At 42.6% G+C, this 44823-nt stretch carries 30 protein-coding genes, 4 tRNA genes and 1 pseudogene; 20 read left to right on the top strand and 15 right to left on the bottom strand.

All coding sequences use genetic code 11. From position 1 onward, the window contains the following. The 7 genes and pseudogenes from AB4140_RS07760 to AB4140_RS07730 form a co-directional block, all read left to right on the top strand. Nucleotides 1-442: pseudogene (locus AB4140_RS07760) on the top strand (hypothetical protein); the annotation flags it as partial. Between the two features lie 225 nt (nt 443-667). Next, nucleotides 668-1009 carry a hypothetical protein gene (locus AB4140_RS07755; RefSeq protein WP_102475785.1) on the top strand — a complete coding sequence of 114 codons (342 nt, stop codon included), beginning with the start codon at nt 668-670 and terminating at the stop codon, nt 1007-1009. Between the two features lie 66 nt (nt 1010-1075). Next, nucleotides 1076-2587: a YdiU family protein gene (locus AB4140_RS07750; RefSeq protein WP_102440082.1), complete on the top strand. Its 1512-nt coding sequence runs from the start codon at nt 1076-1078 to the stop codon at nt 2585-2587. A 47-nt stretch (nt 2588-2634) separates the two neighbouring features. Then, on the top strand, nt 2635-2958 hold the full coding sequence (locus AB4140_RS07745; protein ID WP_102440081.1) for a DUF3630 family protein: 324 nt from the start codon (nt 2635-2637) through the stop codon (nt 2956-2958). After that, complete coding sequence (locus tag AB4140_RS07740; protein WP_102440080.1) at nt 2951-4063, top strand: serine/threonine protein kinase; 1113 nt, start codon at nt 2951-2953, stop codon at nt 4061-4063. Before AB4140_RS07745 ends, AB4140_RS07740 begins: the two co-directional genes overlap by 8 nt. 150 nt (nt 4064-4213) lie before the next feature. Next, nucleotides 4214-4828 (top strand): thiol:disulfide interchange protein DsbA/DsbL, encoded by a 615-nt coding sequence (locus AB4140_RS07735; RefSeq protein WP_372000446.1) that lies wholly within the window; start codon nt 4214-4216, stop codon nt 4826-4828. Nucleotides 4829-5170: 342 nt separating this feature from the next. Beyond that, nucleotides 5171-5383 (top strand): DUF1107 domain-containing protein, encoded by a 213-nt coding sequence (locus AB4140_RS07730; protein ID WP_102440077.1) that lies wholly within the window; start codon nt 5171-5173, stop codon nt 5381-5383. On the opposite strand, the gene zapB is transcribed toward AB4140_RS07730, so the two are convergent. Further along, nucleotides 5380-5580 carry a cell division protein ZapB gene (gene zapB, locus AB4140_RS07725; protein ID WP_055026159.1) on the bottom strand — a complete coding sequence of 67 codons (201 nt, stop codon included), beginning with the start codon at nt 5578-5580 and terminating at the stop codon, nt 5380-5382. The two genes, AB4140_RS07730 and zapB, sit on opposite strands and share 4 nt — an antisense overlap. Nucleotides 5581-5939: 359 nt before the next feature. Here zapB and AB4140_RS07720 point away from each other — a divergent pair, with 359 nt between their 5' ends. Next, entirely contained in the window at nt 5940-7031 is a 1092-nt protein-coding gene (locus tag AB4140_RS07720) for a branched-chain amino acid aminotransferase (RefSeq protein ID WP_102440076.1), read from the top strand. Between the two features lie 104 nt (nt 7032-7135). On the opposite strand, the gene AB4140_RS07715 is transcribed toward AB4140_RS07720, so the two are convergent. The 5 genes from AB4140_RS07715 to ilvY all read right to left on the bottom strand — a co-directional run bounded on the left by AB4140_RS07715 (nt 7136) and on the right by ilvY (nt 16445). After that, nucleotides 7136-11593 (bottom strand): EAL domain-containing protein, encoded by a 4458-nt coding sequence (locus tag AB4140_RS07715; protein ID WP_372000444.1) that lies wholly within the window; start codon nt 11591-11593, stop codon nt 7136-7138. Between the two features lie 380 nt (nt 11594-11973). After that, on the bottom strand, nt 11974-12900 hold the full coding sequence (locus AB4140_RS07710; RefSeq protein ID WP_102440074.1) for an acyltransferase: 927 nt from the start codon (nt 12898-12900) through the stop codon (nt 11974-11976). A gap of 15 nt (nt 12901-12915) precedes the next feature. Next, nucleotides 12916-13803 carry an acyltransferase gene (locus AB4140_RS07705; protein ID WP_372000442.1) on the bottom strand — a complete coding sequence of 296 codons (888 nt, stop codon included), beginning with the start codon at nt 13801-13803 and terminating at the stop codon, nt 12916-12918. Between the two features lie 127 nt (nt 13804-13930). Next, complete coding sequence (locus AB4140_RS07700) at nt 13931-15451, bottom strand: YifB family Mg chelatase-like AAA ATPase (protein ID WP_102440072.1); 1521 nt, start codon at nt 15449-15451, stop codon at nt 13931-13933. A gap of 121 nt (nt 15452-15572) precedes the next feature. Continuing rightward, the gene (gene ilvY, locus AB4140_RS07695) at nt 15573-16445 is read right to left on the bottom strand and encodes an HTH-type transcriptional activator IlvY (RefSeq protein ID WP_102440071.1); all 873 of its coding nucleotides are present in this window, start codon (nt 16443-16445) and stop codon (nt 15573-15575) included. A gap of 213 nt (nt 16446-16658) precedes the next feature. Between ilvY and ilvC the strand changes: the two genes are divergently transcribed. The 7 genes from ilvC (at nt 16659) to AB4140_RS07660 (ending at nt 26616) form a co-directional block, all read left to right on the top strand. Further along, nucleotides 16659-18140, top strand: a complete 1482-nt coding sequence (gene ilvC / locus AB4140_RS07690; RefSeq protein ID WP_102475781.1) for a ketol-acid reductoisomerase — start codon at nt 16659-16661, stop codon at nt 18138-18140. Nucleotides 18141-18683: 543 nt separating this feature from the next. Then, nucleotides 18684-20357, top strand: coding sequence for an acetolactate synthase 2 catalytic subunit (ilvG, locus tag AB4140_RS07685; RefSeq protein ID WP_102475780.1), 1674 nt, complete (start codon nt 18684-18686; stop codon nt 20355-20357). After that, nucleotides 20354-20650: an acetolactate synthase 2 small subunit gene (gene ilvM / locus AB4140_RS07680; protein WP_372000439.1), complete on the top strand. Its 297-nt coding sequence runs from the start codon at nt 20354-20356 to the stop codon at nt 20648-20650. The genes ilvG and ilvM overlap by 4 nt, the downstream gene beginning before the upstream one ends. 33 nt (nt 20651-20683) lie before the next feature. Continuing rightward, nucleotides 20684-21613 (top strand): branched-chain amino acid transaminase, encoded by a 930-nt coding sequence (locus AB4140_RS07675; protein ID WP_372000437.1) that lies wholly within the window; start codon nt 20684-20686, stop codon nt 21611-21613. Between the two features lie 191 nt (nt 21614-21804). Beyond that, nucleotides 21805-23664: a dihydroxy-acid dehydratase gene (gene ilvD / locus AB4140_RS07670; protein ID WP_372000435.1), complete on the top strand. Its 1860-nt coding sequence runs from the start codon at nt 21805-21807 to the stop codon at nt 23662-23664. 3 nt (nt 23665-23667) lie between these two features. Next, the gene (gene ilvA / locus AB4140_RS07665) at nt 23668-25245 is read left to right on the top strand and encodes a threonine ammonia-lyase, biosynthetic (protein WP_372000433.1); all 1578 of its coding nucleotides are present in this window, start codon (nt 23668-23670) and stop codon (nt 25243-25245) included. Between the two features lie 216 nt (nt 25246-25461). Then, nucleotides 25462-26616: an alanine--glyoxylate aminotransferase family protein gene (locus AB4140_RS07660; protein WP_102475776.1), complete on the top strand. Its 1155-nt coding sequence runs from the start codon at nt 25462-25464 to the stop codon at nt 26614-26616. Between the two features lie 97 nt (nt 26617-26713). Here AB4140_RS07660 and ubiK read toward each other — a convergent pair whose 3' ends face one another. Then, nucleotides 26714-26965 (bottom strand): ubiquinone biosynthesis accessory factor UbiK, encoded by a 252-nt coding sequence (gene ubiK, locus AB4140_RS07655; RefSeq protein ID WP_076541888.1) that lies wholly within the window; start codon nt 26963-26965, stop codon nt 26714-26716. A 212-nt stretch (nt 26966-27177) separates the two neighbouring features. On the opposite strand from ubiK, the gene rep reads away from it, so the two are divergent. Then, the gene (rep, locus tag AB4140_RS07650; protein WP_102439733.1) at nt 27178-29190 is read left to right on the top strand and encodes a DNA helicase Rep; all 2013 of its coding nucleotides are present in this window, start codon (nt 27178-27180) and stop codon (nt 29188-29190) included. Here the strand turns inward: rep and AB4140_RS07645 are convergent. Next, the gene (locus AB4140_RS07645) at nt 29180-31852 is read right to left on the bottom strand and encodes a diguanylate cyclase domain-containing protein (protein ID WP_102439732.1); all 2673 of its coding nucleotides are present in this window, start codon (nt 31850-31852) and stop codon (nt 29180-29182) included. The two genes, rep and AB4140_RS07645, sit on opposite strands and share 11 nt — an antisense overlap. A 207-nt stretch (nt 31853-32059) precedes the next feature. Between AB4140_RS07645 and AB4140_RS07640 the strand changes: the two genes are divergently transcribed. The 4 genes from AB4140_RS07640 to AB4140_RS07625 all read left to right on the top strand — a co-directional run bounded on the left by AB4140_RS07640 (nt 32060) and on the right by AB4140_RS07625 (nt 32611). Beyond that, nucleotides 32060-32136, top strand: a tRNA-Arg gene (locus tag AB4140_RS07640). Between the two features lie 40 nt (nt 32137-32176). Beyond that, a tRNA-His gene (locus tag AB4140_RS07635) sits at nt 32177-32252 on the top strand. Nucleotides 32253-32295: 43 nt separating this feature from the next. Next, a tRNA-Pro gene (locus tag AB4140_RS07630) sits at nt 32296-32372 on the top strand. Nucleotides 32373-32534: 162 nt separating this feature from the next. Further along, nucleotides 32535-32611 (top strand) — tRNA-Pro (locus AB4140_RS07625). A gap of 218 nt (nt 32612-32829) precedes the next feature. Here the strand turns inward: AB4140_RS07625 and AB4140_RS07620 are convergent. The 7 genes from AB4140_RS07620 to AB4140_RS07590 form a co-directional block, all read right to left on the bottom strand. After that, nucleotides 32830-34752, bottom strand: coding sequence for an EAL domain-containing protein (locus tag AB4140_RS07620; RefSeq protein WP_102439731.1), 1923 nt, complete (start codon nt 34750-34752; stop codon nt 32830-32832). A gap of 5 nt (nt 34753-34757) precedes the next feature. Then, entirely contained in the window at nt 34758-35396 is a 639-nt protein-coding gene (locus AB4140_RS07615) for a transglutaminase-like cysteine peptidase (protein ID WP_102475774.1), read from the bottom strand. 99 nt (nt 35397-35495) lie between these two features. Then, on the bottom strand, nt 35496-36092 hold the full coding sequence (locus AB4140_RS07610; RefSeq protein ID WP_102439735.1) for an OmpA family protein: 597 nt from the start codon (nt 36090-36092) through the stop codon (nt 35496-35498). Beyond that, nucleotides 36092-37513, bottom strand: coding sequence for a TolC family outer membrane protein (locus AB4140_RS07605; protein WP_372000430.1), 1422 nt, complete (start codon nt 37511-37513; stop codon nt 36092-36094). Before AB4140_RS07605 ends, AB4140_RS07610 begins: the two co-directional genes overlap by 1 nt. A 25-nt stretch (nt 37514-37538) precedes the next feature. Further along, on the bottom strand, nt 37539-38921 hold the full coding sequence (locus tag AB4140_RS07600; protein ID WP_102439728.1) for an HlyD family type I secretion periplasmic adaptor subunit: 1383 nt from the start codon (nt 38919-38921) through the stop codon (nt 37539-37541). Continuing rightward, a complete protein-coding gene (locus tag AB4140_RS07595; RefSeq protein WP_102519698.1) occupies nt 38921-41095 on the bottom strand; it encodes a type I secretion system permease/ATPase in 2175 nt (724 codons plus the stop codon). Before AB4140_RS07595 ends, AB4140_RS07600 begins: the two co-directional genes overlap by 1 nt. Nucleotides 41096-41184: 89 nt before the next feature. Continuing rightward, the coding region (locus AB4140_RS07590) for a choice-of-anchor K domain-containing protein (protein ID WP_372000428.1) at nt 41185-44823 on the bottom strand (3639 nt) is incomplete at its 5' end.

Below are 44823 nucleotides of genomic sequence, written 5' to 3'. Positions count from 1 at the left end.
GCCAGAGCCAGAGCCAGAGCATAAACCTATTACAGCGGCTTTACCTGCAACAGGTGCATGGGCAAGTGATGCATTTACGGCTTTAGTTTGCCAATATGATGCAAGTGCTGAACTACAGGCCCTGCATCTGAGTTTACTCAGTATTATTAGTCACAGTTACAAGTTACGTAAACAAGCTGATTACTGCCAATACGGCGCAGGTTTGACCCAGCGTTATCAGTTAGCTTATCAACAGTATCGCCAGCAAAACGCCACTGCTGCAGATGATAAAGGCATAGGCTTTATGCAATTATCAACCATGCTCAATGATACTAAGCAATTTGATAAAGCCATTGAAGTCTGTCAGCAGGCCATTGATTATCAATTAACAGATGGAACTGTTACCGGTTTTGAAGGTCGAATTAAGCGTATCGAGAAAGCAAAATCTAAAGCGAGTAATTAAGTGAATTGAATAAGACTAGGTAATTGGCTTTAACCATGATTTAGGTTATTAGGTTTTACCATGATCTAGTACAATGGCACTATCGTATGGAAAAGCGGACTTAGGTTCGCTTTTTTATTGCCCTAAAAGTGTTGGAACTGAATGTAGCTACTGGAATCCTGTAGCTAAATATTGAGATTAAAAGTGCAACTTAGGGTGAAAATAAGCATGCTTAAAGAGGTTTAAATGATGAATCGTAAAATGCGTAATACGCTGTTTTTATTCATGGCTATCATGGGGCTAACCGGCTGTATTCGTACCCCAGAATGGACACTGTTTTATTATGCGGATGAAGCCAAAGCGCCGCAGCAACCCATCAACGCCAAATTTATAGCAGGTTATTACGATACGCTTGAACAATGCCAAGCTAAAGCCAAGGGCATGCTGAGATTAAGCGGCAAAAACAGCCATCCACTGGATGCTAACCAGCTAGAAAATGCCACCGCAATACCGGTTGCCATTGATAAAGGCTATCAATGCAAACAGTTATGCCAAGTCAATGATGACAATGTCATTATCTGTCAATAAAACCTTGCCAGTAGTGAGTTATTAGCCTTCGCCATCAGGCTATTGTAGACCCAAGGAACAGGTTAAATGCAGTTTAAACAGGATTATTTTGAACAACTGGAAGGCTTTTATTCGCAGGTCTATCCATTGCCTATCAGTCAACCCCATTGGCTGGCTTGGAGTGATGACGCCGCCAAATTAATTGGCGCGCAAAGAGGCCAACTTAACGCCCAAGGTGATGATGAATTACTGCTGCAACTGTCAGGTAATCACGCTATGCCTGGGGCAAGTTACTATGCGCAAGTTTACAGTGGCCATCAATTTGGTGGTTATAGCCCACGATTAGGGGACGGGCGCTCAATTATTCTCGGCGAAGCGCAGGCAAACCCTAATGCTACAAGTAAAACAGCTAATAACGCGTCAGCTTGGGATGTGGCCTTAAAAGGGGCTGGGCCAACACCTTATTCTCGCAGTGGTGATGGTCGGGCGGTTATGCGTTCCGCGGTAAGGGAGTTTTTAGCATCCGAGGCCTTGGCGGCATTATCGATTCCGACCACCCGAGCATTAGCGGTGATTGGCTCTGACTTACCGGTATGGCGTGAATCACAAGAAACTGCGGCGATTACAGTGCGTTTAGCCAAAAGCCATATTCGTTTTGGTCACTTTGAGTATTTTTGCCATAGCGACCAAGGTGGTAAAGATAAACTAATTCAGTTACTAAACTTCACCATTAAGCAGCATTACCCGCATTTAACTCAAGATTATCAAGGCTATAAAGCCTGGTTTACCCAAGTAGTAAAAGATACTGCTATTTTAATCGGCCACTGGCAAGCGGTAGGCTTTGCTCATGGGGTACTTAATACTGATAACATGTCGATTCTTGGTGACAGCTTTGATTTTGGCCCATTTGCCTTTTTAGATACTTTTAAAGAAGACTTTATTTGTAATCACTCCGATCCCCAGGGCCGTTATGCCTTTGGTCAGCAACCTGGCATTGGCCTGTGGAACCTGCAACGTTTAGCCCAAGCATTAACGCCCGTCATTGAGTCAGATGATTTAGTGGCTGTGCTGAATACTTATCAAGCTGAGTTAGTGCAGCAATATTTACTGCTCATGCGCGCTAAAATGGGCTTGAGTGTCAGTGAGCAAACCACGGCGCAAGCCCAAGAGCAAGATAAAACCGACTTAGATCTCATTGGCCGATTTTGCCATGTGTTACAGCATAATTTATTGGACTATACCAATACTTTCAGGGCGTTTGGTCAGTTAGACATAACCAGTGTCCACGCCAATATTAGTGATGAGATAATCGATAGACCCAAATTTGACGACTGGTATAAAAGTTATCAGCAGCGGGTTGGAAAGGTTGATGATATTGACCAATGGCAAGCACAGCGTAATAGTGTGAATCCCAAGTATATTTTACGCAACTACTTAGCCCAAGAAGCCATAGTGGCGGTGGAAGAAGGCGACAATAGTAAATTGTTAGAGCTGCATACTCTGTTAACTCAGCCCTATGCTGAGCAACCAGAATTAGACCATTATGCCAATAGACCACCCCAATGGGGACAAGGCTTAATCATGTCTTGTAGTAGCTAGTCAGTCATAGTAACAAGGTATTTAAGCAACTTATTTAAAGGAACATCATGTTATTGCGTTCGGTGCAATTAGATAAAGCCTCGCTGAGCATTTTAATTTCAGCAGAAATAGATTTTGAGCAGTTTGAAGCGTTTGCTGAGCCCTTAGCCTTGGCAATGGATTGTGATATTCGCGATCGCTTATGGGGCGCAGATAGGCACCAATGGCAGCTTAATTTTGAAGGCAGTCAGCTGTGGCTTAACTATGAGTTTTACGGCGATATTTGTTGGATATCAACGGAAGTAGAAGCCGATCTTGAAGTGCTAGAATATTTAATCACCTTGCTACAACCGCTGATCACTGCCAATGCGGTAAAGGATACACATGAATAATGACAATGCTGACAACGACTATCTAGATAATGACGAAGATATCGATAGTCAGGAAAAGTCGGGTAATGTAATAGAACCGGAATCACATCTTAACGATATCGCGCCAAAGGCTAGTGCTGACGAGGCTTGCTTTCATTATCAAGCCTTAACGCCTGATTTAATTCTCGATGCCATTGAGAGTGTTAACATCTATCCTGAAACGGGGTTGCTGGCGTTAAATAGTTACGAAAATCGGGTGTATCAATTTCGCTGCGATCGCGGTAATCGTTATGTGGTGAAGTTTTATCGCCCCCATCGCTGGAGTGATAATCAAATTCAAGAGGAGCATGATTACGCACTCGCGTTAGCTGCTGAAGATATCCCCATTGCAGTACCTGTGATTGTTGAGGGTAAAACCCTGCATGAATTTAAAGGTTATCGTTTTACTTTATTTCCCTCTATTGGTGGCCGCGCATTTGAGGTGGATAACCTTGATCAACTTGAAGCCGTTGGTCGCTTTATTGGCCGGATACATCAATATGCTAGTAAAGAGAGCTTTCAATATCGTGAGCCCTTAAGCTGCCAAATTTTAGGGGATGATGCGCTGCAATATTTACAGCAGTCAGGGCAAGTGCCTGAGGCCATTAGTCAGCAGTTTTTCACTGTCACGCAGCAAGTGTTGGCCAAGGCCAAGTCTGTATTGGCGCAGCATCAATTTCCGACATTACGGCTTCATGGTGATTTGCATCCAGGCAATATTTTATGGACCCCAGATGGCCCAGGTTTTGTTGACTTAGATGATGCTCGCCAAGGACCTGCGGTGCAAGATATTTGGATGATGCTCACTGGTGATAGAGCCCAACGGTTATTACAGCTAGATGTATTACTTGAAGGCTATGAGGAGTTTTGTGATTTTGACCACAAGCAACTTAAGCTGATTGAGCCGCTGCGGGCATTGAGAATGATCCATTACAATGCCTGGCTAACAAAACGCTGGCAAGATCCTGCTTTTCCAAGGAACTTTCCATGGTTTGGTGATATCAAATACTGGGAACAGCAAACATTAGCGTTTAAAGAGCAACTTTCAGCGCTGGATGAAGAGCCATTAAGCTTGATGAGTTTTTAATTGAGTAATTGGCAAACCATAACGTAGATTGTTACAAATGATCCTGATAAGGTCTTGAGCATAAGAGATAATCTACATTATTATAGATTTAGATAAATTAGCGTTAACTATGCTACGGCATAATTGAGATTGCATACTAAAGGAAACAAGATGAAAAAAGCATTATTAATGGCTGCAGCGTTACTATTAGCCCCAATGGCGGCAACCGCAGCAGACTATAAAGAAGGTGTGCACTACACTGTGATTAACGAAGGCCCAGCCACATCAAAGCCTGAAATTACTGAGTTTTTCTCATTCTTTTGCGGGCATTGTTACAGCTTCTCAAAAACTGTAGTACCAAAAATTGAAGCGACCCTTCCAGAAGGTGTGGCTTTTAATCAGGCACACGTTGAGTTTATTGGCGCAGATATGGGCGTAGAAATGTCACGTGCTTTCGCTATTGCTCATCAGCTCAATGTTGAAAAGAAAGTTGAACCAGCTATTTTTGCTGCAATCCATGACAAAAAGCAACGCTTCACCAACTTAAATGATATCCGTATGGTGTTTATTGCTAACGGTGTTGACGGTAAAGATTTTGATGCAGCAGCTAAGTCTTTCATGGTGAATGCGCAAATGTCTAAAATGAAGCGTGATACTCAGAATGCAAAAATTTCTGGTGTGCCTTCGTTAGTGGTTAACGGTAAATACCGTGTTGAGGCAGGTGCGATTAAGTCTTACGATGAGCTATTAGACATCGCTTATTACTTAGCGACAGCTGACAAGTAACATGAGGGTTTAACCTCCCACGTGACAAAAGGAGCCAATGGCTCCTTTTTTTGTATCTTTAATTTATTAGTGGCTGAAAAAGAGCAAAAAAAAACCGCATGTTTTAAAATTTGCATTTTAAAACAGTGCGGTGTTGAGCCAATTGGCTCATTATTTACCCTGAGTAACGAAGTCACTTTACCAAGGTGTCAAAAAAATGGCAAGCGTCATTTTACTGGCTTGTTACGTTTTGTTTACATTGAGTTATTTTGAAGCGGAAAAAGATCGATTTTAATGAAACTCTTTTGCGGTTTTTTTGTCCAAATTTGAGTTGTAAAATGAAATATAGCCAAAGGAGTCTCCATGAGAAGGTTTCCGGTATATGCACCTAAACTCATCGTTAAACATGCGCGAATTTTTTTAACTGGGGTGATTTGGGTAAAAGACTTAGGGTGTTTAGAGTTTAGAAAGGGGCGTTTTTTAATGCCGAAAAAAAGCCTGCCAAAAGTAAAGCAGGCTGTTTCTGAGCTTAACCAAATGCTAGTAGCTCAGCATGTTGAAACTAACACAGTTTAGCTTTCGCTATTGAGTAAGCCGACAAGGCCATTCACTTTATCGTTCCAAGAGTTTAGGTCTTGTTGCAATTGCTGATTAGTCTCAGTCAATTGAGCATTCTTTTGCTTCTCTTCTTCAAGCTCCATTTTTAGTAGCTCTGCATTTTCAAGAGTTGCCTGGATTTTGGCTTCCAGTTGGGACAGTAATTCAAGGCTCATATCGGGAGTCCTAATAGTTTCTGGATGGAATGCTGATTCTAGCAGTGACTGGGGTTTAAGGAATAGCCAAATTCGTTAAGTGGTTAAAAAAAGAACGACTTTGGCTACTATTTTGTAAGCTTTATCCATCTGTCAGTGTGAGTGGCTTGTTTTAAGCTAAAAACCGCCACATCCTGTGCTTTTTCAGTGAAATGATAAAACTTTATTTGTTGCGGTTTACCATGCTTTAACGGCTAATTTTATGGTTTTAATTATTGTGAACTTCGATTGACGCTTAATTGTGCTCCACTTTATCCATTTGCTTGACATTACATCTGATGATTCATAGTCTGCTAGCATTGTTTTTAAGGTGGTAGCAAATGGACATCAAATATAATTTAAAAGCGGCATCGTCGCGTCGTACTGAGCAGTTTAAACCAGAAGGCAATGTAGGCTTTGGTAATCTCAGAACCGATCATATGTTTTTAATGGATTATCGAGATGGCCAGTGGTGTGACCCTCGCATTGAGCCTTATGCGCCGTTTGAAATGGCCCCGGGCGCCATTGCGCTTCATTATGGTCAGTCCATCTTTGAAGGTGCTAAAGCGTTTAAGCATGACGATGGTGAAATCTACACCTTTAGACTGGATAAGAATGCCCAACGTTTAAATACCTCTGCAGATATCTTATGTATTCCTAACCTTGCTGAAGACATTCAACTGCAAGCCATTAATGCGCTTATTGATGTCGATAGGCTGTGGTTTCCAATGCAAGATGGCGCATGTTTATATATTCGGCCTTTTATTTTTGCTACCGAAGATCGTTTATCAGTGAGCCCAAGCTTGAACTTTACTTTCTGCGTGATCTTAAGCCCAAGTGGTGCTTATTACGCTGATGGGGTGAATAAAGCGATTCGATTACTGATCAGTAAAAAATTCCACCGCGCGGTATCAGGCGGCACGGGGGCATCAAAAGCGGCCGGTAATTACGCAGCATCGTTAAGAGCGGGGCAAGCCGCTGCTGAATATGGCGCTGCCCAAGTGTTATATCTTGATGCGAACAACAAGCAGATTGAGGAAGTGGGCGCAATGAACCACTTCCATATCCTCAAAGATGGCACTGTAATTATCCCGACGTTTACTGACACTATCTTAAAGTCCATTACCTCGCAATCTATGCTAGAAATTGGCCATTTATTGGGATGTGAAGTGCGCCAAGAAACCATTATGCTGGACAAATTTATCGCAGATATCGAAGCCGGTGAAATTGTTGAAGCGGGCGGATTTGGTACTGCAGCCGTGGTATCGCCAGTGGGCTCGTACATCTTTGAAGATGGCCGTATTGTTACAGTTGGTGATGGTGAAGTTGGCCCTTGCATCAAGCGTATTTATCAAATATTTACCCAACTGCAAAAAGGTGAGCTTGAAGGACCTGAAGGCTGGGTTAAGCGTGTTGAGCGTGTCGCGCCATAGCTAAACTGAATAAATTCAGACAATAAAAAAGGCTCATTTGAGCCTTTTTTATTGCTTGGAGTATAGGGTTTAGCTGTGTCGATTTTTATTGAATCGCTTTAATGCTATGCTAGTTTTTCCTGCTGGTTATCTAATCTTAGCCTTGCTAAACAGTCCTCAGCAGTCAGTGGTTTACTGAGTAAAAAGCCCTGCACTTGATCGCAGCCTTCATGCTTTAAGAAGTCAAATTGCGCCTCAGTTTCAACGCCTTCTGCCACGACATTGAGTTCAAGGCTGTGGGCCAGAGTAATAATGGCGCTGGTAATAGCGGCATCATCAGGATCATCAATAATATCGCGGACAAATTCTCTATCAACTTTCAAGGTATCGATAGGGAAGCGCTTTAAGTAACTTAAACTTGAGTAACCAGTACCAAAGTCATCAATGGCAATGGTAAGGCCTAGGGCTTTTAGCTGGGCTAATACTGTGACTGAGTCTTGCGGGTTACCCATGATCATCGACTCTGTCAGCTCTAACTCCAGAGCGCTGGCGGGTAACCCTGATACCGCAAGGGCCACTTCAATAGTGGAAATAATATCGGCTTTAAGTTGTCTTGCTGATAAGTTAACAGCCACAGAAATATGCTCAAAGCCTTGTTGATGCCATTCAGCTAATTGATTGCAGGCCTGATCAATGGCCCAATGGCCAATGCCGTTAATCATCCCGGTTTCTTCCGCTAACGGAATAAATTCCACTGGTGAGATAAATCCAAGGGTTTTACTTTCCCAGCGCAGTAGGGCTTCAACGCCAATAATCCGCTTGGTTTTAATGTCAAACTTGGGCTGATATACCAGATACATTTCATTATTTTGAATCGCCTGTTTAAGGCCTGCCTCAAGCTCTACATGACGGGTGGCATATTGGTTTAAATCTTCAGTGTAAAACTGGAAGTTATTACGCCCTAAAGATTTAGCATGGTACATGGCAGTATCTGCATATTTAATTAATGAGGTACTGTCGCTGGCATCATTAGGGTACAAACTAATGCCGATAGAAGGTGATACGGTAATATTTTTATCATCCAATAAGAACGGACTCTTAAAGGCGTTTAATACTTTTTCTGCCACAACAGCAGCAGATTTTATTTTGCTGAGCCCTTCAAGAATAATGGTAAATTCATCGCCACCGAGACGAGCAACAGTATCGCCATCGCGCACCGAGTTTTGCAATCGAATCGCCACCGCTTTTAATAATAAATCCCCCACATGATGACCCATGGAGTCATTAATGTGCTTAAAGCGGTCTAAATCCAAAAAGAATAACGCCACAATATCTTTAGAGCGATGGGCTTTGGTGATCGCCTGATTAAGCCTGTCTTGAAATAGGGTGCGGTTTGGCAAGCTGGTGAGCGGATCGAAATTGGCTAATATGCGTAAGTCTTCTTCGGCTTTTTTACGGGAGGTAATATCAGTAAATACCGCAACAAAGTGGCTCGTTTCACCTTTAGTATCGATGACCTGATTGATCTCCAGCCACGCCAAAATGCTTTTTTTATTTTTAGTGCGGATATTAATCTCACCCGCCCAATGTTTTTTTCGTAACAGCTGTAATTCAACGTTATGATAAAAGGATCGAGACTGTTTACCATAAGCTAAATACAGGAAGTGTTTACCTACAATGGCTTTATGGTCAAAGCCGGTAATACGGCTAAACGCGGGGTTGACCGTGCGAATACGGTAATCCAGTTCGCCAACCACTACGGCTTCATTCATGCTGTGTAACACTTGGCTAGAAAGTTTTAACTCATTTTCAGTTTCTTTTCTGACGGTGATATCTTTATGAGTTCCCGCCATGCGAACCGGTTTATCTTGTTGATCCCACTCAACGACCTTACCGCGATCAATTAACCATATCCATTTACCTGGCTGCTTCTCTACTCGGTATTCTGCCTCAAAAAATTCTGCTTTCCCGGCTAAATGGTCATTTAGCTGTTGAGTCACGCGGGCTTTATCTTCTGGGTGGATATGAGTGATCAGTGCTTGATCGTCATCTGCTACTACCCGTTGTGAGGGCACGGTATTGGTGCGGTAAACTTTATTGTCGCGGATATTCCAGTCCCACATACCGTCGCCAGAAGCCCATAATGCTAGCTTTAAACGTTCTTCTGAAGCGCGGATACTGATTTCAAACTCACGTTGTTTTTCACGCTTTAATTGCTTTAGGTATATGAAAAACGTCATTAGCAACATCATCGCAATGCCATAAACTACGTAAGCGCCTTTACTTAGGTAAAAGGGCGGCACCACAGTAAATTTGATGCTAAAAGGCGGCTCTGTATAGGGATTATCCTCGAGGGTAAAACGCACTAATAGTTCAAATTCTTTGGGGGGTAAGTTGCTAAAGCTGATCTCATTTAATTGATTTAACTCAACCCAATCATCATTGTGACCGACTAATTTGTAACTCAGTTGCTGTAACCCAGGGTAATTAAAATTCAGTGTACTGACAGTAAAACCAATGGTTTTATCAGAGTAGGGCATTTGTAATGCTGGTGGCTGTTGCAAATTTAATAATGGAAAATGCTGCTCACCCAAATGATAACTGGTTAGGGCTATTCTAGTGTTAGGTCTTTTAGCTGGAACCAATAGTGGATTAAATTGATTTATGCCATTAACGCCGCCAAACCACAGCTGGCCATCAGTATCGTTAAATTTAACCCCGCCGTTAAACTCCGCAGCTTGCACTCCATCAAATGGGTTGAAGAACATATACTCTAAACTAGTCGATACTCTGGCGATACCAGAATTGGTACTAAGCCACAGGTTTTGAGCATCGTCTTCTAACATGGCATAAACCGTGTGCTGCTTTAACGGTTCACTTAAGGGCTCAAATTGCAGTTGGTTATTAGTGGTTTCGATAACTTTATCGACGCCGCTATGGGTTGCCATTAATAAGTCACCAGCGGCAGTGACAATAAAATCTCGAATACGATTATCACTGAGTGTGCTAGTGTCGGCTGCTTGGCGACTTTTGAGAATGAGTTCTTGAGTGTCAGGTTTTAGTCTGACTAAGCCTGCCATTGTGCCGAGCCACAGGCTGTTGTTATGGTAAGTAAGGGACAATATTGGGCGCTTACTGGGGACAAATTCAGTCTGAAAATCAAAATTGTATTGATGAATAACCTCTTCACCTGGCAATACAAAATATAAGCCGTAGTTACTAGCAATCCAAAGTCGGCCGCTATCATCTTGAGCAAATTTACGGATCAGCAGCGAGTCTGAAGCGCTATTATCAGCTAAAGGCACAAATGACAGCTGCTGATCTGGCGTTAATTGTGCCAGCCCGTGATTAGTACCAAACCACAGATTACCGTCTTGGGTTTGGGTGATGGCATGTACAGTTAACGGGTACTCTGCTTCATGTACATTAAGGGCCTGAGCAAATAGGTCGTTGTAGTAATAAAAACTACCTTGCTGCTCATCAAATAGTTTTAAGCCTGCGCTTTCAGTGCCAATCCATAAACGCTGCTGATCATCACGAAAAATCGCCCGGATCATATTGGCCATTTTAGGCTTGCTAGGATGGAGTTCGTAAATATGGTTAAAATACACTTGATTGAGGTTAAGCTTATTAATTCCTGAGTAGCGAGTGCCTAACCATAGGTTACCGTCTTCTGCGAGCATGATGCTTTGTAGATTGTCTTCGCTAATAGATTGGCGACTATTGGGATCGTATTTATGGATGCGGCTGCGCCATGTATCACCAATTAAATCCAATTGAATTAACCCAGCGTTTGCGCCAATGGCCCATATTTGTTTATCACCATTGATGACAAAGTCTTTTATTTGATTGTATTTTTTAGTTTGGTTATTGATCCAAATTGTGGTTTGTTCGCCGCTAATCAGATCGTAGCTGATCAGTCGATTGCTAATCGCTAACCACACTGCACTTTTATCATGACTGGTTTTTATACTATTGACCCGCAGGTTGGGTGGGATATCTAAGCGGATAATGTTTTTGCTATCAATGGCGTAAGTGCCACTGGCTTGGGTGCCAACAAAAATATATTTGTCATCGATATTGGCGATACTGGTGATATGAGGATCGATAGCATTATTTAAGCTTATTTTTGCTATTTTATTGGTATGCAGTGATAGGGTGAATAAACCTGATTGAGTCCCTATCCACAAACTATTATCAATTAACGTGAGTTTAGTTAGCTTTAAGTCTGTTAACCCTTGGGCACTCCCAAAATGAGTAAACTCACCATTACTGAGGTTTAAACGGCTGAGTCCTTGGGAAAAGGTTGCCACCCATAAGTCACTATCAGATGATTGCAATATATCGGTAATGTAATTGCCGGCAATACTGGTGGGATTATTACTGTCGTTAACAAACACATCAAATTGAATGCCGTTATAACTGTGTAAGCCATCTTGAGTGCCAACCCATAACATGCCTGAGCTATCTTTGAACAGTTTAGTGACAGAGTTTTGATTTAAGTCGTTAGAGGCTTCAAATTGTTCAAACGCTAACAGGTGATTGTCATTAAGTGGGCTAATTGCATAGACGGAAGCTGACATTGAGGTGAAGAGCACCAAAATGCATAAGCATGTTTTCAAGGCTAAGGAAAAACGTAAATTCAATCTGCACCTGTAATAATTATAATGGGTAAAGAATGATGCCAAATTGCACATTGTTAATTAATATCTAATTTATAAACATGCTTACAACAGGGCGTACCGCTAGTTTATTTGTATATGTTGCCAGCGATTTAAAGTTTTTATTGTTGAATTATAACCATATTACGCGAGTAATATAGTTTTTTTCAAATTACATTTAAGTTTGCTGATTTTATGCTTGTTGAGAAACTGTTGTTGGCTTAACTGTTTTGATGAAGCTTGTTGGTTTAAAAACAAAAAACACGCAATTAAGCGTGTTTTTAGGCTGATTTTAAACAGTACTATTTGGGCGTAGATGTGTCATTAAGGTATTTTTTATAAATACCATCTAACTGCTGATCCTTCTCGAACCAAACTTGGTTTAACCAGCGCTGAAATTCAACTCGGGTTTCAGGATTAGAGAAATAATCTTCAGCATCCACTTTAGGTACTGGCATTTGCTCAATTCTGACCACAATTTTTTTAACACGCCCAGACATGACCTCATACAAAGCGCCTTTCTCTGTGTCAGCATCAGGATAAGCCAAGGTCATGTTAAGTAACCCAGTAAATTGCTCGCCCATTGCCGAAAGGGTAAAGGCAATGCCGCCAGCCTTTGGCCTTAACAAATGTTTATAAGGCGACTGTTGGCGCTTGTGTTTATCTGCAGTAAAACGGCTGCCTTCCACATAATTAATAATTGATGTTGGGAAATGCTTAAATTTTTCACATGCCTTGCGGGTGGTTTGTAAATCTTTACCCTTAAGTTTTGGATTCTTCTTGAGCTTAGCAGGGCTAGTTCGGTTCATGAACGGCATATCTAATGCCCAGCAGCCTAAACCCAGAAAGGGCACAAAGATTAGCTCTTTTTTAAGGAAAAACTTCAACATAGGAATATGGTTACGCAAGATATAGGTTTGCGCTGCAATATCAAAGCCACTGACATGGTTACTGATCAACAAATACCAGCCGCGTTCATCCAGGCCTTCAAGCCCCTCAATATCCCACTCTATTTTAGCAATGAGAAATAAAATACCGCCATTACAGCTTGCCCATGCCCACATAAAGCGGTTCATTAAGCGAGTAAGTGCGTTTCTTGCTGCAACTACAGGAACGACCAGCTTAATGACGCCACCAATACTAATGAGGCCTGCCCATAGTGTGGTATTGATGATCAATAAACTGCTACTAATAAAAAAGATGACTGGACCTGGTAAAAAACCTAGCATGTAGCTAAATACCTCTTATTTGTTTTCTTCAGCCATAAGGCTGATTTTTTTATCTTTTTCTTGCCAAAGTTGATTTAACTGAGACTGAAAATCAATTTTAAACTGCCTATCATTACTATAGTCACCTTTTAAGGTCGCTGGGATATCAGAGATGTGAATATCGACATAAACCTCAGTTAACTCGCCGCAAATATACTCCCAGTAGCTTGGCACTTTATTAGGGTAGTAAATGGTGACATTAACTAACTTGTTGATGTGTTCACCCATAGCATCTAAAGCAAAGGCCATTCCACCGGCTTTGGGCTTCAGCAAGTGCTGAAAAGGCGAAGCTTGCTTTTGGTGTTTTTGCGGATGAAAACGGGTGCCTTCAACGAAATTCATCACGCTGACAGGCTTATGCTTAAATTTGTTGCACGACTTACGGGTAATCTCAATGTCTTTACCTTTAAGTTTTGGGTTCTTTTTCAATTGTGCTGTCGAATAACGACGCATAAAGGGAAAGTCTAACGCCCACCAAGCAAGCCCTAATATGGGAACAAATATGAGCTCTTGTTTTAAAAAAAACTTTAAAAATGGGATCTTACGATTAAAAACACGCTGAAGTACTAAAATATCGACCCATGACTGGTGGTTAGCTATAACCATGTACCATTCTTTTTCAGAAAACTGATCATCACCGCTTAGTTTTATGGTAACGGGATGAAAAATGGCTTCGATAACACCATTAACACTGATCCACGCACTGGCACAGTTATCTAAAATATAACTGCATATTTTACGAATAACATTAATGGGTAATAGTTTGAAAATACTAAAAATTAGAATGGGTGTAACCCAGACGATCGTATTTATGACATAGCAAATAAATGCTATAGATCCTTTAATTTTTGCTAACAGCGGCATCTAGCTCTCCTGTAAATGGAAGCTTATGTTACTCCGTGATAGCCTTCGGCTCAATCCACTGAACAATAATATCGAAACTTTTTGTGATTTTTCAGGTAATCACTCGATATTTTAATGCGTTAGCTATTTATTGTTGGCTCAAACGATTCATTAACCTGTCCATTGCCCTGTAGCCAAGTGCTTGTGCTATATGCCTTCTTTCGGTGGTTTCAGACTGTTGCAAGTCTGCAATGGTGCGTGACACCCGCTGAATTCGATGGAAACTTCTGACGGATAAGCCCAATTGTTGAATACTCTGTTCGAGAAACTCTAAATCGCTTTGGCTCATGGCTAAGTGTTGTTTCAATTGGGTTGGGCTTAACTGGCAATTAATCACGCCTGCACGGCTGAGTTGTTTTTCCCGCGCTAGCTGCACTCGCTTAGCAATGGATTGGCTACTTTCGCCTATTTCTTGGGTTTGCGTTAAGGTGCCTGCAGGCAGTTTAGGGACTTCTATCGTGAGATCGAATCTATCTAAAAATGGCCCTGATAAACGGGATAAGTAACGTTGAATTTGGTCAGGCGTTGCGCGAGAGTTTTCAACATCACCGCAAGGGCTAGGGTTCATCGCCGCGATGAGTTGAAAGCGACTAGAAAAGGTTACTTTAGCGGCAGCCCGCGAGATAACCACTTCACCAGACTCCATTGGCTCACGCAGGCAATCTAATACTTTGCGCGGGAATTCCGCAATTTCATCAAGAAATAAAATGCCTCTATGGGCTAAGGATATTTCCCCAGGTTTTGGCACGCTGCCTCCGCCCACTAAGGATATTGATGAACACGTATGATGTGGCGCTCGAAAAGGCCGCTCTAAAAAGGCTTGGGGTTTAATATTAAGTCCTGCAACCGAATGAATCGCAGCAACATCAATGGCCTCTTCATAGGTAAGCTTGGGCAGTAGCGGGATTATCCGATTGGCCAGCATACTTTTACCTGTACCGGGCGGACCAATAAATAGGGTGTTGTGACCACCTGCCGCTGCGATTTCCAGCCCTTGCTTAGCTTGGTATTGACCAATCACTTCGCTGAGGCAGAGTGCGTTTTCTGCTAAAGGTTCTTCAAACCATTCCAATTGCTGATCAACCAGTGGTAATTTTGCTTGGCCGTGCATAAAGGCTGCGAGGTTTTGCAAGTGAGCGACTAAGTGGGTTTGCGGGTAACCCACTAACTCTGCTTCATGGCGGTTATCTAAAGGGATGAATAATTCATGCTGTTGATTTTTAGCGGCAATAATAGCGGGCAGAATACCAATGCAGGGCCTTACTTGTCCTGACAAGGCTAGCTCACCAATAAACTCACATTGGGCTAACTGGGTATTAGGAATTTGCCCCGAGGCGGCCAAAATACCAATGGCGATAGGCAAATCATAACGGCCACCTTGCTTGGGTAAATCAGCTGGAGCCAAATTGACCGTTATTCGCTGCATGGGGAATTCAAAACCAGCGTTTATTAAGGCACTACGAACTCGCTCTCTGGCTTCTTTTACTGAGGTTTCAGGTAACCCCACTAAATTAAACGCAGGCAAACCATTACTAAGATGTACTTCGACAGTGACTTTAGGCGCTTCTACGCCGCAACAAGCGCGGGTGTTTACACAGGCAATAGCCATTAACAAATCCTTTTGTTTTGTGTGCTGGAATTTAGTAACTATTTAGTTAGTTTTTAAGCTTTCTAAGTGTAGCAGCTAAAATCAACAGTGCGATTTTAGCTGCTGTTGATATTTGAGAGGCTTAAATAACTTCAAGAAAGGCTTTTAAAATAGGTTCTTGAGTGCGTTTTTCTTTGCAGCAACAACCTAATTGAAAGGGGGCGATATCTTGTGGTGATTCAAGCCGCTGTAAGCGTTCTCGCACTGGGCTATTTTCGACTACCACATCAGGACTAATACTGACGCCACAGCCCAAGGCCACCATCGAGGTTATTGCCTCTTGCCCCGAGACTTGCGCATAAATATTTGGCTTGAAGCCCATGGCTTTAAACCAATTATCAGCGCGGCGTCTGCCAGGCCCATGGTCGGGGACAATAAAAGGCAGCTGCGCCCAGTCTATGGGTTGTTGCTTAATCATGCTTTGGGCTTGGCATTTTATGGTGGGCGCATATAGATGCAGCGGCACTTGGCCGATTTCTTCAAAATGTAGGCTTGCTGGCAATGAGTCTGGTAAGGCGATAATGGCAACATCGGCGCGATTATGTTGGATCTCTGCTACTGCATTGGCCGCATCCCCCGTGTTCAAGGTAATTTCCACATGAGGGTGCTCACGTCTAAAGCGGTCAAGCAATGCAGGTAGGTGACTGTATGCGGCAGTGACTGAGCAATATAAGTTGATACGACCGTGAAGTAAGGGCTGCTCGGGGTCAATGCGGCTTTTCAAACTTAACCACTCAGCTAAGGTGTGTTCGGCAAATTGCTTAAATTCATTGCCCGCATGGGTAATGCTGACACTGCGATTGTCCCGCTCAAACAATTTACAACCCACTTCTTCTTCAAGGCGCTGCAATGCGCGGCTTAATGTTGACGGGCTCACATGGGTTTGCTGGGCTGTTTTGCCAAAATGCAGGCTGTCGCATAAGTGTAAATACAGTTTTAATGCACGAATATCCATGTTGTAGCCTTAATAAAATCAGTGTCTTGAAATCAATTTGTTCAGATATGCGGGATATATCAATAACGTTGCAAAAAGTGAAACGTAGTGTGCCGAATATATCATTTTGAGCAATCATGAGCTTACGCTATAGTGATCTCAATCACAACTTCTGGATAGTTTGGCTGCCAGAATGGAGTGTCTCAAATTTCTGAATTAAAGGTGGTATCTCAGATGGCTAACTATTTTAACTCTCTGAATTTACGTCAACAATTAGCTCAATTAGCACAATGCCGCTTTATGGATCGTACTGAGTTTAGCGACGGTTGTAGTTTTATTAAAGATTGGAATATCGTGATCTTAGGTTGTGGGGCACAAGGCCTAAACCAAGGTCTGAATATGCGTGACTCAGGCTTGAATATCTCTTTTGCATTACGTCCGCAAGCGATTGCTGAGAAACGTGCATCATGGAAGCAAGCAACTGATAACGGTTTTAAAGTAGGCACTTTCGAAGAGCTTGTTCCTGCTGCTGATTTAGTGCTTAACCTAACACCTGATAAACAGCATTCAAATGTTGTTAATGCAGTAATGCCATTGATGAAAGAAGGTGCCACATTATCTTACTCTCACGGTTTTAATATCGTTGAAGAAGGTATGCAGATTCGTTCTGATATCACTGTTGTTATGGTTGCGCCTAAGTGTCCAGGTACTGAAGTACGTGAAGAATACAAACGCGGTTTTGGTGTCCCAACACTGATTGCGGTTCACCCTGAAAATGACCCGAAAGGTGATGGCCTTGCCATTGCTAAAGCTTATGCAAGTGCAACTGGTGGCGACCGAGCGGGTGTTTTATTGTCATCATTCATTGCAGAAGTTAAGTCTGACTTAATGGGCGAGCAAACAATCCTTTGTGGCATGTTGCAAACCGGCGCCATTCTTGGTTATGAAAAAATGGTCGCTGATGGTGTTGAGCCAGGTTATGCAAGTAAGTTAATTCAGCAAGGATGGGAAACTGTCACTGAAGCACTTAAGCATGGCGGCATCACTAACATGATGGATCGTTTATCAAACCCTGCCAAAGTGAAGGCGTTTGAAGTTGCTGAAGAGTTGAAAGAAATTCTTCAACCATTATTTGAAAAGCACATGGATGACATTATTAGTGGTGAGTTCTCTCGCACTATGATGGCAGATTGGGCCAATGACGATGCAAACTTACTTCGTTGGAGAGCAGAAACCAACGAAACAGCATTCGAAAATTCACCAGTATCAGATGAACACATCGATGAGCAAACGTATTTTGACCAAGGTATCTTCTTAGTTGCCATGATCAAAGCCGGTGTAGAGCTAGCGTTCGATACCATGGTTGCAGCAGGTATTATTGAAGAGTCGGCTTATTACGAATCACTACATGAAACGCCATTGATTGCTAACACCATTGCACGCAAACGTTTATATGAAATGAACGTAGTTATTTCAGATACTGCTGAATACGGTTGTTACTTGTTTAACCATGCAGCAGTGCCGCTATTACGTGACTACGTAAAAGCAATGTCACCAGAGTTATTAGGTGCTGGTTTAGCTGCGGGTTCAAATAGCGTTGATAACAAGCGCTTAATTGAAGTGAATGAAGCGATTCGTCATACCGATGTTGAGTTTATCGGTGCAGAATTACGCGGTTACATGACTGATATGAAAGGTATTGTTGAAGCTAACTAATTTTTGTTGATTGTGTTGTGAAGTACCTGTTCAGCTACGTTTTCGGGCAGGCATCAAACTTTTGTAAAGTTAAAACTTGCATAAAGTAGAAACAATCAATCAAAAGCTTAGGCTGGTTATCACGGATTTGTGTTGACCATCATAGCTTTAGATTTTGTTGTTGTTTGCATTGTCTCGGCAGGGAAGCTGAATTTTTTTTGACAACACAATTTTATGTTGTGTTTATAAATCGCTTTATGGTACTCCTATAAAGGATGAATTATAAACAGTCTGGCAAAGTGCGAGACCTTATAGCAACATTAACAAATATTTTTTAAGACATTTTTAGGATTCAGTCATTTATGTTTAACCAAGCTGCCCAGCTCATTATTGTGATTATTACCGTCGTGATTATTAAATCACCGCGGGGGTGGAGTTTGGCAAAAAGACTGAGTTAGAAAGTCAACATTTGCAAAAACCCCCGCTCCGAAAGGAACGGGGGTTTTTTAGTTTTAGGGCTGCAAATACTGGGCACATTAACAATACAGAGCGTGAGAGATGCATATGGAATCAGGGCAAAAAATGAGAGGCGCGGACGCAGTCATTAAAGTATTGGCCGCACATGGTGCAACCACAGTATTTGGTTACCCAGGTGGCGCTATTATGCCAATTTATGATGCTCTGTATGGTAGCCCTGTTACCCACCTGCTGAGTCGCCATGAGCAAGGCGCTGCATTTGCCGCTGTGGGTTATGCTAGAGCCAGCGGTAAAACGGGAGTCTGTTTTGCCACATCAGGCCCAGGTGCGACTAATTTAATCACCTCGCTTGCTGATGCATTACTGGATTCTGTGCCTTTGGTGGCGATTACAGGCCAAGTTTCAACGGCAGTGATTGGCACCGATGCTTTTCAAGAAATTGATGTTCTTGGTATGTCATTATCGTGCACCAAACACAGCTTTATGGTGACGGATATCAATGAGCTTATCCCGACACTTTATAAAGCCTTTGAAATTGCCGCATCTGGCAGACCCGGCCCTGTGTTAGTTGATATTCCCAAAGATATCCAAATAGCTGAGCTTGAATACAAAACTCCAATACTCAGCTTTACTGAAGAACCCGCAGCTGAGCTAAGCGCGATAGATGCTGCTAAAGCTCTAATACAACGTGCTAAAAAGCCTATTTTGTATGTTGGCGGCGGCGTAGGCATGGCGGGCGCAGTTGATCATTTGCGTCAATTTATCAATGAAACGGGTATGCCTTCAGTGGCGACCTTAAAAGGTCTTGGCAGTATTGAACATGGCTGCAAAGGTTACTTAGGTATGCTCGGTATGCATGGTGGTAAAGCGGCAAACTTAGCCGTGCAAGCCTGTGATTTATTGATTGTCGTTGGCGCAAGATTTGATGATCGGGTCACCGGGCGATTAGCCACCTTTGCTCAAGATGCCAAAGTGCTGCACCTTGATATCGATATCGCAGAAATCAATAAGCTCCGCCAAGCTGATGTATCAATTTCAGCAGATTTAAGACAGGTGTTACCCGCGTTATCAATGCCGCTTTCCTTAGCGCCATGGCAGCAAGAAATTGAAGATTTATATCAGCAACACCAATGGGATTATCAACATCCGGGTGAATTGATTTATGCCCCAGCAATGTTACGCCGTCTAGCAAACAAATTACCAGAAGACAGTGTTGTCAGCTGCGATGTGGGCCAACACCAAATGTGGGTGGCACAGCATATGTGGTTTCGCCGCCCTGAAGATCATTTATCCAGTGCAGGTCTTGGCACTATGGGCTTTGGTTTACCCGCTGCTATTGGCGCACAAGTGGCGCGTCCAAATGCCACAGTGGTGACGGTATCTGGTGATGGTTCATTTATGATGAACGTTCAAGAGCTCACCACAATTAAGCGCCGCAAATTGCCGGTAAAAATATTACTGATTGATAATCAAAAATTGGGCATGGTTAAGCAGTGGCAACAACTGTTTTTTGAACAACGTTATAGCGAAACCGATTTATCAGATAACCCAGACTTTGTGTTAATGGCGTCGGCATTTGATATTCCTGGCAGAACTATTCATCACGCCGATCAAGTCGAAGCCGCACTCGATGAAATGTTAAATACCCCAGGACCTTTCATGCTACACGTAGCCATTGATGATGCGTTTAACGTGTGGCCATTGGTTCCGCCAGGGGCCTGTAATAGCGACATGATGGATCAAATGGAGAAACAAACATGATGCATTCAGTTGAATTAACCTTACACAACCAGCCAGAAGTGCTGGAACGAGTGCTAAGAGTGACCCGTCATCGTGGTTTTAGCATTATCAATATGAATATGCAGCTCAACGAAGCAGGTAGCGTCACGCTGCATTTTGATGTCAAAAGTGAGCGAGTGATTGAATTGCTTACCCATCAATTAAATAAACTCATTGATGTCATCGATTGCCAAGCAGTGACTGTGCCTGCCGCTATCGATGTTAATTCACCAATATTCGCAGCAGCTAGTCAAAAGACGATCGCGCAAGCGTAAATAATTTCATCGATATAGATTAAGGGACAGACTATGGCAGCGACACAATCAGAACTTATATGGTTTAACGGTGAAATTATGCCTTGGCAAGATGCTAAGGTACACGTGATGACACATGCAATACACTATGGCTCTTCAGTATTTGAAGGCATACGCATTTATGGCACTCACCTAGGCCCAGCTGGTTTTAGGTTAACCGACCATATACAAAGGTTATTTGATTCAGCCAAAATTTATCGAATGAATGTGCCTTTTAGCTTTGAGCAAGTCATGCAAGCTTGTAATGATACTGTGGTAAAAAATAACTTACCCAGCGCCTATATTCGTCCATTAATATTTATGGGTGATGTGGGGATGGGGATCACCCCGCCAGCGGATGCACAATGTGATATGGTCGTAGCGGCTTTTTCATGGGGTGCGTATCTGGGCGAAGAGAGTATGGATGCAGGTGTTGATGTTGCCGTGACATCATGGCAACGCTTGGCACCTAATACGATTCCTACTGGAGCTAAAGCGGGCGGTAATTATTTATCATCACAGCTCATCTCGACAGAAGCCAAACGTAATGGCTTTGACGAAGGTATCGCATTAGATACCAACGGTTTAGTTAGCGAGGGCGCAGGGGCTAACTTATTTATTGTTAAAAATGGCAAAATATATACCCCGCCAGCGACAGCTGCCATCTTAAAAGGCATTACCCGTGACACGATTATGGTGTTAGCCAAAGAGCTAGGTTACGAAGTGATTGAAGAAGCGATGGCGCGGGAATTTTTATATGTTGCTGACGAAATCTTCATGACCGGCACCGCCGCTGAAATTGTGCCGGTAAGAAGTGTCGACCGCATTGAGGTTGGCGCTGGAAAACGTGGCCCTGTGACACAACAAATACAACAAAGCTTCTTTGGTTTATTTACCGGAGAGACAGAAGATAAGTGGGGCTGGCTAGAGCCGCTAACTCAATAGCCTTGAGCTTAATAAGCAGCCTTGAGCTAAATCAAGAGTTATGAGCTAAATAAACAGCTTCAATCCATTTAAAATAATTATAAATTAAACGACTATTACAATTTGAATCAGTTTACTTTCAATGGTTACCGCATCATGTAAATGACTCAAATAAAATGGTTAAAGCAGTATTACAAGGAAAGGATAAGAAAATGCCTAAACTACGCTCAGCAACCAGTACCGAAGGTCGTAACATGGCTGGCGCACGTGCCCTTTGGCGTGCAACAGGTGTAAAAGAAACTGACTTTGGTAAGCCAATTATTGCCATCTCGAACTCGTTTACTCAGTTCGTACCAGGCCATGTGCATTTAAAAGATATGGGCCAATTGGTTGCTGGCGCAATTGAAGAAGCAGGTGGTATTGCCAAAGAATTTAACACCATCGCCGTCGATGATGGTATCGCCATGGGTCATGGCGGCATGCTTTATAGCTTGCCATCACGTGAGCTGATTGCTGACAGCGTTGAATACATGGTTAATGCCCATTGTGCAGACGCGCTAGTGTGTATTTCTAACTGCGATAAAATTACTCCTGGCATGTTGATGGCAGCGCTAAGGCTCAATATCCCAGTGATATTTGTCTCTGGCGGGCCAATGGAAGCGGGCAAAACCAAGCTTTCAGATAAAATTATCAAACTTGACTTAGTCGATGCCATGGTAGCTGGCGCTGATACCAATGTCAGTGATAAAGACAGTAAGCAGATTGAACGTAGTGCATGCCCAACATGTGGTTCTTGTTCAGGAATGTTTACCGCCAACTCTATGAACTGCTTAACAGAAGCTTTAGGTTTATCACTACCTGGTAATGGCTCGTTATTAGCGACTCATGCTGCGCGTCGTAACTTATTTTTAGAAGCAGGTACGCGCATCATGGATCTCGCCACCCGCTATTATCGTGATGACGATGCCAGTGTTTTGCCGCGCAATATTGCCTCTTTTAAAGCCTTTGAAAATGCCATGGCGCTAGATATTGCCATGGGTGGTTCATCAAATACCGTATTGCATCTTATTGCTGCAGCACAAGAAGGTGAAGTGGACTTCACTATGGCTGATATCGATAGAATGTCGCGTATGGTGCCGCACCTTTGTAAAGTCGCGCCTTCAACGCCAAAGTACCATATGGAAGATGTTCATCGTGCTGGTGGGGTGATGGGTATTCTAGGTGAGCTAGATAGAGCTGGCTTACTGCATAGTGACGTTCCCCATGTGGCAGCGGATAATGGCGGCAATTTAAAATCAGTATTGGCTAAATATGATATTGCCCAAACCCAAGATGCAGCTGTACGACGCTTTTATAGTGCAGGACCTGCAGGCATTCCAACACAAACTGCCTTTAGCCAAGATTGCTATTGGGACAGTGTCGATGAAGATCGCCAACAAGGCTGTATTCGTACCCGTGAAAATGCCTTTAGCCAAGAAGGCGGCCTAGCGGTACTTTCAGGCAATGTGGCTGAAAATGGCTGTATTGTCAAAACGGCCGGTGTTGATGAGGAAAACCTGACCTTTGTGGGTACAGCGCGCATTTATGAAAGCCAAGATGATGCCGTAGCAGGTATTTTAGGTGGTGAAGTGGTTGCTGGTGAAGTGGTGGTTATTCGCTACGAAGGCCCTAAAGGCGGCCCTGGTATGCAAGAAATGCTTTATCCAACCACTTACCTTAAATCTCGCGGTTTAGGTAAGGCATGTGCATTGATCACCGATGGCCGTTTCTCTGGTGGTACCTCAGGATTATCAATTGGTCATATTTCACCAGAAGCAGCTGCTGGTGGCACCATCGCACTGGTAGAAAATGGTGATACCATTGAAATCGATATTCCTTCACGTTCAATCAAATTAGCCGTTGCAGATAGTGAACTTGAGCGTCGCCGCGCTGCTATGGAAGCAAAGGGGCCACTTGCATGGAAGCCAGTATCTCGTGAGCGTTACGTATCTTTGGCACTTAAAGCTTATGCATTATTAGCCACCAGTGCCGATAAAGGTGCTGTGCGCGATCGCAGTAAATTAGAAGGTTAATCCATGCAATCCTTGGCATCAGCAACGCAACTGGAGTTAACGCCCATGCCCTTAGCTCAGCAATATTTACAGAAGATCCTATTGTCGTCTGTGTATGACGTCGCCAAAGTAACGCCGCTATCGAGCATGAAAAAGCTATCGGCACGCTTTGGCTGTGACGTGTATTTAAAACGTGAAGACATGCAGCCAGTGCATTCTTTTAAGTTGCGTGGTGCCTATAATCGTATTGCGCAGCTAACCCCTGAGCAAGCTGCTGCAGGTGTGGTATGCGCCTCTGCAGGTAATCACGCCCAAGGGGTGGCAATGTCGGCGGCAAGCGTTGGCATTAGTGCGGTGATTGTGATGCCGACGACAACCCCCGAAATTAAAATCGATGCGGTAAAGCGCTTAGGTGGCAATGTGCTGCTCCACGGTCAGGCATTTGATCAAGCCAATGATTACGCCAAAGCCTTATCTGAAACCGAAGGCCGAGTGTATATTGCCCCTTTTGATGATGAAGCGGTGATCGCAGGTCAAGGCACCATAGCTCAAGAAATGCTGCAACAGCAGCGTGATATTGATGTGGTGTTTGTGCCTGTAGGCGGCGGTGGTTTAATTGCAGGCATTGCGGCTTATTATAAAGCGGTTATGCCACAGGTTAAAATTATTGGCGTAGAGCCTGAAGATGCTGCTTGTTTAAAAGCGGCATTAGCTGCGGGCGAGCCAGTAACACTAAGTCAAGTGGGTTTATTTGCTGATGGCGTCGCGGTTAAGCGTATTGGTGAAGAGCCATTTAGAGTCGCCAAAGACTATGTTGACGATGTCATTACCGTTACCTCAGACGAAATCTGCGCCGCAGTAAAAGACATTTTTGAAGACACCCGCGCCATTGCTGAACCTGCAGGGGCGTTATCAACCGCGGGGATGAAAAAGTATCTACAGCATGTGGCCAATGACGCCGATAAGCCGTTAAAAGTGGCTTCGATTTTGTCTGGTGCTAATGTCAATTTTCATAGCTTGCGTTATGTCTCTGAGCGCTGCGAGCTAGGCGAGCAAAAAGAAGCTATTTTAGCGGTTAAAGTCCCTGAGCGTCCGGGGATATTTTTACGCTTTTGTGAGCTGTTAGATAAACGCGCCATGACTGAGTTTAATTATCGTTTCTCCAGCCGTGATAAAGCGGTGGTGTTTGCAGGTATTCGCCTGTCAAATGGCCAAGCTGAGCTTGATGATATTATCGCAAATCTAGAAAGCGATGGCTTTGAAGTACAAGATTTGTCCCATGATGAAACCGCCAAGCTACATGTGCGTTATATGGTCGGTGGTCACCCGCCTGAGCCATTGGATGAACGCTTATTCAGCTTTGAGTTTCCTGAGCATCCAGGGGCGTTATTTAAGTTTTTAACTACCCTGCAAAGCCAATGGAATATCAGTCTATTCCATTATCGTAACCACGGCGCCGCTTACGGTCGTGTGTTAGCAGGTTTTGAAGTGCCCGCCAGTGACGGCGAAGCGTTTCAGCAATTTTTAACTGAGCTTGGTTTTGTTTATCAAGAAGAAACCCAAAGTCCAGCCTATCAGCTGTTTTTAAATACGGCTCAATAATAGCAGTCTGAGCATTTTCAGCCGAGTGTTAGCATATAGCAGAGCATGACAATAAATTTCATGCAGATAGCGATTTTGTGGTTATCTGTGTGTTATTGTCTCAGTCGCCTGTTAACGGTGGCCACAAACGAAATTATATTCGGTGGCATAAAAACAATTAAAAATGTAGGTTTCATTGAGCTATTACTAACTAGACCTCGAGCCAAGGAGACTTTGATGTTATCTGTTTCGTCAAATGCTGTTTCAAAAATTAGTGCCTTTAATCCACCTCGCCGCACCCTTATGGGGCCAGGGCCTTCAGATGTCTATCCTGAAGTGCTTGCTGCGCAAGCAAAACCCACCATTGGTCATTTAGACCCTTTATTCGTCGCCATGATGGATGAGCTAAAAGCGCTGATTCAATATGCATTTCAAACTGAAAATGAAATGACCCTAGCTGTGTCTGCGCCCGGTAGCGCTGGTATGGAAACCTGTTTTGTCAACCTGGTTGAGCCAGGTGAAAAAGTCATCGTCTGTCGTAACGGGGTGTTTGGCGAGCGTATGCGCCAGAATGTTGAGCGCGTTGGCGCGACTGCGATTGTGGTTGATAACGAATGGGGCGAACCTGTTTCAGTATCCGCAGTTGAAGCAGCGCTGCAAGCCAACCCTGATGCCAAATTCTTAGCCTTTGTCCATGCTGAAACCTCTACTGGCGCAGTATCTGATGCTAAAAGCTTATGCGCATTAGCGCAGCAACATGATTGCTTAAGCATTGTCGATGCGGTGACATCACTGGGCGGCGTTGAGTTACGAGTGGATGATTGGGGCATTGATGCCATCTATTCAGGTAGCCAAAAGTGTTTATCATGCGTGCCTGGGATTTCGCCAGTGTCTTTTTCAGCCAAAGCGGTTGAGAAATTAAAGCAACGTAAAACACCTGTTCAAAGTTGGTTCCTCGATCAAACCTTGGTAATGGGTTATTGGGGTAGTAAAGATAGTGGCGCAAAACGCAGCTATCATCATACCGCGCCTGTAAATGCCCTTTATGCACTGCATGAGTCATTACGTATTTTGGCCAATGAAGGCTTAGAAAACGCATGGCAACGTCATGCTGATATGCATCAGTTACTGCGTGCCGGCCTTGAAAAACTAGGGCTTACTTTTGTTGTTGATGAAGCGTGCCGTTTACCACAACTCAATGCGGTGTTTATCCCAGAAGGTGTTGATGACGCTGCAGTGCGTAAACAGTTGCTGGAAAACTATAATTTAGAAATCGGTGCGGGCCTTGGGGCATTAGCGGGTAAAGCCTGGCGCATTGGTTTGATGGGCTACGGCGCTAGACGCGAAAATGTTGCCTTGTGTTTACGTGCTTTAGAAGAAGCGCTGAACTAAGCAGGCTGATGTAAATGTTATATAAAAATGGCATCCAATTGGATGCCATTTTTATTGCTTTTTAGCCATGGTGATGGCTGAAAATACCAGCGATTTTCTACTCAGCTGAGAACTTTTTCTCTAATTCATCCACTTGGGCTTGCAGTGCTTCAAGCTTTTCACGGGTTTTTAATAACACGTGTTGCTGAACTTCAAACTCTTCGCGAGAGACCACATCTAATTTCATTAATTGGTTTTGTAGAATTTGCTTTGAACGTTCTTCAAATTCACCGGCAAATTGCTTTACGCCACTAGGAAGATTATCACTCAGTTGCTTGGCAACTTCTTCAAGTTTTTTAGGATTAATCATTATCAATTCCATATTAAAATTAGCTGTTTGTTAGCTCGATTGTACCTGAGGCGGAGGCGTTTTCCAAAGCAATCACCATTGTTTGCTGCTTCATTTGTCACTTTTAGTATTACGATCGAAAATACCATAACGATCGATATTTTTAATTGCAGCTTGGCGGTTTCTGGTATGATCACGATCCTTTTATTTTCGTTATTGGTGATCTAGTTAGCATGAAGTTAAATCCTGGGCAAAATGATGCCGTTCACTATGTTTCTGGACCTTGCTTGGTTTTAGCGGGGGCGGGTAGTGGTAAAACTCGGGTAATTATTAACAAAATTGCATATTTAGTTGAAAAGTGTGGCTACAAGGCGCGCAATATTGCTGCCGTGACCTTTACCAATAAAGCCGCCCGTGAGATGAAAGAGCGTGTATCGCAGTCAATGGGGCGTAAAGAAGCTCGCGGTTTGTGGATTTCAACCTTCCATACCTTAGGCTTAGAAATTCTTAAACGTGAATATAAAGTGGTGGGCTTAAAAGCTGGCTTCTCACTGTTTGATGACCAAGACACCTTTGCATTATTAAAAGAGCTCACAGAAGATGAGCTTGAAGAAGATAAAGACCTCATCAAAGCGCTTGCTAGCGCCATTTCAAACTGGAAAGGTGATTTAGTCGTACCTGATCAAGCGCTCAAACGTGGCGGTGACGAACAAACTCAATTATTTGCCAAGCTTTATCAGCGCTATGCCCAGCAAATGAAAGCCTACAATGCGCTGGATTTTGACGATCTGATTTTATTGCCGACGTTATTGTTGCGTCATAATGAAGAAGTAAGAACCCGCTGGCAGACCCGTATTCAATACTTGCTGGTGGATGAGTATCAAGATACTAATACTAGCCAATATGAGCTGGTGAAGCTGTTAGTTGGCGAGCGTGCGCGATTTACCGTGGTAGGTGATGACGATCAATCGATTTATTCATGGCGTGGTGCTAAACCGCAAAATTTGGTGTTACTAGGGAAAGATTTTCCGCAACTGCGCTTGATTAAGCTAGAGCAAAATTATCGCTCTAGCCAACGTATTTTACGTGCGGCCAATATCTTAATTGCTAATAACCCCCATGTGTATGAAAAAACCTTATTCAGTGAGCTAGCCTATGGTGAGCCGCTTAGGGTGCTATTTGCTGCCAATGAAGAGCAAGAAGCAGAGCGGGTGGTAGCGGAGATTATTCGTCACAAATTCGTTGGCCGTACTCAGTTTGGTGATTATGCCATCTTGTATCGGGGTAACCATCAATCGCGGTTATTAGAACGTGCATTAATGACTAACCGCATTCCTTATAAGCTTTCAGGTGGCACTTCGTTTTTTGCACGCGCAGAAATTAAAGACATTATGGCTTACCTGCGCTTGGTGGTGAATCCAGATGATGATAATGCCTTCCTAAGGGTTGTTAACCTTCCTAAACGTGGTATTGGCCCTGCAACACTGGAGCGTTTAGGCAGTTATGCCAATGAAAAGCACATCTCGTTATTTGAAGCGATTTTTCAAGCTGAGCTAAACCATCATCTGTCGCCAGCGGCAATGGGGTCGTTATATCAGTTTGGTAAATTCATAGTCGATACCGGCGAAGTAGCTAGCCGCGGTGAACCGGTAGACGCCATTAAGCAGCTTATTCGTAAAATTAACTACGAAGATTATTTGTATGAAACCAGCACCAGCGCTAAAGCAGCTGAAATGCGGATGAAGAATATTTCAGAGCTGTATAAATGGGTGACTCAAATGCTTGAAGGTGATGATTTGGACGAACCAATGACCTTACCTGAAGTCGTTACCCGTTTGACCTTGCGTGACATGATGGAACGTAACCAAGAGGATGAAGGCGGCGATCAAGTACAGCTGATGACCCTACATGCATCGAAAGGCCTCGAATACCCTTATGTGTTTATGGTGGGCACCGAAGAGCGCATCTTGCCGCATCAGTCGAGTATTGATGAAGACAATGTCGATGAAGAGCGCCGACTCGCTTATGTGGGGATCACCCGAGCACAGAAAGAGTTATGGTTTACTATGTGTCGAGAACGGCGCCAGTTTGGTGAAACCATGCGCTGTGAGCCAAGCCGTTTTTTGATGGAACTGCCTCAAGATGACTTGATTTGGGAAAACCGTAAACCAAAGCAAACTGAGCAAGAAAGGCTGCAAACCGGTAAAAGCAATATCGCTAACTTGCGAGATATGTTTAAGAAGTAAGCTTAGCTAACTGACACTCCGCACCTTGTTGGGTGTCAGCTATTTTCTCTAACTGCGTTTTTATACAGATGTCGTTAGCAGAGAATAAGCGCCCTTGACCTTGGTAGTACCCCAGCTGTCGTAACGCTGTGAGTTGTTCGTCAGTATTAACTCCATCAGCAAACATTTCAAACCCCAAGGTCGATGCAATGAGGCAATATGCTTTAGCCAATTGCAATTGTTTGCTATTCAGTAAGTGTTGGCTCGCGTCAGCATCCAGTTTAAGGGCTTTTATTGGCAAGAAGCTGAGGCTGCTTAACGAGCTATAACCTGTGCCATAACCATTAATGCCGATATTAACCTCAAGCTCAGTTAAAGTATCAAAGGCCGTGATATGGTTTTTTCGGTCTTTAACGAAGGCTTTTTCATGGAAAAACACCCATAAATGGCTTGGACTGATTTGGCTATTTTTGATGGTGTTTTTTAAGCTTCGTAAGTCGTATTTCAACTTAATATGCTTGCTTGATAGTGACATGTGAATTTGTGGCGCGTGGCCCAGGGTGTCAGTTAACGCCTTATAGCCACTATCGATATATTTAAATATATAGTCATCAAAAATGGTGATAGTTTGGGTTTTACTCGCCAATGACTGCAGTTGTTGGTGACTGATACTACCATGTGTAGCGTGTTGCCAAGAGGCTATGGGCTCATAAGCCAAAATGCTCAGGCCATCAAAATCGACCACGGGGATTAAATTAACATTTATATGGTGATTTTCTAATGCCTGCTGGAAGTCCTGCTCTAATTCCACTCTTTGATTAAAGTGTTGCTCAATGTGCTGATCAAACACCACATAACAACCTTTACCTTTGGCTTTTGCCTGATACATAGCAGTGTCAGCATGACGTAAAATAGACTCGCTGTCATAGGAGGTGTTCTTTGCGCTATAAGCCACGCCAATACTAGCGCCGGAGATTACCTGTTGGCTGGTTAATGTAAACGGCTGAGCGATGGCTTTAAGTATGCGTTCACTGACATCTTCAGCATCTTGTTTACGATGAATTGAGTCTAGCAGTATCACAAATTCATCACCGCCTAAACGTGCAAGGGTATCGTTATCACGGATACACGCTTTTAATCTTTTTGAGGTTTCAATTAAAAATCGATCCCCTTCTAAATGACCTAAAGTATCGTTAATTTGTTTAAAGCCATCTAAGTCGATAAACAATAATGCACATTGTTCATTTTTATTACGCCTAAGATGTTTAATGGTTTGGGATAAGCGCTCCATAAAGAAGCTACGATTGGGTAAGCCGGTTAAATTATCATGTTTGGCATCAAAGACTAATTGGGCTTCGATCTTTTTACGCTGCATAATTTGTCGCTGCAAATTGTCATTCATTTCAGCGATAGCATGGGTGCGCTTTTGGACTTTGTCTTCTAATAATTCATGACTTCTTTTTAGCTGCTCTGCGGCTAATTTCTTTTCTATGGCATTGGCAATGTGTTGTGACACAAAGGTCAGTAACTCAAGATCTTTAACCGCAAAAGAGTCGTTATCGCTTAAGCTGTATATCGTTAACCCACCGGTGACTTCACCGTGGATGAATAATGGAATACCAATCCATTGCACCATTGCGTGAGTGTGGTTTAAGTCTGGATTATGGCCGTAGATGTCACCGGCTTTAATTAATGCTTGAATATCTTGCTGGCGCAGCAGTAGCGGCTTTTTATGCTTAAGAATATATTCTGTTAGCCCATCTTGCATTGGACGAGGCTTAGGCGGCTCTGAAGCCATCTTAGAGACATAAAAGGGGAAAGAAAGCGTATTGCTTGCTTTATTAACTAAAGAGATAAAACAATTTTCTGCAGGAATAAGTTGGCTGATGATTTTGTGGATCTGTGGATAGAATACAGATTGGCTAACATCAGAGGTCGACAGATCTGCAATTTGAAACAGTGCTGATTGCAACTTTTCAGCTTTTACGCGCTCTTGTACCTCTTGTTTTACTTTTTCGTAGGCATCACTGAGCTCTTTAGTTCGCTGCACAATGGCAATTTCGAGCTCTTCATTATGACGCAAACGTTCCATTACCCCAGAGATATGGTGGCAAATAAAGCCCATTAATTCTAATTCTAATTCACCATATATGATGTCATCACTGTAGCTTTGAACAACTAATACGCCAGTGACCTTATCATTATGCTTAATTGGTACCCCTAACCATTGCAGGCAGGCTGAACCTAAGTCATCTATTTCGCCTGCTTTTACCAGTGACTCAAAACCTTGATCATCACACAATAATGGCTCGCCAGTTCTCAGTACGTAGCCAGTAATCCCCCGTTTGAGCAGCGCTGATATTTCTTCATCTGGATAAAGCTCACTTGGATGGGGATCTTTTTCATCGGCAAAAAAAGGCAAGCTAATAATACTGCTGTCGGTATCGAGTTCAGCAATAAAGAAGTTATCAGCGTGGATAAGTTTTTGCAGGTGAGAGTGAACGCCATGATAAAAAGCATCAAGGGAGATGGCGTTAGTGGCAATGTTGGAAATTTCCAGTAATGCATTTTGGATTACTTCAGCACGTTTGTATTTGCTTAGCAAACGCCTTAGTCGTGACACTCTTCTTTTGAGGTGCTCAACATTATCTGAACTAAATATGGGGAAGGTTCCCTTTTCCATAGCACGCCCTTAATTCCTTTAAGACTTTTTACTGACGTTTCAGTATATGAAACTTAACCAATAATGTGAACCAACATGAGTTTATAATTAAAAATGCTCAAAAATATCCCAATTCAGTCAAAACATGAGCAAACAGAAAAAAAATTAAAAACAAAGGTAGACGTGAAGCTGATTTATCCCTATTATGTGCGTCGCTAACCAAGGCGAGCGCCCATAGCTCAGCTGGATAGAGCGTACCCCTCCGGAGGGTAAGGCCGAAGGTTCGAATCCTTCTGGGCGCACCATTCGGTACAGTAGCTTGTTAGCAAAATTGAAAGGTCAGTGGTGATTGTAGCTCAGTTGGTAGAGCCCCGGATTGTGATTCCGGTTGTCGTGGGTTCGAGCCCCATCAGTCACCCCATTCAATTTAACTTCTTTTAGAAGTGTCGTAATTGCAACATCTTCGGTGATTAGCGCAGCCCGGTAGCGCATCTCGTTTGGGACGAGAGGGTCAGAGGTTCGAATCCTCTATCACCGACCAAATTTTAGTATTCCAATTAGTGATTTATTTTGATCCTATCAGATTGGCCTACCGTATAAAAAGTTACATTCAGTGAATAGCGTTGTTGATAACGCGTCACTCACTCTTTTAGAGTGAAGCAAAGGGTTGACCTTATAAGACTTAGAATATCAGTAAAAATTTCGGTGATTAGCGCAGCCCGGTAGCGCATCTCGTTTGGGACGAGAGGGTCAGAGGTTCGAATCCTCTATCACCGACCACATTTAACAAAAAAGCCACTCAATGAGTGGCTTTTTTGTATTTCAAATAAACTCTTTGTGCAGCATCATCCCCTTTTAGCTACTCCCTTGTTACCTCAATGGTTGGTACGTTTAGTTAGCATCGCTGGGTTTGTTATACATTAATGCAGGTTACAGATAATAAAAAACCACATTTGCATGTGGTTTTTTGGGTATGAATTACCTTATTGGTGGATAAATTAAATGTTGATGGAAACCGGTGGTGAAATAAAGCCTTGGTAAGCATCAAGTCGCATGGAGGCAAAACGTTCTAACTGTGTTTGCTGCTGTATTCCGGTGACTATGACTTGAATATCTAAGCCTTTGGCCACATTCGATAAGGCTCTACATAGCTCAATATTGTGTTGGTCATCTTCCATATAGGCAAAGGATTGATCCAGTTTGACATAACTTGGGCGCAGGCTTTGTAAATAGGCCATTGAACCAAATTGACGGCCGAAATGATCAATACCAAATGTTGCCCCGTTATCACGAATAATATGGCATAACTTTTCACAGTTTTCTAAATCACTATAAACACTGGCTTCAGGTATATCAAAACAGATCCTTTCAGGGAAATTGCAATGACGTAAAAACTGCTGCAACCAAGTGTGAAAATGAATATCACTAATACTTTGAAAGGTGAGGTTAATAGCGAGTGGTTCATAATTTCGCTCTAAAAGTCGGTTTTCTACCACAGTTTCAATTAAACATTGATCCAGCAAGGTGCCTAATGACAATAACTCAACATAAGGCATAAATTGACCTGCGTGTTGCAATTTGTCGTCGACGGTAAGTTGGCAGTAAACTTCCCGCTGGCATACCTCTTTTTTGCGATTGAGCAAAATAGGCTGCCATCTGAACTGGAATTTTTTATTTCGAATCGCATCGGTGAGATTAGTGCGCCATTGCTCACGGCTAAATAATTGTTGTTCGTCGGTTTCAAACCAATGAAACACTTTATTGTCTTTTAGTGACTGCTGCAGTGCATTGTCAGCTTGGGCTAAAATATCACTGACGGTCATTTGACCAATGCGCTCTGCAACACCAATCGCAAAGCCTTCGTTGGGCTTACAACCTGCTTTTGATATTTCCTTATTAAGGGTTCTGAGTAAGGTTTGTAAGTATTTAGTTAGCTGTTCATGTTCAACATCGGCGATCAAAAAAGCAAATTCATAGGCGGCAATACGGCCAATAACAGAAGGTGCTACCTCATCTAAATGGTGCTGCAGCTTTTGTGACAGCAATTTAATGGTTTCATCACGTACTTGATAACCATATTTACTGTGCACTGTTTCTAACCAGTCAAATTTGGCTAAGAATATTGCTCCACTGCTAGGCTCTGCTAACCAGCCATTAATTCGACTGACCATATATTGTCGATTTGGCAGCCCTGAAACCTGGTCGACGAGGTTTTTCTTACGTAGGGCTGAGACTTCTTCATCCAGTGAGTTAAATACCTGTTTAAGTTGTGCCGACATGCTATTAAATGCACTGACTAACTCTTGCAGCTCTTTAGTTTTAGGCATTGGCATATCAGGTCCAAACTGCTGATTAGCCACTTTTTTTGCATGAATTGAAAGGTCGTGTAACGGTTTTAAAATAAAGCCTAAGCCAAAGCGAGCGCAGACGATAGCCAATAAAAATAGAATGGAAAAAATGATAATGGTATTAGAAATAATCCGCCACAGTTCATGGTAGCCAAACCCAGGGTGAGCGGTAATTTCTATTTTAGCTAATTGCAGCCAGCCTGAGGTTAAGACAGTCTCTTTGGTGATGCTTTTAAATAGCTCAAGGTCAATAAACCACTGCGGTACACCGTCGATTCTGATGGCGTTATTCCACACTTGTTGCTTACCATCAACCAGCCAAGTGAGTTTAATTTGCTGGTAATAACCGCCTTCAAATATCACATTGACTAGGGTTTCTGCGCCAACATCATCACCATTTTCAAGGGCAGGGACGAGCATAATACCAAGGGAATGACTGGCATTATTTAAATCTGATTCCATCTGCTTACTCAAGAAACTTTGGGTCTCAGTAAACTGCACGTAACCTAAGCTGATCACCACCAGTAAAAATAAACCAAAAAGTAACGCATAGATTTGACGAAAGAGGGTCATCTTGGTCACTGCTCCATTTTTTGTTTGGGTTGACGCAAGCGGTCGATACCCAATCTAAGTTTTAAATCATTCCATTTTTCAAGACGTGACGAGGAGCCAGCAAGCACACCTCGGCCTTTTTCTTTGTTGAGCCATAACTGTTTACCATTAAAACTATAAACAGGTATTAAATCATTTCTCATTGTCGCGGGTTTTATTATCGGGTCTAGATTGTCTAAAACCAGTGGTACCGCGCCTGGTGTTTCATAGTAAGCTAGCACCATGTGGTACTGGTTTACTGTTTTGGCTTTTACCATGGTAATTCTGAGTTTATCTTCAGGTATACCAACTTGGAGTAAGGTAAAGTATTTAGCGATAGAAAAATCTTCGCAATCACCAGCATTGACCCCAATAAACTCCATCGGAGAAGCCCAATAATTAGACTCGCCCCATAAGGCTTTATCGTCAACAAACTTAAATAAGTTAAAGAAACGGTTAACCTTTTCTAGCCTGGCAAGCTCATCAAGTTGCGGTGCTTCATTGATGATTTTGAACCAAGCTGTGGCGCGTTTTCCAGCTCTTTCACCGTAATGCTCAGTTAAAGCATTAATGGTTTTTTTTGCATCAATTTGCGCTGGTGGCGCGGCAAAAAGCCCCGATACCATCAAAGCAGATGCTAGCAGTGAATAATGACAACATTGTTTTATACGTTCTAACCTCGAACGGCCATTATCAGGCAACTGTTAGCACCTCAATGACAATTTTTACTGATCAACAGTATAAATGTGCCACTTCATATCTGTTTTTGAATCATCGCCAGTCACTTCAGCAATAACCCGGCGGTTAGCCTCATTAGCCTCGGCTGAGTCAGATTCATCAATAGGTCTATCGTAGCTATAGCCAATGGCATTGAGCCTTGACGGATTAATAGCAAAAGTGTCAGCTAATATTTGGGTAACGTTTTGTGCTCTGGCTTGAGATAAGTGTAGATTATGCTCATAGCTACCGGTTTTACTGCAATGGCCTTCAATGGTGACATTGGTGCTAGGGTACAGCTTCATTAATTGCGCAATTTGTTCAATTTGCTGATAAAAGCGTGGGTTAATGTCTGCTGAGTCATTTTCAAACAGAATGTGTAACTCCTGGCGCTCATTAATTTTGCTTACGGTGGCGCAGCCATAATTGTCGATATCAGCACCAATGACCGTTTCTAAGCAGCGCTCACGGGCCATAATCACACCGTCATTATCATTATCATTAAGATCAAACTCTTGTTGCGTGGCCGTATCCATAGTGACAATGTCTCGCATCGAACAGCCAGTTGCTAAGCTTATTACAAGTAGCAAAAACAAATATTTCATCATCTTACTCCACCTTCATAATCACGTTCACCTTGCCAAATATCTGGACGTGTGACCCGCAACGAGTCAAGCAATCTACCCGTTGCATTTAGCAGCCGATATTTTGCCGCCGTTTCGTCAAACTCAGTTTGCAGGTAATCTTTACGGGCTTGAAACAGCTCATTTTCAGTATCGAGTAAATCCAGCAAGCTACGTTGGCCTAAATTAAACTGTTGAGAATAAGCTACTTGGGTATCTTTAGAGGCAATCACATGGTCGCGAATATAGCGTTTTTGCGGTGCTAGCATCTCATAAGCATTCCAAGATAAATGCACCCCTTCAATAACTTGGCGATGTGCCCGTTGACGAATTTCTTTGGCCTCATTGATTTTGTAAGCAGCTTCCTTTTCCCGTGCGAGATCTTTACCACCTGAGAAAAGGTTGTATTTAACTCGTACCATGCCGACTAAATCGTTATTATGGCCGCCGACATTAGGGTTGAGAGCACTGCCAGTGCCGTAACCATCTTCACCATCTACATCATTATTCCAATTACCATTTAATTCTAATGAGAACTTTGGATAGTAATTTGACTGCGCTGATTTTCGTTCTTTATCTGCGGCGTTAATATCGCTATTGGCAGATTTAAGGATCGGATGATTTTCTTGGGCCATCAGCACGCTTTCAGCGATATTATCAGGCATCAAATCCATATCTGGCACTGGTGCAACTAAGTTATCAGGTTCTTTTTCGACAATACGAATATACTGTGCTTTCGCATCTAATAGGTTATTTTTAGCTGCCATAACATTAGCGTTAGCACGAGCTAATCGACCTGATATTTGCGATAAATCAGCAATGGAGCCTAAGCCTGATTCGGTGCGCTGCTTAATTTGGTCGTATATTTCTTCATGACTTCTGAGGTTTTTTTCCGATAACACTAATAGCTGCTCAGCTTTAATGTAATTGGTGTAAACCTTACTTACTTCTAAAGCGATATCTTCAGCAGCGGCAAATAATACCCACTGTTCAGCACTGGCTTCAAATGAGTAGCGATCAACTTCACTGCTGGTATAGAAGCCGTCAAATAACATCTGTTTGATGCTAAAACCTGCTTCACCACGTTCGAGCTCCATAACGCCATCATCTAAATTATCGTTACCAGGCTGGCTTTTACGTCGGGTTGAGGGGCTGTCCGTTTGCTCCCAACCATAGGCGCCGGTTAAATCAACTGTTGGCATATAACCTGCCACAGCTTGATTAACTTGCTCCTCACGGGCTTTAAAGCGATTAAAGGCAATACGCAACTCTGGATTAGTATCCAAAGTATGGGCGACAGCTTGTTCTAACGATTGCGCGTTTAGAGTAGGTACTGCAAAAAATGCAGACATTGCCAATGCCAAAATACTTAACTTACGACACTGGGTTATATTCAATTTCATGTAAAAAACCCTCCAGGTTTTTTGTTTAATTCTCTCGAAGTGCAGTTTCTTTAGCCCTTAAAATAGGGTTTAAAATATACTCAAGGATTGTTCTTTGTCCGGTTATTACGTCTACTGAGGTAAGCATTCCCGGAATAATTGGCATCTGTGTGCCATCTTTTTTTATCAAATTTGATTCTTTGGTTCGTACTCGGATGGTATAAAAGCTGTTGCCTTCTTCATCTAAACTGGTATCGGCACTAATGTGCTCTACGGTGCCTTTGAGGCCGCCGTAGCGGGTAAAGTCATAAGCGGTCACTTTGACGATTGCGGGTAATCCTGGGTGTAAAAATGCAATATCTTGTGGGGTTATCTTAGTCTCAATCAGTAGCTGATCTTCTGATGGCACAATTTCAATAATCTCTTCACCTGGTTGTACCACACCCCCTAAGGTATTCATGTGTAGGGTTTTAATGGTGCCGTTAACGGGTGAGGTAATAATGGCTTTGCTGATCTTATCGAACGCGCCTATTTGCGCTTGGTTCATCCTAGATAGCTTAGTTTGCATTTCATTTAATTGGGCGCGTAAATCAGCAGCGTAAACAAATACCGCCTCACGGCGTTTAAGGATAGCTTCATCCATAGTGGCTTTTAATTTAGGCCGCAGTAGACGTAAGGTTTTAAGCTCACCTTGAATGTCATTAACAGTACGTTCAAGTTTTAATAGCTCAACTTCTGGAACGATACCTTTTTGTGCTAGGGGTTTAGTGAGTTCTAATTCCCGTGAAATCAGCTGATAGCTTTTGGTTAGGGTGATAATTTTAGAGCTTAACTCTTCAGTTTCTTGTTGGCGCTGCTGAATTTGGCGCACCAAAATTTCTAACTGATTGCTGAGATTATCTAAACGGCCGCTGTATTCAGCTTGTTGGTTTTTAACTAAGTTAGGCTCATCATTGATAATCTCATCAGGAAAAACTAATGGCTGCTTCGTGATTTTAACTTGCTCGCGCCAGTTTGAAGACATGTCAGAAATAACAATACTATCTAGCTCGGTTCGCAGGCGGATCACATTAGTTTGTAAGCTATAAACCTCTTGTTCTTGTTGAGCGAAATCTGAGCGGAAGCGAATGTCATCAATTTTGACTAATGGCTGACCTTTGGTGACTATCATGCCTTCTTGGACATAGATTTCTTGTAGTACGCCACCATCCAAACTATCAATGAGTTGCACTTGGGAAGAGGGGATAACTTTGCCCATTCCTGAAGTTACCTGATCTAATTCAGAAAAATAGGCCCAAATAAAGAAGCAGATAAACATGGCCGCAATTGACCAAATGATTAGGTGATGACCACGTGGTGACTCGGTCATCATGGCACCATAAACATCATCGACCATGTCTAAATCATGGTTAGAGAGCTTGTTAGTCATTAACTGCGCCCTCCTGCAAGTAAGCCATTATTGAGTTTTTCAAGCACGCGATCTTTGGGGCCATCGGCAACAATATGGCCCTTATCAAGTACGATAATGCGATCAACTAAACGTAATAAGTGCATCTTATGGGTGATCAGTAATAAAGTGCGGTCTTTACTGACATGCTCCATTGAGCGAATAAACTGTTTTTCAGCGCGAGCATCTAAACTGGCTGTTGGTTCATCCATTAATAAGATGGGCGGGTCATTTAAGGTTGCTCTTGCTAATGCAACGGTTTGACGTTGCCCTCGGCTTAATGACAAGCCGCCTTCACCTACTTGCTGATCTAAACCTTCAGACTCAAGGTTAGTAAACATACTGACCCCAGAAAGCTGCACTGCACGAATAAGTTGATGCTCTGTCACCTGACGGGTGCCAAAAAGAATATTATCTTTAATAGAACCATGAAAAAGGGTCACATCTTGGGGCAAATAGCCGAAATTTTTACGTAAATCACTGGGGTGAATTTGACCCGCATCTAAGCCATCGTAACGCAGGCTGCCTTGAGTGGGTTTATACAAGCCAACTAACAGTTTTGCTAAGGTACTTTTGCCTGAGCCATTACGGCCGATAATAGCAATACGCTCACCGGGTTTTATGTGGACGGAAAGCGGATGTAGCACAGGTCTTTCGGCTTCAGGAAAGCTGAAAGCGATGTTGTCAGCATCAATTTTACCTTGTAAGCGCTGTTTGCTAACCAAATGGCCTTTGTTTTCAAACTCTTCTTCTTGGTTCATTACCTCGTCAAGTTGGCGTAGCGAGCTTGCTGTTTGGTTGCCTCGAGTAATTAGCCCTGCAAGTTGCGCCATCGGTGAGATCGCGCGGCTTGAAAGCATCACCGCTGCGATAATGCCGCCCATTGAGATAGCATTATCAGCCACCCGATACACCCCAAGGATCACCACGCAGACGACGGTAAGCTGCACAATAAAGTTAGCCACATTACTGACGGCATTAGTGAGTTTTTTAGATTTAAGCTGCCAGTTAGCGGTGTGGCCTATCATCTGCTGCCAACTTTTTTGTACTAGGCCTTCTGCGCCATTAGCTTTAATGGACTCTAATGCCGTTAAGCTTTCAATCAAATGGCCGTGCTTGAGGCTTGAAAAGCGGTTACTTTCTTCAATTGCGGCCTTAAGTTTTGGTTGGATGTAGAACGTAAAGCCGATAATGATAATCCCCCCAAGAACTGGGATAACCGCTAGGTCGCCGGCAACAATATAAATAATGGTGACAAACAGTAGGGCGAACGGAAGGTCCACTAAGGTGGTGATGGTTGCAGAGGTTAAAATTTCTCGAATACTGTCAAATTCACTTAATTGCCTTGCCATGCCGCCCACGCTAGGGGAGCGTTTTGATAGTGGAATCCCAATTGCTTTGGCAAATAATTTTGAAGAAACAATGATATCGACTTTTTTACCTGCAACATCAATTAAGTAGCTGCGTAACTGACGTAAAATAAGATCAAATAAATAGGCAATCCCTGCGCCAATGGCGAGTACCCATAATGACTCAAAGGCTAAATTCGGTACCACTTTATCGTATACATTCATGATGAATAATGGTGATACCAATGCGAATAAGTTAACTAGCACAGATGCAATCAGGGCATCTCGATAGATGGGTGCTGAGTCTTTAATGCTTTGTAGTAACCAGTGAGTACTATTATCGTGAATGTGAACATCAAAGCTGTTATCGCCACGAAACTCTTGTTTAACTAAAAATAGATAACCCACATAAAGGGTTTCTAGTTCTTCAATGGTGAGAACTTCTTCTCCACCGGTTTCGGGTAATTGAATGGTTGCTTTGTCAGCATCGATATCAAGGCTATGTAATATGCAGGCTTTTTTATCTTTAAGCAGTAAAATACAAGGCAGTAAAATAGCTGATATTTGATTAAGATCTTTACGGGTTAATTTAGCTGACAAACCACCACGCGAGGCAGCTTGCGGTAGTAAATCTGGAGTGATGTTAGCGCCAGTTAATGGTAAGCCTGCCGCAAGTGAGTCACTTGAGCATGGCGAACCAAAATGTTCAGTCATTAAGACTAAGCAATCAAGTAATGGATCAACAGTGGTCCGTTGGGACGCTGAAATAGTCCACTGTTCTTGATTGTTTGATGCAGTTGCTGGCACCTAATATAGATCCTTCATATTTATAATTATTAACAATCTCTTTAGTTGACGCTTACATATTACTACGTAGCGTCAACAAAGTGTTGTATTTAAGGAATAATATTACCATCTGGATTATGATCTAAAGGATCAATAATAGTATTTGGAGCCGGAGCTTCATTTGTGGTATCGACAATTAAAGCGCCATCATTAATTAATCCGTTAATAATGACCCCATCTTCATTGCTGCTATATATTGATGATAGTTCGATTCCATCGAGAATAATTTGTTGTTCAAAGACATCATCACCATTTGCATCAATACTAATAGTGGTAGATCCATTAGCTTCAGTAATGTTTAGCAAATCTTCTAAAGATGAGTACTCTTCGTTCACGAGTATGTCACTTAAATCAAGCTTATCTTCGCTTACGTTGAAGTCGGTAATATGGTCAGCACCAAATTCACCTTGTTGCCAGACGAAGGTGTCATTGCCACTATCGCCACGCATGATGTCATCACCTAGACCTCCTATTAGGGTGTCATTGCCTTCACCGCCTCTAAGCCCATCATTATGGCTGCCACCATCGATATTATCGTCTCCTGTATGACCATAAAGAATATCGGAGCCTGATTGACCGAATATAGAATCATTGCCACTACCTCCATTGACCGCATCTACTTGTGCTGAAGTAACGTCCTCTGTAAGTAATAATCCATTAGTATCTATTATGCTATCGGCGCCCGAAAGTGTGCCTGTCATGATGTGATGAGTATCAATTTCTTCGGAAGTTAACTCAAGTTCATCATCTGATTGATAATTAGTTGATCCTGTTGCACCCGCATAAATAGTGTCATTTCCTTTACCTGTTTCGATATGGTCATGACCCTCACTACTGCTTATAATTTGCTTATTATTCTGACTAAAGCTAGTAAGGTTGCTGCCATTGTCTGTAATCAAATTACCATCAGAGTTAGTTATTTGTCCGAATAAGCCTCCACCGAAACTAACATTGAGCTGTTTCTGAGTGCCATTTTCTCCATCTAATACAATAATTTCATCGGCTAAGTTTGAACCTTCTACGTTGAGATTATCAGACGTGGAAGTAGGAACTCCTTGTACATTAACCAAGCTAACGTCTATAGAAAGTGTTGCACTTGATTCATCGCCGTCGGAATCTCTAATTGTATAAGTGAAAGTTTCTACGGCATTGTCAGGGATAAGGTTATTATCCATGGTGACATCGTAACGATAGCTACCATCGGTATTGATAACCAAGTTACCGTATGTGCCTGTGATCACAGTACCTATATTTCCAACGATGCTCGTATCACTTTGATCCCCAGTCTCCACACCAACCACAACCGTATCAACATCTGCTCCTGTAATATCATTATCAATGACATTACCTTCGATATACGGTAACTCGTATCCATTACCTGCAACCATTCTTATAACTAAATCGTAGCTTGTTGCGGCATTTTCTTCAGTATAAATGGAAGTTACCACATCACCATTTTCATCTATAAAACCAATTACTTGAATAGTATAAAGTTCGCCTTCATAGTTAAACGTTACATTAGTTTGTTCGATAGTTACAATATCATCAGGATTTGGTCCGTCATTTGGCGTTTCATTGTGAGCTAAATTCAGGGTTAATGTTACAGGTGTGACAACACCAAAGGCGTCTATGACATTAAATACCACATCCATTGAAGCCCCTGTTATGGAGCTTCCTGAGTATATGGGATAGTTATAATGAGTAAAGGTTCCTAAAACAATATCCTGATTAAGAGCAAGTTCGCCGTTTAAAGCTGTGTCATTATCAATGAAGCCATATCCAGATTTCAGACCTGCAGTTACAGGATTACCCCAACGTATTTGATCGAATTCACTATCGTTATCTTCTCCGCCATTACCGATATCACCGTCATAACGGACAATATTAGCGCCACCAATTGTCGAGAGCCAAGTTGCTTGCACACCACCTATAATAGCGAATGAATCTTCAAGTACCTCAATAGTGACGTTATCATTTGTTGCTTTTGAAAAGTCATCAATAATTCCGGCAGATAATGTTGCTGAGGCACTATCACCATCTATATCGTAAGCAGTTATTTGGAAATTATCAGATAGTGACTCACTATTTGATCCAGTATGATTTTGTGCGCTATTTATGGAGTAATTATAATCAAGTAAACCATCGTTATAACCAGTAATCGTTAACGTTCCATACTCCCCTGCAATCACAATTGGGTTAGCTACAGAAGCTACGAGCAATGAAGCGAGTGTTAATGTGGTCGTATTAAGCCCATTTTGAATTTCAAGACGGTCTAAGCCATCATTAACTTCTATATTTGTTGAACCACTTGCTAATGTTTGCCCGTTATTTACAAAGCCAGTACCATCAGCTAAGGCAGATTCATCGACTAGAAGCACATCGGGGGTATTGATGATGACGTCTTCATCAAGTCCAATAACATTGATAGTTACAGTAGCGGTATCTATTGCTCCATATTCATCGGTAATCGTATAAGTGAAACTGTCAGTTGTGACTTCACCTGCAGATAAATTACGGAATGCATTATTGGCATTATAGCTATAGGTACCATCGCCATTAATTGTCAATAACGCGCCACTTGGGAGAGTTATTACTTCCCCATCAACTAAATTGTCGCCATTGACATGACTTATTGTGAACGTATGACCTTGAGCATCAATATCATTTGCTAATAAGCCTTCAGAGATTTCTGTGATGCTTAATGTTGCGTTTTCATTGACAACATAAGCATCAACTAGTGCAGGTCCTGTGACAGTGACAGAGTCTAAGTAGTAGTCTGAGGAGTCAGTGAGCTGTGGCCCTCCATTTGCTTCACTAATAGTTGGTGCAGCTTCAAATACCAGCTGGTCAAATACAAGGCTGCCAGTATTAATTGTAAATGTGCCGGTTGTGCCACTAGTTGTTGAAAAGGTTTCGGTTGCGACCAATTGACCATTGTAATAAGCGTACCAAGTACCTTGCTCACCACTATTTTCATCAGCAAACATTTTAGAAACACTAAAGGTTGCTTCATTAACTAGGCCATTGAAATCAACAACAATTGCTTCTGAAGTACCAGTTGCAGAATCATATTCAATTTGATTCTCTACTTGATCTGTAGACCTTGGCGAGCCCCCGACACCTAATTGATTGGTTCCATCGTTATAAGTCAGTGTTCCGGTGCTGCCGTCAGCATTTCTGGCGCTAATCACAAAGTCTGCTTCGCCATCAGCATTTGTAGGACTTACCCAACCGTTGGATGAGTCTGCAGTGGTTGAGAAAGTACTTCCAACAGCATCATCGACAGCGTCGATATTATTTAAATCAAAGGTAACAGTTGCTGTGTCAGTTAAGCTTCCGTCAGAAGCTTGAACTGTAAGGCTGATTTGGCTACCAATATCGTAATCGATTTTAGTTGTGTCATTGACCGTTATCACACCAGTACCTTCGTCGATGGCAAAAGCTCCATCTTCGCTAATTAGGCTGGTGGAACCATCTGAAAGAACAAAGCTGTAGCTCAGGTTATCTCCATCTAGGTCAGTGTCACCTAATGAATTTATGTCGTTAACATCATAAACAGCGGTACCGTTAATGATTGAGTCATTGAGCATATCAATGTGATCGCTGATATTTGGTGCTTCGTTAATATTTCGTTCGTTGAGGGTGATGGTGGCATCGGTGGTGTCACCGGCGCCATCGGTCATGGTGAC

This window comes from Shewanella sp. 10N.286.51.B2 (genome assembly GCF_041469265.1).
Lineage (GTDB): Bacteria > Pseudomonadota > Gammaproteobacteria > Enterobacterales > Shewanellaceae > Shewanella.
This window is presented reverse-complemented; position numbering and strand designations above follow the sequence as displayed.

Coding starts and splice junctions, on each gene's coding strand:
- AB4140_RS07710 (WP_102440074.1), bottom strand. CDS start 12,900: ATGCTAGGTTTTTTACCAGGTCCAGTCATCTTTTTTATTAGTAGCAGT.
- AB4140_RS07720 (WP_102440076.1), top strand. CDS start 5,940: ATGGACATCAAATATAATTTAAAAGCGGCATCGTCGCGTCGTACTGAG.
- rep (WP_102439733.1), top strand. CDS start 27,178: ATGAAGTTAAATCCTGGGCAAAATGATGCCGTTCACTATGTTTCTGGA.
- AB4140_RS07645 (WP_102439732.1), bottom strand. CDS start 31,852: ATGGAAAAGGGAACCTTCCCCATATTTAGTTCAGATAATGTTGAGCAC.
- zapB (WP_055026159.1), bottom strand. CDS start 5,580: ATGAGCCTTGAATTACTGTCCCAACTGGAAGCCAAAATCCAGGCAACT.
- AB4140_RS07700 (WP_102440072.1), bottom strand. CDS start 15,451: ATGGCTATTGCCTGTGTAAACACCCGCGCTTGTTGCGGCGTAGAAGCG.
- AB4140_RS07735 (WP_372000446.1), top strand. CDS start 4,214: ATGAAAAAAGCATTATTAATGGCTGCAGCGTTACTATTAGCCCCAATG.
- AB4140_RS07600 (WP_102439728.1), bottom strand. CDS start 38,921: ATGACTAACAAGCTCTCTAACCATGATTTAGACATGGTCGATGATGTT.
- ilvY (WP_102440071.1), bottom strand. CDS start 16,445: ATGGATATTCGTGCATTAAAACTGTATTTACACTTATGCGACAGCCTG.
- ilvG (WP_102475780.1), top strand. CDS start 18,684: ATGGAATCAGGGCAAAAAATGAGAGGCGCGGACGCAGTCATTAAAGTA.
- ubiK (WP_076541888.1), bottom strand. CDS start 26,965: ATGATTAATCCTAAAAAACTTGAAGAAGTTGCCAAGCAACTGAGTGAT.
- AB4140_RS07740 (WP_102440080.1), top strand. CDS start 2,951: ATGAATAATGACAATGCTGACAACGACTATCTAGATAATGACGAAGAT.
- AB4140_RS07715 (WP_372000444.1), bottom strand. CDS start 11,593: ATGTCAGCTTCCGTCTATGCAATTAGCCCACTTAATGACAATCACCTG.
- ilvC (WP_102475781.1), top strand. CDS start 16,659: ATGGCTAACTATTTTAACTCTCTGAATTTACGTCAACAATTAGCTCAA.
- AB4140_RS07605 (WP_372000430.1), bottom strand. CDS start 37,513: ATGAAATTGAATATAACCCAGTGTCGTAAGTTAAGTATTTTGGCATTG.
- AB4140_RS07750 (WP_102440082.1), top strand. CDS start 1,076: ATGCAGTTTAAACAGGATTATTTTGAACAACTGGAAGGCTTTTATTCG.
- ilvA (WP_372000433.1), top strand. CDS start 23,668: ATGCAATCCTTGGCATCAGCAACGCAACTGGAGTTAACGCCCATGCCC.
- AB4140_RS07675 (WP_372000437.1), top strand. CDS start 20,684: ATGGCAGCGACACAATCAGAACTTATATGGTTTAACGGTGAAATTATG.
- AB4140_RS07755 (WP_102475785.1), top strand. CDS start 668: ATGATGAATCGTAAAATGCGTAATACGCTGTTTTTATTCATGGCTATC.
- AB4140_RS07705 (WP_372000442.1), bottom strand. CDS start 13,803: ATGCCGCTGTTAGCAAAAATTAAAGGATCTATAGCATTTATTTGCTAT.
- AB4140_RS07730 (WP_102440077.1), top strand. CDS start 5,171: ATGAGAAGGTTTCCGGTATATGCACCTAAACTCATCGTTAAACATGCG.
- AB4140_RS07745 (WP_102440081.1), top strand. CDS start 2,635: ATGTTATTGCGTTCGGTGCAATTAGATAAAGCCTCGCTGAGCATTTTA.
- ilvM (WP_372000439.1), top strand. CDS start 20,354: ATGATGCATTCAGTTGAATTAACCTTACACAACCAGCCAGAAGTGCTG.
- AB4140_RS07610 (WP_102439735.1), bottom strand. CDS start 36,092: ATGAAATATTTGTTTTTGCTACTTGTAATAAGCTTAGCAACTGGCTGT.
- AB4140_RS07615 (WP_102475774.1), bottom strand. CDS start 35,396: ATGGTATCGGGGCTTTTTGCCGCGCCACCAGCGCAAATTGATGCAAAA.
- AB4140_RS07620 (WP_102439731.1), bottom strand. CDS start 34,752: ATGACCCTCTTTCGTCAAATCTATGCGTTACTTTTTGGTTTATTTTTA.
- AB4140_RS07660 (WP_102475776.1), top strand. CDS start 25,462: ATGTTATCTGTTTCGTCAAATGCTGTTTCAAAAATTAGTGCCTTTAAT.
- ilvD (WP_372000435.1), top strand. CDS start 21,805: ATGCCTAAACTACGCTCAGCAACCAGTACCGAAGGTCGTAACATGGCT.